Below are 55,800 nucleotides of genomic sequence, written 5' to 3' on the forward strand. Positions count from 1 at the left end.
GCCCGCCGTCCTTGCGCAGCAGCGCGAACTCGTGCACCTGCCGTCCCGGCGCGTCCATGGCCGACATCAGCCGGGTCCGCACCTCGTCCGCGTCGGCCCGGCGCACCGCCCAGCCCGCGAAACCGCTCCGGCCCACGGCTTCCTCGGCCGACCAGCCGAGAATCCGTTCGGCCTCGCGGTTCCAGTGGGTGACGGTGCCGGCCGCGTCGAACGCGCAGAGCGCCGCGTCCATGCCGTCGAGCAGGGCGGCCAGCAGCTCGGACCCGGCGGGCGCGCCGGGGAGCCCGTCCCCGCCTGCCGGGGGCCCCGGGGCCGCGGAGCGCCCCGGGGGCCCGCCCCCCGGGTCCTCGTCCGGCCCGATCTCGTCGGTGGTCCCGCTGCTCCTGGAAGCACCCACTCCGCACCCCCCGCAGAACGTGTCGTCCGTCTCGCAGAACGTCCCGGCCGTTTCCCCACGCGTCGCCGCGTGTATCGCCGCACGTCAGACCATTCAACTCGAACGTGACCCACCGCACATCGACTTCTCCGAGACTTCACCGAAAACATCGGTCCGGTCCGGCGAATAAATCGGTTGAACCGCGATCCGGGTGGCTCCTAGGCTGTGGAGCACACAGGAAAGGAGGTGTTCCGGAAGTGATTTCTCTTCGGACTCGTGAGGTGGCTGCGGGCTGACGCCCGTCGTCGCACTCTTTTGCAGTGCAAGGCCGGACGCCGGCCAATTCCCAGCAGTCACCGACCCGCAGGCTCGCCGGTAAGTCCGGCCGGCTCCTCCGTGCACGGAGGACCCAGAGCCTGCGGGTCTCTGCGTTGTCCGGCCCCCGCGCCCCCTCCGGGCCGCGCGAGCCCGGCACGACCCCGACGGGGGCCCTACGGGCAGAGCCGCTCCACCCGCCACGGCCGTCCGTCCGGCCCGTCGTCCTCGCGCACGTACCGCAGCCGGTCGTGCAACCGGTTCTCGTGCCCCTGCCAGAACTCGATCGTCCCGGGCACGACCCGGAAACCTCCCCAGTGCGGCGGGACCGGCACCTTCTCGCCCTCGGGGTAGCGGGCGGCCAGCTCCTCGTACCGGCCGATCAGCTCCTCGCGGGAACCGACGACGGTGGACTGGGCGCTGGCCCACGCGCCGAGCTGGGAGCCGTGCGGACGGGTGCGGAAGTAGGCGACGGTCTCCTCGCGCGAGGTGCGGGCCGCGGTGCCGGTGACGATGACCTGGCGGGCCATCGCGTGCCAGGGGAAGAGCAGCGAGACGTACGGGTTCGCCGCCAGCTCGCGGCCCTTGCGGGAGCCGTAGTTGGTGAAGAAGACGAAGCCCCGGTCGTCGTACTGCTTGAGGAGCACGGTCCGCGAGGACGGGCGGCCCTCCGGGTCGGCGGTGGAGACGACCATCGCGTTGGGCTCGTGCAGCACCCCGCCGACGGCGACCTGGCGGAACCAGCGGGCGAACTGCTCCATCGGGTCGGCGGCGAGATCGCGCTCGGTGAAGTCCTCCGAGCGGTACTGCTCGCGCATGGCCGCCGGATCGGTGGTGGAATCGATACGGGAGCCCCCCGCGGCACCGCGGGGGGCCGGGCCCCCGGCGGAAGGAGTCCGATGGACGGTGTCGGCCTCGGCGCGGGCACCGTGATCCGGTGCGGGCACGGCGCGCTCGTTCGGTGCGGGCACAGCGTGATCCGGAGTCGGCACGGAGTGATCTGGTGTGGGCACGGGCCCATCCTGCCCCAGCGGTCCAGTGTGCCCGGCGGCCAGGTCCCGTAACCGCACGTCGTCGAAAGAGGTCCCTGTGCCGGATGTCACGCTTCCCCGCCCCGTGGGAACCCGCCAATATCGTGGGGCAGGCCCCTGTGGCCTTCGCACAACGGCCGAACGGCCTTCCGCGGACGCCGGGCGCTCCGGGCGCGTACGCCACGGTCGCCGCCGGCCCGGTCGCCGCCTGCCCGCCGCCCGCCGCCCGCCGAACTGAGGGAGCCGCCTGATGTCCGACTTCGTACCCGGTCTTGAGGGAGTCGTCGCATTCGAAACGGAGATCGCCGAACCGGACAAGGAAGGCGGTGCGCTCCGCTATCGCGGGGTGGACATCGAGGACCTGGTCGGCCACGTCTCCTTCGGCAACGTGTGGGGCCTGCTGGTGGACGGGTCGTTCGACCCGGGTCTGCCGGCCGCCGAACCGTTCCCGATCCCCGTGCACTCCGGTGACATCCGCGTGGACGTGCAGTCGGCGCTGGCGATGCTCGCGCCCGTGTGGGGTCTGAAACCGCTGCTGGACATCGACGAGGCGACCGCCCGCGACGACCTGGCGCGGGCCGCGGTGATGGCGCTGTCGTACGTCGCCCAGTCGGCGCGCGGCCAGGGGCTGCCGATGGTCCCGCAGAGCGAGATCGACAAGGCGCACTCCGTGGTCGAGCGGTTCATGATCCGCTGGCGCGGTGAACCGGACCCGAAGCACGTGAAGGCGGTCGACGCGTACTGGACGTCGGCGGCGGAGCACGGCATGAACGCCTCCACCTTCACGGCCCGCGTCATCGCCTCGACCGGTGCGGACGTCGCGGCGGCCCTGTCCGGCGCGGTCGGCGCGATGTCGGGCCCGCTGCACGGCGGGGCCCCCTCCCGGGTCCTCGGCATGATCGAGGAGATCGAGCGGACGGGCGACGCGACGGCGTACGTGAAGCAGGCGCTGGACCGGGGCGAGCGCCTGATGGGCTTCGGACACCGCGTCTACCGCGCCGAGGACCCGCGCGCCCGCGTCCTGCGCCGCACCGCCCGCGAGCTGGCGGCCCCGCGCTTCGAGGTGGCGGAGGCGCTGGAGAAGGCGGCCCTGGAGGAGCTGCACAACCGCCGCCCGGACCGGGTCCTGGCGACGAACGTGGAGTTCTGGGCGGCGATCGTGCTGGACTTCGCGGAGGTCCCGGCGCACATGTTCACGTCGATGTTCACGTGCGCCCGCACGGCCGGGTGGTCGGCGCACATCCTGGAGCAGAAGCGCACGGGCCGCCTGGTGCGCCCCTCGGCGACGTACGTCGGCCCGGGGACGCGGGACCCGCGCGAGATCAGCGGGTACGAGGACATCGTCGCGGGCTGAGGGCCGGGGCGTGTTGCGAAAGGAGCGCCGAGCGGGCGGGACTTTCGCAACACGCCCCGGACGCCCGGTCGGAGAGGGGCGGGCGCGGAGGGGCGGCGCGGTCGCCGGTGAACGTGCCGGTACGGGGTAGACGTACCGGCACGTTTCCGCCGCGTTCCCGGCACGAGGAGGCAGACCATGACCACGCCCCGCCCGTCCCTGACCCTGTCCAGCACGGTGCTCGACGCGCCGGACGCGGCCGAGCTGGCGGACTTCTACCGCCGCCTCCTCGGGTGGGAGACCGTGCAGGAGGAACCGGGCTGGGTGAAGCTGCTCCCGCCCGGCGGCGGTTCCGGCCTGGGCTTCCAGACCGCGAAGCCGTACACGCCCCCGGTCTGGCCCGCCGCGCCGGGCGACCAACTGATGATGCTGCACCTGGACTTCGAGGTGATCGACCTGGAGGCGGGCGTGGCCCACGCGGTCGCGGAGGGCGCGCGGCCGGCGGACTTCCAGCCGCAGCACGACGTACGGGTGCTGTTCGATCCGGCGGGCCACCCGTTCTGCCTGTTCGTGAGCGACGGGACGCCGGGCGAGCCGCCCGCGATCAGCCCGGAGTGGGTGGCCGAGCAGACCCGCGAGATCGCGGAGCAGGACCGGGTGACGATCCAGGACGCGGTGGCTCCGGACCCTGCGGACCGCCCGGCGGGCCCGGTGGACCGCCCGGCGGGCCCGGTGGACCGCCCGGTGGGCACGGCGGGGCGGGCCGAGCCGGACGCCCTGTCGTGACGTGGGGACGTGGACGTGGTGACTCCGACCGGGCACCGGGCGGCCGTCGCCGGACACGCGGTCGTACCGGCGCGGCTCAGACCTCGCCCCGGTGGCGGCGGACGGCGATGACGTTGTCGGTGACGGTCGCGGTCTGACCGCCGGGCCCGACGGCGGTGCGCCGGGGCGCGTCGCAGCGCTCGGTGCGCCATCCGTCGTCGAGCCGCAGGGAGGCGCGTACCTCGTCGGGGCTGGGGAACCGCACCTCCTCCTCACCGTCCCGCCACGACCAGGGGGCGAGCGAGGCGTGTTCCACCAGCACGAGGAGGCCGCCGGGGGCGACGGCTTCGGCGGCACGGCGGAGCACCCGGTCGCGGGGGATCTCCACAGGGGTGTGGAAATAGCTGGCGGTGACCAGGTCGAAGGCCCCCTCGGGGAAGGACCGGGCGAGGTCGTGCCGATCGGGGTGGACGCGGTCGGTGAGCCCGGCCTCGGCGGCTCCGGCGGCGACCCGGGCCAGGGCGGTCGCGGAGACGTCGACGGCGGTGACGTCCCAGCCGCGCGAGGCGAGCCAGAGCGCGTCGCCGCCGTGCCCGCAGCCGAGGTCGAGCGCACGACCGCCGCCGGTCGGCCCGGGGGCCAGGGCGGTGACGACCTCGGCGAGGACGGCGTTGGGGCGGGTGCCCCACTGCGGATCGGCTCCGGCGTAGTGGTTCTCCCAGAACGTGACGGAGTCGGTGGTACCGGCGGCGCCCGGGGGACGGGCGGTGTCGCTGCTCATGACGGTCCCCTTGTCGTTTTCGGTGGGCGGCGGACGTGGCCCCGGCTCCGCAGGGCACTCTCCGCCTTCGGGACGAAGGTGCGCCGCACCCTGCCGCTCTTGCAAATTCCCATGCGGTTTCGGCAACTCGGGATGCGCACGGAGACGTACGGGAGACGTACGGGAGACGCTGTGAACGCAGCGGAACAGCCGCGAACGCAACGGAACAGCCGGTCCCGGCCTCGGTCTCCCGGCGACCGTTCCGGACCCGGGCAAGCTCGGACCGCCGAACCGGCCCAGTCGGGGCCGAACCGGTCGGGGTCGAGGGGGCCCGGACCGAGGTGGCCCGGACTGAGGTGGTCCGGACCGAGGTGGTCCGGACCGAGGTGGTCGTGGTCGAGCCGGTCATGAACGAGCCGTTCCGCCTATTCCCACCCCCGCTCCCGCCCCCACCAGCTCGGCACGCCCTCGCTGCCCGGCTTCCCCGGGCTCGTCTCCCGTACCGCTCGACTCGCCCGCCCCACGACCCCGTTCGGCGGGATGCAGGGCGGCCGTGAGACGGCGGCGGAACCGGTGGCCGAGCCTGTGGTCCACGAAGCGTTCCAGCGCGGCGGCGAGCAGCATGCAGAAGGTGAGACCGAGGACGATGGCGGGGAGCAGGCCGATTCCGGAGACGTTCTCCAGGATGCCGCGGGTGACGGGGACGCCCAGGCTCTGGTGGACCAGGTAGAAGGGGTAGGTCAGGGCTCCCGCGTAGACGAGGGGGCGCCATCGGAGATGCCGGAGGGGCCCCGGGCCGGCCAGGAAGAGCAGGCCGAGGCAACCGGTGAGGACCGCCGCGCTGACGGCCCAATCGGTACCGGGGTGCGCGACGACGCGGTCGTTCAGGACGGTCAGGGCGTAGCACCAGGCGAAGCCGAGCAGTAGCCACAGCAGCAGGTTCGGGCCGTAGCGGTACATCAGGTACACGGCGATACCGGCCACGAAGAGTCCGGCGTACTCACCGAGGAGGACGGCGTCGAGGACGACGGAGTCCAGTTCGCGCCCCATGGCGGCGAGCGTGAGCCAGAGGAACCCGAAGGCGATGACGCGCCGGTAGGTCAGTCCGATCAGCAGCAGGCCGCCCATGAGCAGGTAGAAGCGGGCTTCCACCCACAGGGTCCAGGCCACCCCGGCGGTGAAGGGGACTCCGAGGGCGCTCGGGATCATCGTCAGGTTGCCCAGGGTCGTGCGCAGGTCGGTGGGGGCGCCCCAGCGCTGGCCCGCGAACGTGGCGACGACACCGGCGGCGACGATGAGCAGGACCACGGCCCAGTAGACCGGGAACAGCCGGCAGATGCGGGAGACCGCGAACTGCCCCGGGGAGCGGCCCCAGCAGGACATGCAGATGACGAAGCCGCTGATCAGGAAGAACGCCTCGACCCCGAGCCAGCCGTACCCGCTGACCGGATGCAGGGCGGGCGCGACGGCGGACAGGTCGTGTGCGGGGTCGGCGCCCCAGAAGTCACGCGTGGGGGTGCCCACGAAGTGGTAGGCCGCCACGGCTATCGCCGCCAGCAACCGCAGCCCGTCGACGGCGGCCAGACGCCCGCCCCCGTACGCGGCGCGGGGCCTCCCCCACCCTCTCGACCACCGTCGCGCCTTCCTGACGGTGGGAGACGGGCGAGGGCCGGGCGCGGCGAGGGCAGGCATGCGTGGTGACTCCTGGGACGAACACGGGGACGGCCGACCGAGGGGCCCGGGAGGGAAGCACCGGGCGATGGCTGCGTGTTACCGGCAAGCCCTCGGCTGACGGTTGGCCGAAGTTGACGCCTTGAAGTCTGGCCGCGCCCCGGCCCCGAGGTCGTCCCCCGAGGAGCCGAACCGACAACTCCCCGAAAGTGCCACAGCCCGCCCGCCCGCACCCGCCGGAAGTGCTACCGACCGGCGTCCCCCTTCGGACCGAGCAGAGGGGGGGAGCGGTCGACGCGAGCACCGAAACAGACGTCCCCAACGGCCTTGGCCACGCCCGCTGCACGGGACCACGCGATGGGCGAACCGGGGTCCCGGCGGGTCCATCGGAAGGCAGAATGGGGTCTGTCGAGCCGCTCCCTTGAAGATGACCCCTTTGAAGGAGAAGAACCCACATGTCCCATTCTCAAGAAGTAAGCAAAAACAGCCTCGTCGCTTGATAGACCCGCAGGTCACGAAGGGTGCTCCCCGCGCGTGCGGGGGTGGTCCGTTGCCGCAGCACACGTTGTAGACGTCGGTCACGTGCTCCCCGCGCGTGCGGGGGTGGTCCGACCCAGTCCGGCAGCATCACCGTGGAGCAGGCGTGCTCCCCGCGCGTGCGGGGGTGGTCCCGTCGCCGCGGCGCCGGACAGCAGCGCCTCCCGGTGCTCCCCGCGCGTGCGGGGGTGGCCCCTTGGCCGAGCACACCGCCCCGGACACCCCGCAGGCACTCCCCGGCTCCCCCGACAACCCGCTTCCCGAGAAACACCTCAGCCCCGCACGCGCGGCGACAGCCCCGTGCAGCTCGGCGCGACGACGCGGCACCACCTGTGCTCCCCCGCGCGCGGGAATGGTCCTGGGCGGGCAAGGTCCCCTCGGGCGGTCAGTCGCGTTCGTCGCGTACGCGGGCCCGTACGCGTGGTACCGGACTCGCCCCGCGTGGGTACTGCCCCTTGCCGGTCCCGATGACATCGGTCGGATCCCGCAGCCAGACCTGCTGGCCCCGGTCGGTCACGGTCAGCCCGAACTCCTCGGCGGTGGGCCGGCCCGCCGCCTCGTACTCCCACCAGGTCTGCTCGATCTCCTCCCACACCAGCCCGACCCCGTACTGCCACACCTCCTCCCCCGACGCGGTCGTCGCCCCGCCACCGTTCTCACGCGTCACCCACACCCGCACCCCGCCGTCAGGAAGCCCTTGGTGGACCATCCGGACACCGGGCAGCCGTGCCCCTGCGAACAACGCGAACCCGAGGTCCAACAAACGAGCCGGATCCAGACCCGCCGCACGCGCCCGCCCCTTCCCCCGCACCTCGTGGAGATCGGGCACACGGTGGGACCGCATCGACATGTACATGGCCCCGCCGCAGAACGGCCCCATCGCGCTGCCGTCCCCCTGAACGCGCAGCCGGACCAACGCCCCCGACCAGAACTGCCGGGCCAGCGGCGCCACCACCACTCCACCGGGCCGTACCTGCCGCAGCAGCGCGTACGGGACGAACCGCAACGCACACGTCACGATCAACCGGTCCACCAACCCCAGCCCCGGCCACGGCTGCTCGCCGTCCCCGACCCGCAGACGCGGCCGATACCCGGCCCGGGCCAAGGCGGCGGTCGCCTGCCGGGCCACGACGGGGTCCACCTCGACGCTGTGGACCAGGTCGTCCCCGAGCCGTTCGCACAGCAACGCGGCGACGTACCCCGTTCCGGTCCCGATCTCCAGCACCCGGTTGCCGTCCTCCACATCGAGCAACCCGAGCATCCGGGCCACCATCGACGGCATCGAGTTCGACGACGTCGCCACACCGGGCCCGCCCTCCGCCCCGTCGTCGAGCTGCGTCACCACCGGCTCATCACTGTTCACCAACGCCGACCACGCGTCCGGCCCCACTACCGGCACACACCGGTCGGGCAACTGACGCCAGACATCGGGCGGAATGAACCCGCTACGCGGAACGGCCTCGAACACCTGCCGCCACCGGCCGTCCAGCAGACCGCGATCGGCCAACTCCCGCACCAGATCCGTATACGTACGCACCTCAGGGCCGCCGCTCACGACTGCGGGACGAACTGCGGGCGGCTGCCGTCCGGAGACGGCTTCGGCTCCTGGGGCGGCGTCCACGGCTTGTCCGACGGAGGCCCACCGTGCTTCCCCGCCTCGGCCGGAACCCTCTGAGCAGTCATCGTCCATCTCCTCTGTTGTTCGCTTCATCCGACCGGCTCGCGGAACGGCCGAGCCGGTAGATCCCGTACGGCGGAAAGAGCTCGCCCCGGCACGGACAACCGCCCTCCGCACACGCCCGGCACAACAGGTCCCGTCCACGAGCCGTGTGCCGCACAGCGGTCACCGGGACACGCCAACACGCCTCACACGTACGCACATCCGTGACCGAGAGGTTCACCGTCATCCGACATCCCGCAGGGCCGTCGCAGCCACGTGACACGGGCAGACGCACTCCGGAAGACGGCACACCGCATGCACGTCGGCCAGATCCGTGACCGACCCACTGCGGCACACCACACTGCACGGACCGTCCGCCCCCACCGACAAAGCGTCCAGGGCCACGACCGCCCCTCCGGACACATCAGCAGCGGTGACCGGCTCGCCCCGCCACAACCACGTCACGCCACGCTCCGCGCAGTACGCCGCCGCCCCCTCCTCGACCGGAAAACCGTGCGCGCCCCCGTCCACGCAACACCTCACCCCCGCCTCGCCTCCCGCCACGCCCGCCCCAAACCCACAGCGGTCGCACACGAAACCCCGGCACGGCACGTGGGGCAGTGCTGGGTGTGCCCGACCCACCTTCGATAGACAGCGTCTTCCTGGAGGGCGGTCTTCACGGAGTACCGCCGGCGCACATGGGGCACTCACAGGCGGGGAACTGGTGGGTGTACTCCGGTTCGTCGAGAGGGATCACCTCGGTTTCCGGTCGGAGCACCTGAGTACGGCCCTCACGGTCCACCTCGTACACCTTGATCGTCATCGGCACGACAGACGCCTTCCACTACCCTCAGTTGCGGTTCGTCACTGTTCCTAGACGGTACGGAGCAGGGACTGCCGCTTGAACTGACCGCGAGTACGGGTGCCCGGTCGGGGTCGACGGGCAAAGGGGGGCACTATGGGCACCGGACCACGCGCAGGGCTGACCAGTGGTCGGGGAATGCCGGCGCGCCGCCGAAACGGCATCGTGTCGGGGTATGTATTCCGGCTGATCCGAGAGCAGGTGGCTCACACTCAGGAGGCCCTTGCGGAGCGGTTGCGGATTTCGCCCGACACGGTGGCAGGTTGGGAATCGGGACGTCGCCCGTTGGCCGCAGTGCCGGTCGGGCAGATGCTCGTCCACCGCCCTCGGCTCCTACGACTGGGCAGTTCACCAGCGCTGCTCCTGACGCTGGAGCGGGCGACGGAGGCCGACGTACTGCTGGGCGTCCGCCCTCAGCACGGACGCCCTCAGTGAGGACAGTCCGATCGGCGCGTGGGTCATGCAGCGGGAACTGGTGGAGGTGCTGTGCTGGCCGCTCAATGGTGTGACTCCGACACCGTTACGAGACCTGCCTGGCCCTCCGCGTCCACGCAGGGGCCCCGTACCCCTGGGGCCAAAGCTTTCCGCTGGTGACCGCAGGCTCTTCTTCAACCGAATGCGCCAAGCAGCGGAACGAGCACATGGTAGGGACGGCTTCCTGCTGCGACGGCAAGCCCTTTACCTGGCTGGTTACGACGACGCGTCCGATACGTCCGACTGGCTGGCCCAGCAGCAACGGACCGAGCACCCGGACGATTGGCTGACCGGCTGGCTCAACGCGCGCTCGGTCGCGGCCGTCGCCGCCCGGCAGGGCGACCGGGATCGGATGAGGCACTTCATCAAGGGGACGCTGGCCGAGGATGACGCAAGTGAGGTCGCGAACCTGAACTACTGGGCGTACTGGATCGGCGAAGCGCCCCATATCCAACTGTCCGATGACTTCATCGCCGCCTCGTCGCCGGGGCCGTGGCCCGGCGACAAGCTGATGCGCCACCTGGTGCGGGGGCTGACCCCGGAACACGGATTCTTCGACCTGAACGTTCATACCCTGTGGTCCCTTCTCACCGCTCGTCCGAACCTGCTACGTCCCGGAACCATGAGCGGGAACGAACTGCGCGCATCCCTGCCGGTGATGTTGGATAGCCGGGAGCTGTCGGCACAGGCACGCCGGGAGTTGGAGAGCATCCGGTACGCAATCCGCCTCGCTGAGGCGTGAGACCTGAGAGGAGAGGGTCGTGAGCGATGACCTGTCCGCGGTGGGCCGCTTTCTGTACGAGGCGGGCACGCTCAAGCAGGCGCGGCGCACCGGCTGGTGGATGGCCGGGGTACGCGACCCCGAGAGCGTGGCCGAGCACTCCTGGCGTACGGCGCTGATCGCCACGATCATCGCGAAACTGGAGGGAGCGGACCCCGCCCGCGCCGCGTACCTCGCTGTCTGGCACGACACCCAGGAGAGCCGGACCGGGGATGTGAACCACCTCGGCAAGAAGTACGCGCCCGCAGGCGACCCCGAGGAGGTGACCGCCGACCAAACGGCGGGCATGCCGGAGGTGCTGGCCTCGGCGGTACGTGAGCTGGTCGCGGAGTACGAGGCGAAGGAGTCGCCGGAGGCGGTCTGCGCCCGGGACGCGGACAAGCTGGAGTGCATGCTCCAGGGCATCGAGTACAAGGCGCAGGGCTACGAGAACGCCCAGCGGTGGATCGACAACAGCCGCCGCAGACTCACCACCGCCACGGCCAACCGCCTGGCAGACGAACTCCTGGCTCAGGACAGCCTCGACTGGCTCCGCGACGCCGTGGGCGAAGGCAAACGGTAGGCCTCCCGAAGCTCGGATCGTGAGCCCCGAGCTTCGGGATCAGAGTTTCGAGCTTCGGGCTTCGGGGTCAGGTGTTGGTCGGGCCACTCGTTCGGAGTACGGGAACGGGGACTGCGGCCCGAAGCTCGGGTTCCGGGACTCGGGCGTCGGGATACGAGTCCCGAGACCCGAGCGCCTTCTTTAACCGGTAGGGAAAGAAGGGGGGTTAAAGGAAAACCTCCCCGCCCTCCCCACCCCGTCACGGCCAGCAAGTATGACTAATGGTGACAGCTTGCGGCGCAGTGTGACGACTGTCTACGGTGCGAGAACCAAAACGACCCCGACACGGTGGTAGGACACCGGGCCAGGGTCTAACCGCAAGATCGTTACCCAAGAAAGTCGATCCCGTGGCTACTCAGCACCTTAGCTCTGCCCCGCCCGCTCCAGCAGCCTCACACGCCTACCCAATGGCCAGTCCGGGTTACGGCAAGCGCTCCGCCCCGGACCAACGCCCCCGCTCCCGCGACGACTTCGCGTTACTCCCGGTTCGTGAGCGGTATGTGGCCGGCTTCGTCGACCACCTCCCCGAGGGCTCGGCGATGAGCGTGAAGCAACTGGCCAAGCAACTCCCGCTCTACGGCCAGCAGGCCATCAGCACCTCCCTGTCCGCCCTGTCCATCGCAGGCCACTTGCGCCGCGTACGGCGCCCGGTCGGAGACGGGGAGCAAGTCCGTTGGGTCTACCGCACGTTCTGGTCCCGCACCGCGCGCGACAACGAGTGGTGGAACACCTACCTCACCACCGAGAACGCCGCGCAATCCGCAGCCCCGATCGGGCCGGAAGCGCCTTCTTCCGACGCGGCGCCGCCGCCGTGGGCCCCAGCCGAGGAATCGTCATCGTCATCGCCTTCGGAGACCCCGGCCGCAGACCAGGCACCTGAAACCACCACCGCCCCGCAGGAGCGGGCCCCGCAGCAGGCCCCCGAAGCGCACCGACTCCAGGGCAGCGAACCTGAACCGTCCACACGGGACATGGCTCACGCGAAACCCACCCGGAGCGCAGAGCACGCGTCACGGGCCCGAGACGTTGCCCCCACGCCGCCTGCCCCGGCGGCCCTCCGCGCCTTCCCTGAACCCGCCGCCCCCTCCCCCGCCTACCTCGCCCTGGCCCGCCTGGGCCGGGACGACCACCGTCTCGCCCTCTCCGCCGCCGACTGCGCCGCCCTGGAACCACTGGCAACGCAATGGCTCGCACGAGGTGTCGGCATCGACTACCTCACCAGCGCCCTCACCGCAGGGCTCCCCGCGCAGGTCGACTCCCCCGCCGGCCTCCTCCGCCGCCGTCTCACCGACAAAATGCCGCCCTACTTCCCCATCGCAGAACCCACCCCAACCAACGCCTCGGCCCCCGCACCAGCCCGCCGCATCCTCATCGAATGCACCCACTGCGGACGCCCCGGCCGTCCGGAAGCGCTCCCGGACGGCCTCTGCCGCCCCTGCCACCACAACCACACTCATGGCAGCGACACCACCACACCCACCCCCACCGAAATCGCCGCCGTCAAAGCCCACATGGCCAACCTCCGCACCCTCCTCAAACCTGTGTGACCCCGCCCCCGGGGCCTCACCCAGGGGCAGGCCAGGGGCCCCACAGCTCACACCCAGGACCACGCCTACGGGGCGCGGAGTCCCGCCCCTTACGTCGAAGCCGGACCGACCAGGCTGACCAAGAGGCAGAATGACATCGACCGAACCACACGCTTGACCGTTTCGCGCCAGAGGGCCAGATATGCCGATTTCTCAAGAAGTAAGTAAAAACCGCCACCCCGCCACCTAAACCCGCAGGTCACGAACTGTGGTCCCCGCGCGTGCGGGGGTGGTCCCGCGTCGACCGACCGGCAGCAGCCCCGGGAGCCGTGGTCCCCGCGCGTGCGGGGGTGGTCCCAGGGTGCCGAGGGCCAGGCCGCCCTTGCGGAGGTGGTCCCCGCGCGTGCGGGGGTGGTCCCGGCGCGTCCGGCGACACCGAGACCACCGAGGAGTGGTCCCCGCGCGTGCGGGGGTGGTCCCAGGCTCCCGCTCAGGGGAAGGGGATGCAGACCGTGGTCCCCGCGCGTGCGGGGGTGGTCCCTGGTTCCGCCCCGTGGGCCCGCGCCTGGCCGGGTGGCCCCCGCGCATACGGGGGTGGTCCCGGGTTCAGCAAGGCGTCCTCGACGCCGACGAAGTGGTCCCCGCCCTGCCCGCTTGTTCCCCTCTCCGGGCTCACCGCGCTCGTCCGCCCGGGTGGTAACGTCCGGCGCCCTGCCCCCGCGCGACCGCCTGGGGGAAGCCGGACAGCGCGAGAACGAAGTGAGCGGTGACCGGTGACGGGGACAGGGCGGCCGGGGTCGGTGGGGGCCGCCTCGGGGGGTGGTCCGTCTCCGAGCGGCGAACGCGTTGAAGGGGAGCAGCACATGGGGCAGCTGACGGTGGTCAACTTCGTGTCGCTCGACGGCGTCATGCAGTCGGTCCTCTCCGCCGACGAGGACCGGGAGGGCGGTTTCGACCAAGGCGGCTGGGTGCTGCCCTACGTCGACGCGATGGTCGAACGGTTCATGAGCGACGCCACCACCGGCGCCGGAGCCCTGCTCCTGGGGCGCAGGACGTACGAGATCTTCGCCGCCACCTGGCCCTACGCCGACCGGAGCGACCCGGCGGTGGCCGCGATGAACGCGATGCCCAAGTACGTTGCTTCCCGCACGCTGGGGAACGACGGCCTCACCTGGGCGAACTCCGTCCTCCTCGGCCCCGATCTCCCGGCGGAGGTCCGCCGGATCAAGGGCGCCTCCGCGCGCGGGACGGTGGTGCTGGGGAGCGGGGGGCTGCTTGCGTCGCTGATCGAGCACGACCTCGTCGACGAGTACCGGCTGCTGGTCTTCCCCCTCCTCCTCGGCAGCGGCAAGCGGCTCTTCACCGGGGGCGCGGGCCCCCGCCGCCTGACGCTCACCGGCACGCGGGCGACGCCGTCCGGCGTGCTGATCACCACCTACCGCCGCCCCGAGGCAGGGTGAGTCCTCCCCGATATCGGGGCGCGCTGCCGGGGCCCCCTCGGTGACCATGAACGGATGAGTCAGGACACCACAGACGTGGACGCCGCCATCCAGGGTGAACTGCGGTTGCTCGACCCCGCCGTGCGCCTCTCCCGGTCGGCCGCCGAGGCGCTGCTCGATCCGGAGTTCGTGGAGGTCGGCGCTTCCGGGAGGCGGTGGACGTACGAGGAGATGCTCGCCGCGCTCCCCGAGCTGGACGGCGGGGACGTGGACGGGCCGCGTTTCGAGCCCTCGGGGATGGCCGGGGTGGTGCTGGGGCCCGGGCTGGTGCACCTCACGTACGAGTGCGTCATCGGCGGGGCGCGTTCCCGGCGGAGTTCGCTGTGGCGTCGCGTGGAGGGAGAAGGCTCCTGGCGGTTGTACTACCACCAGGGGACGCCTGTACCGGACGCGAACGCCGAGAGCGCACCCGGCCAGGAGGCAGTCGGCCAGTGCGCAGCCGACCAGGGCGGAGTCGGCCGGAGCACGGCCGGCCAGAGCGCAGTCGGCCAGGACGTGTAGGGCTTCCGGCCCTCGTGCGTGCCGGGAGCCCGGCTCCGCGCGGTGCCGGAGCGCGTCTCACCCCAGCCCCTCCTCCACCAGTGCCGCCCACTGGGCCACCACCCGCGCCCGGCGGGCCGTGTCGTCGGTGAGGAGGTTGGCCAGGCCGAGGCCGCGGGCCATGTCCAGGAGGCCCTGGACCGTTTCGCGGGCGCCGGGGCGGGACTCGTCCGCGCCCAGGAGTTCGACGGCGATCCGGTGGGTCTCGCGGCCCACCCGCGCCTCCAGCTCCGTGACGCGCGGCCGGAGCTGGGGCTCGTTGGAGGCGGCCACCCAGAGCTGGAGGGCCGCCCGGAACAGCGGGCCCGTGTAGAGGTCGACCAGGGCGGCGACCACCTCGGCGCGGCCCTGGACGGGGAGGGCGCGCAGGGCGGCGGACCGTTCCTCGGCGACGTACTCCACCGCCCCCGTGAACAGGTCCTCCCGGGTCGGGAAGTGGTGCTGCGCCGCGCCGCGCGAGACGCCGGCCCGTTCCGCGACGACGGAGACGGTGGAGCCCGCCCAGCCGTGTTCGGCCAGGCAGGCCACCGCGGCCTCCAGGAGCCGCTGCCGGGTGGCCCGGCTGCGGTCCTGCTTGGGCGCGTGCACCGCCTTGGATGCGGAAGAGGAGGGGGAGGAAGTGGAGGAAGTCACCGCACCCATGCCGGATCCCGTCGTTCGAGGAAGGCCGTCATCCCCTCCCTCGCCTCGTCGGAGGCGAACAACGCGGCGGAGCGGGCGATGAGGTCTTCGGCGTACTGGTCGAAGCTTCTCAGCACCGTAGCCGTGACCAGCTCCTTCGACGCGGCCAGCCCCTGCGGGGAGGCCCGCCGCAGCCCGTCCAGGATGGGGGCGAGCGCCTTGTCGACGTCCTTGACGCCCTCGACGCCCTCAACGTCCTTGACGCCCTCGGCGGACCCGGCGGCCTCGGTGATCAGCGAGATCCTGGCCGCCTCCGCCGCGCCGAACCGTTCACCGGTGAGGTAGTAGCGGTGCGCGGCCGTACGGTCCAGGCGCGGGAGCAGCGTCAGGGAGATCACCGCCGGGGCCAGGCCCAGGCGCGATTCCGTCAGGGCGAACGAGGACGCCCCGCCCGCCACCGCGATGTCGCAGGCCGCCAGCAGGCCGAGGCCGCCCGCGCGGACGTGGCCGTCCACCCGGGCCACCACCGGTTTCGGCAGCGCCACGATCTCCCGCATCAGGCCGACGAACGCCTCCGGGTCCGGCGGCGCCGTCAGGTCCGCCCCGGCGCAGAACGTCGTGCCGGTGTGGGTGAGCAGCACCGCCCGTACGGTGTCGTCCGCCGCGCAGGCCGCCAGCGCCTCCCGCAACGCGCCGACCAGCTCCGCCGAGAGCGCGTTGCGGTTGGCCGGGGAGTCCAGCGTCAGGGTGGCGATGCCCCGCTCCTCCGTACGTACGATCAGCGTCACGGTTCCTCCGTCTTCTCCCGGTCGCGCAGTTCGCGCCGGAGGATCTTGCCGGAGGCGGCCCGGGGCACCGCCTCGATGAATTCGGCCCGCCGCACCTTCTTGTACGGGGAGACGCGTTCGGCGACGTACGCCATGACGTCGTCCTCGCTCAGTCCGTCCGCGCCCGGGGCCCGGACCAGGAACGCCTTGGGGACCTCGTTGCCCTCGGCGTCGTACACCCCGATCACCGCCGCGTCCGCGACCTGGTCGTGGGTCAGCAGCAGGGCCTCCAGTTCGGCGGGGGCGACCTGGTAGCCCTTGTACTTGATCAGCTCCTTGACCCGGTCGACGACGAACAGCCAGCCGTCCTCGTCGACCCGCCCGACGTCGCCCGTGTGCACCCAGCCGTCCGCGTCGACCATGCCGGCGGTGGCGTCAGGGCGGTTGAGGTAGCCCTTCATCACCTGCGGGCCCCGGATCAGGATCTCGCCGTCCGCTCCGGGCTCCGCGTCCTTCGCCGGGTCCTCCAGCGACACGATCCGCATCTCGGTGTTGGGCAGGAGCTTGCCGACGGTGCCGGGCGGGGGCTGTTCGACGGAGAGCGGCACCACGTGCGTGCCCGGCGACAGCTCGGTCATCCCGTACGCCTGCCGCACCGGCGGCAGGCCGAGCCGGGCCGAGCAGGCGGCGGCCAGCTCGGCGTCGAGCGGGGCGGCGGCGGAGACGATGTACCGGAGCGAGGAGAGGTCGTACTCCCCCACCAGCGGGTGTTTCGCCAGCGCCAGCACGATCGGCGGGGCCACGTACAGGCCGGAGATGCGGTGCGTCTGGATGGCCTCCAGGAACTGCGCCAGGTCGAAGCGGGGCAGCACGACGACCGTGGCGCCGCAGCGCAGCGGGGCGTTCATGAGCGCGGTCAGGCCGTAGATGTGGAAGAAGGGCAGCACCGCCAGGATGCGGTCGCCCTCGCCCATCGGGATGAACGGTCTCAGCTGTTCCAGGTTGGTCGCGATCGACCGGTGCGTCAGCATCACGCCCTTGGGCGCGCCCGTCGTCCCGGAGCTGTAGGGGAGGGCGGCGACGTCCTCGCCGGGGTCGATGGCGACCTCCGGTTCGGGGGCGGTGGAGGACAGCATGTCGAGGACGGAGGTGTGGCCCTCCGCCTGGTCGCAGACGTAGATCTCCCGTATACCGCCCGCGAGTTCGGCAGCGCGGCGGGCGGTCGCCAGGAGCGGGGAGACGGTCACGATCCACCGGGCCCCGCTGTCCGTGAGCTGTTTGGCGAACTCCTCGGGTGTGGCCAGCGGGTGGACCGTGGTGACGGAGGCCCCGGCGCGGGTGGCCCCGTAGAACACGGCGGGGTAGGCGATGGTGTTGGGGCTGTGCAGGGCGAGGACGTCGCCCTTTCCGAGCCCGGCCTCCGCGAGCGCGGCGGCGATCCGTCGGTGGAAGCCGTCGAGTTGGGCGTACGTGAGGGACATGCCGTTCGTCCCGTCGATCAGGGCGACGGCGTCGCCCAACTCGGCGGCCCCGCCGAGGACCGCGTCGTGGATGGGCGTGTCGAGGGCCGGTACCTCTGTGTACTCGCTGCGGAACACCATGGCGGTCCCCTGTCGTCGCGGTGGCCCGCGCCGCCCGGGTGGCGGCGCGGGACGCCGTGCGGGTGTGGAGTGCGGAAGGTCAGAATCACCCCTGTGGGGGAGGGATGGGGAGAGGTCGGACGCGAGCGGTTCGAGGTGGGGCGGGGCTCAGTACGACTTCGGCAGGCCGAGCGACTGGTGCGAGACGTAGTTGAGGATCATCTCGCGGCTGACCGGGGCGATCCGGGCCACCCGGGAGGCGGTGATCAGGGAGGCGAGGCCGTACTCGCGGGTCAGGCCGTTGCCGCCGAGGGTGTGGACGGCCTGGTCGACCGCCTTCACGCATGCCTCGCCCGCGGCGTACTTCGCCATGTTGGCGGCCTCGCCCGCTGCGATGTCGTCGCCCTCGTCGTACAGCCGGGCCGCCTTCTGCATCATCAGGCGTGCCAGCTCCAGCTCGATGTGCGCGGTGGCGAGCGGGTGCGCGATGGCCTGGTGGGAGCCGATCGGGGCCTTCCACACCTGGCGGGTACGGGCGTACTCGACGGCCTGGGCCAGTGCGAAGCGGCCCATGCCGATACCGAAGGCGGCCGTCATGATCCGCTCGGGGTTCAGCCCGGCGAAGAGTTGCAGGAGCCCGGCGTCCTCGTCGCCGACCAGGGCGTCGGCCGGCAGCCGCACGTCGTCGAGCACCAGCTCGAACTGCTTCTCCGGGGCCTGGAGTTCCATGTCGATCTGGTTGCGGCCGAAGCCCTCGGCGTCGCGCGGGACGATGAACAGGCAGGGCTTCAGCTTCCCGGAGCGGGCGTCCTCGGTGCGGCCGACGATCAGGGTGGCGTCGGCTATGTCGACGCCGGAGACGAAGACCTTGCGGCCGGTGAGCAGCCAGTCGTCGCCGTCGCGGCGGGCGGTGGTGGTGATGCGGTGGGAGTTGGATCCGGCGTCCGGTTCGGTGATGCCGAAGGCCATGGTGAGGCTGCCGTCCGCGAGGCCCGGCAGCCAGGTCCGCTTCTGCTCCTCGGTGCCGAAGCGGGCGATGACCGTGGCGCAGATCGCCGGGGAGACGATCATCATGAGCAGTGGCGATCCGGCTGCTCCCAACTCCTCCAGCACGATCGAGAGTTCGGCCATGCCGCCGCCCCCGCCGCCGTACTCCTCGGGGAGGTTGACCCCGAGGTAGCCGAGCTTGGCGGCTTCCGCCCACAGCTCGTCGGTGTGGCGGCCCTCGCGGACGACGGCTGTCATGTACGCGCGCCCGTACCGCTTGCCGAGGGCGGCGACGGCGGCGCGCAGGGCCTGGTGCTCTTCGGTTTCGAGGACGGTGCGTGCGGTGCTCATGCGGTCTCCTCCGGTGCGGAAGCGGGGGCCGGGTCCTGCTGGACCACGGCGAGGAGCGCGCCGACCTCGACCTGGTGGCCGGGTACGGCGTGCAGGGCGGTGAGGGTGCCGGAGGCGGGCGCGAGGATGCGGTGCTCCATCTTCATCGCCTCCAGCCAGATCAGCGGCTGCCCGGCCTCGACGGTCGCCCCGGCGGCCAGTCCCTCGGCGACGCGGACGACGGTGCCGGGCATTGGGGCGAGCAGGGAGCCGGGTGCGGTGTGCGCGGCGGGGTCGGTGAAGCGGGGCAGGGCGGTGAACGTGTACGAGGCGTCGGGGGCGTCCACGTGGACCCGGCCGCCGCCGAGGCCCGCGTTCCCGCCCGTGTCGGCGGTGACCGTGAAGTGCCGGGTGACGCCGTCCACTTCGAGGGTGACGCGGTCGGGGGCCGCGGACAGGACGCGGACGCCGGGGGCCTCGTACGGTTCGGGTACGCCGGTGCGCGGGGTGCGGTAGGCGATCTCGTACTCGGTCCCGTCGGGCTCGCCGCGGTAGCGCTTGAGCTGGGGGCCCGAGGGCACGTTCCGCCAGGCCCCGAAGCGGGCCGGGGCCGGGCCGGCGGCCTCGGCGCGGCTTCCGGCGGGGGCGGTCGGGGCGCGGCCCCCGCCGGGGAGAAGGCTTCCGGCCCCCTGGGAACGGCTTCCGGCGGCGGCGCGGTTCCCGGCAGCCCGGGTACGGCCTCCGGCCGGGGCCGCCGGGCGTACGGCCTCCGCGAGGGCGGCGGCGAGGGCGGCGGTGGCGGGGTCGCCGGGCCCGGGGGCGGTCAGGTCGGCCAGGTGCCGGTCGTAGAAGCCGGTGTCCAGCCGCGCCGCCAGGAAGTCCGGGTGGCGCAGCGAGCGGACGAGCAGGTCGCGGTTGGTGACGGGGCCGTGGACGCGGGCCCGCTCCAGCGCGCGGGCCAGCAGCCGGACGGCCTCGGGGCGGGTCGGGGCGTGGGCGATCACCTTGGCGAGCATCGGGTCGTAGTGCACGCCGATGGTGTCGCCGCCGGTGTATCCGGCGTCCAGGCGCAGCCCCGGCGCGTCCGGCACTTCCAGCGCGAGGAGTGTGCCGGTCTGCGGCTGCCAGTCGCGGGCGGGGTCCTCGGCGTAGAGCCGGGCCTCCACGGCGTGCCCGGACGGCTGGGGAGGCGCGGGGCTCGGCAGGGGGCGGCCCTCCGCCACGCGCAGTTGCAGGGCGACCAAGTCGAGCCCGAACACGGCCTCCGTCACCGGGTGTTCGACCTGGAGGCGGGTGTTCATCTCCAGGAAGTAGGGGCGGCCCTCGGCGGAGACCAGGAACTCGACGGTGCCCGCGCCCCGGTAGTCGACCGCGCGCGTCGCGGCGACCGCCGCCTCGTGGAGCCGCTCGCGCAGGTCGTCGTCGAGGGCGGGCGCGGGGGCCTCCTCGACGACCTTCTGGTGGCGGCGCTGGAGGGAGCAGTCGCGGGTGCCGAGCGCCCAGACGGTGTCGTGCGCGTCCGCCATCACCTGGACCTCGACGTGCCGGCCGCGTTCCACGTACGGCTCGGCGAAGACCTCGCCGTCGCCGAACGCCGACGCGGCCTCGGCGGCGGCGGCCAGCAACTCGCCCGGCAGTGAGTCGAGTTCGCGGATGATGCGCATGCCGCGTCCGCCGCCGCCCGCCGCCGCCTTGAGCAGCAGCGGCAGGTCCCCCTCCCCGGCCGTCGCCGGATCGACGGGGGCCAGCAGCGGAACTCCGGCCCCGGCCATCAGCTCCTTCGCCCGGGTCTTGGACGCCATCAGCTCGATGGCCTTCACCGGCGGGCCCACCCAGACGAGCCCCGCCTCCTGGACGGCGGCGGCGAAGGCGGCGTTCTCGGAGAGGAAGCCGTAGCCGGGGTGGACGGCGTCCGCCCCGGCGGCCCGTGCGGCGGCGACGACGAGGTCGCCGCGGAGATAGGTGTCGGCGGGGGCGGCGCCCGGCAGGCGGACGGCGAGGTCCGCCTCCCGTACGTGCAGGGCGTCGGCGTCCGCGTCGGAGTACACGGCGACGGTGGTGATGCCCAGGTCGCGGCAGGTACGGAAGATCCGGCAGGCGATCTCGCCCCGGTTGGCGACGAGCAGGGAGTGGATCACGTCTCTCCTCATGTGCGGGTCACGTCCGGCAGGGTCCTCATGACGGGTCACATCCGGAAGACGCCGAAGCCGCCGCGGGCGCCCTCGACCGGTGCGGTGTGGATCGCGGACAGGCACATCCCGAGGACGGTCCGGGTGTCGCGGGGGTCGATGACCCCGTCGTCGTACAGCCGGCCCGACAGGAACATCGGCAGGGACTCCGCCTCGATCTGCTGCTCCACCATGGCGCGCAGCCCGGCGTCGGCCTCGTCGTCGTACGGTTGCCCCTTCGCGGCGGCCGAGGCGCGGGCGACGATGGAGAGGACGCCCGCGAGCTGCTGCGGTCCCATGACGGCGGACTTGCTGCTCGGCCAGGCGAAGAGGAAGCGGGGGTCGTAGGCGCGGCCGCACATGCCGTAGTGCCCGGCCCCGTACGAGGCCCCCATGAGGACCGAGAGGTGTGGGACCTTCGAGTTGGCGACCGCGTTGATCATCATCGCGCCGTGCTTGATGATGCCGCCCTGCTCGTACTCCCTGCCGACCATGTAGCCGGTGGTGTTGTGGAGGAAGACCAGCGGGACGTCGCGCTGGTTGGCGAGCTGGATGAACTGGGCGGCCTTCTGCGACTCCTCGCTGAACAGCACCCCCTGGGCGTTGGCGAGGATGCCGACCGGGTAGCCGTGCAGCCGCGCCCACCCCGTCACCAGGCTCGTGCCGTAGAGCGGCTTGAAGGCGTCGAAGTCGGAGCCGTCGACCAGCCGGGCGATGACCTCGCGCGGGTCGAACGGGGCCTTCAGGTCGCCGGGGACGATCCCGAGGAGTTCGTCCTCGTCGTACTTCGGCGGCTCCGCCGGGTCCGGATCGGGGTGCGCCTTGCGCCAGTTGAGGCGGGCGACGATGCGTCGGGCCTGCCGGATCGCGTCGTGCTCGTCGACGGCGAAGTGGTCGGCGAGCCCGGAGGTGCGGGCGTGCATCTCGGCCCCGCCGAGGGACTCGTCGTCGCTCTCCTCGCCGGTCGCCATCTTCACCAGGGGCGGGCCGCCGAGGAAGACCTTGGACCGCTCCTTGATCATCACGGCGTGGTCGGACATGCCGGGGACGTACGCGCCCCCGGCGGTGGAGTTGCCGAACACGACGGCCACGGTGGGGATTCCGGCGGCGGAGAGCCGGGTGATGTCGCGGAACAGGGCCCCGCCCGGGATGAAGATCTCCTTCTGGGAGGGCAGATCGGCCCCGCCGGACTCCACGAGGCTGACGCAGGGCAGCCGGTTGGCGAAGGCGATCTCGTTGGCGCGCAGCGCCTTCTTCAGCGTCCACGGGTTCGAGGCCCCGCCGCGTACGGTCGGGTCGTTGGCGGTGATCAGGCACTCGACGCCCTCGATCATCCCGATCCCGGTGACGAGCGACGCGCCGACGGCGTACTCGCTGCCCCAGGCGGCCAGCGGCGACAGCTCCAGGAACGGGGTGTCCGGGTCGACCAGCAGCTCGATCCGCTCGCGGGCCGGGAGCTTGCCGCGCTCGCGGTGCCGGGTCACGTACTTCTCGCCGCCGCCGGCGAGCGCCTTGGCGTGCTCGGCCTCCAGCTCGTCCAGTTTCGCGAGCATGGCGGCGCGGTTGGCCGCGTACTCGGGGCCGTGGGCGTCGAGCGCGGTGGGCAGGACGGTCATGCGGTCACCTCCGGGTGGGGGACGTCCGCCAGCAGCGGTACGGGGACGGGCAGGCGGCGGGACCGCAGCCACTCCCCCAGCGCCTTGGCCTGCGGATCGAACCGGGCCTGGGCGGCGACGCCCTCGCCCAGGAGGCCGTGGACGGTGAAGTTCAGGGCGCGGAGGTTCGGCAGGACGGTACGGACGACGGGCAGGTGGGCTGTTTCCGGCAGGAGTTCCTTGAACCGGTCCACGGTCAGCTCGTGGGCGAGCCACCGCCAGGCGTCGTCGTCGCGCACCCATACGCCCACGTTGGCGTCGCCGCCCTTGTCGCCGCTGCGGGCCCCCGCGATCAGCCCGAGGGGGGCGCTCCCGGTGGCGGTCGCGGGGTACGGCTCGGGCAGCTCCGGCGCGTCGACCGGCTCCAACTCCCGGGTGCGGTACGGGGGCTCGATGACCGTCCGGGTGCCGTCCGGGAGCACGGCGGTGTGCCGGACGTCGCCCGCCGGTACGTGGATCGCCTCGAACACCCCGTAGGGTGACCCCTTTCCGGGCGGGGCGGTGACGTGGAAGCCGGGGTAGCTGCCCAGGGCCAGTTCCACGGCGGCCCCGGAGACCGCGCGGCCGACCGCCTCCGCGTCCTGGTCGCGGACGACGAGCCGGAGCAGCGCGCTGGCCCGTTCCTCGGTGTCGGCGTCGGGGTGGTCGGTGCGGGCCAGTTCCCAGCGCACCTCGGCGGGCGGGCGGGCCCCGCCGCGCTCCAGGGCGTCGGCGAACTGGTCCCGCACGAGGCGGGACTTGGCTTCGACGTCGAGACCGGTGAGGACGAAGACGACCTCGTTGCGCCAGCCGCCGAGCCGGGTGAGCCCGGCCTTGAGGGTGGGCGGCGGGGCCTCACCGCGCACGCCCTCGATCCGGACCCGGTCGGGCCCGTCCTGGCTGAGCCGCACGGTGTCGAGGCGTGCGGTGACGTCGGGGCCCGCGTACCGCGCTCCCCCCGTCTCGTACAGGAGTTGGGCGGTGACGGTGCCGATGTCGACGACCCCGCCCGTACCGTCGTGCTTGGTGATGACGGACGAGCCGTCGGCGTGGATCTCGGCGAGCGGGAAGCCGGGGCGGCGCAGGAGGCCGGGGTCGTGCTCGCGGAAGAACGCGTAGTTCCCGCCGGTCGCCTGGGTGCCGCATTCCAGGACGTGGCCGGCGACGACGGCCCCCGCGAGCGCGTCCAGGTCGGCCGGGCCCCAGCCGAAGTGGGCGGCGGCGGGGCCGGTGACCAGGGCCGCGTCGGTGACCCGGCCGGTGACGACGACGTCGGCCCCGGCCCGCAGGCAGGCGGTGATCCCGGAGCCGCCGAGGTAGGCGTTGGCGGTGAGGAATCCGTCCGGGACGGGCAGGGCGTCGCCCTCGACGTGGGCGACGCGGACCGGCACGCCGACCTTGTCGGCCAACTCCCGTATCGCGTCCGCGAGTCCGGCCGGGTTGAGGCCGCCGGCGTTGGCGACGATCTTCACCCCGCGTTCGTGGGCGAGGCCGAGCCCGTCCTCCAACTGGCGCAGGAAGGTGGTGGCGTAGCCCTTGTTCGGGTCCTTGAGACGGCTGCGGCCGAGGATGAGCATGGTCAGTTCGGCGAGGTAGTCGCCGGTGAGGACGTCGAGGGGGCCCGCGGTGAGCATCTCGCGCAGGGCGTCGAAGCGGTCGCCGTAGAAGCCGGAGGCATTGCCGATGCGGAGGGGAGCGGGCCCCGGGCCGGGGGCCGCGTTCACCGGCGGCCGTCCTGTTCGGCGCGGGGCAGGCGGCCGGGTCCGGGCGGCCCGGCGAACGCCTGGGCGATGCCGAGCCACTGGTCGGCGTCGCGGCCCTCGGCGGTGACCGCGAGGTCGGAGCGGTGGGCGCGCTGGGTGACCAGGAGGCAGAAGTCGAGGAGCGGGCCGGTGATCCGCTGGGCGGCGTCCGGGGGACCGTACGCGATCGTCTCGCCGCCGGGGGCGTGGAGTTCGACGCGGAACTCCTCCTCGGGGGCGGTGATCCCGCGGACCGCGTAGGCGTAGTCCCGGGCCCGTACGCCGATCCGCGCCACATGGCGCAGCCGGGCGGTGGGGGCGCGGGTCACGCCGAGGGCGTCCGCGACGTCCTGGCCGTGCGCCCAGGTCTCCATGAGCCGTGCGGTGGCCATGGAGGCGACGCTCATCGGCGGCCCGTACCAGGGAATCCGGGCGCCGTCCGGGGCGTTCCGCAGGACCTTCTCCAGCCGCTGCCGCCCCTCCCGCCAGCGGGCGAGCAGGGCGTCCGGGGCGTGGGCGGCGACCAGGGCGTCGGCGGCCTCGTCGACGAAGGCGTCGGGGGCGGCCAGGGCCTTGGCCACCTCGTCGGCGAACCGGCCCGGTTCGGTGGCCGCCAGCAGCGCGACCTCGTCCGTCCAGCTGAGGTGGGCGATCTGGTGGGCGACGGTCCACCGCTCGGCGGGCGTCGGACCGAGCCAGGCCGGTCCGTCCAACTCGCTTACCAGGGCGTCGAGTTCGTCGCTCTCCTGGCGCAGATCGTCGATCACGGCTACGACAGCGGACACGTGCGCTCCCCTCGGGACCGGGTGTGGTGCCCAGGAGCATGGCAGCGCCCCGGGAAACAATCAAGCACGCTTGCATGATTTTCGGCCCGGGGGGTGCGGGTGGCGGCGCACGGTCGGCGGTCGGCGCGCCGCCGGGGGCCGGGGGGCCCCGGCTTCCGGCGCGCGCCGCGCCGCCGGTCCGTCAGCCGCCGTCCATGGCCGCCTTCGCCATCCGTTCGGTGGTGCTGGACCCGTCGAGCCCCTCGCGCACGATGTCCGCGTGCCCGCTGTGGTGGGCGATCTCGCGGAACACGTGCAACAGCACGTGCCGCACGGTCCAGACGACGGGCTGCGGCGGCGACCAGGGGTACCGGGGCAGGGTGACCTCGCGGTCGAGGTCGGGTTCCTCGCGGACCGCGCGGTCGAACGCCTCCGCCGCGGCGTGGAAGGCGTCGAGGTGGGCGGCGAGGGTCTCGTCGTCCGTCATCCGGTTGCCGTCCGGGTCGAGGTCGGCCCATCCGACCTCCGGGGCGGCGGTTCCGTCGACCACGGCGAGCCAGGTCCGCTGCACCGCCGCCAGGTGTTTGACGAGGCCGCCGAGGGTCAGCTCGCTGACCGTCGACCGGGCGCGGGCCTGTTCGTCGGTGAGTCCGGCGACGGTGTAGAGGAAATTGGTGCGCTGGTCGGCGACCAGGTCCAGCAGGTCGTGGCGTTCGCCGGACCGCGGACGGCCGCCGGCCGGTGCGGGCGGTCCGGAGTGTGCGGACTGTTCGGAGTGTGCGGGCGGTTCCACGGCGGGGCCTCCTGGCGGACCGGTGCGGTACGGCGTGCGGTCCGGCGACTGTAGGCTCCGCCGCCGTACGGACGAGGGGATTCCGGCAACAGCGGAGTGGCGGCCCGCGTTAGCCTCCGTCGATGACTGCCGAAACCCGCCCGCCCCTGTCGGTCACCGTCCTCTTCGACGCGGACAAGCTGGTCCTGGAGCTCCGCCACGACGCCGAAGGCCCGTACCACGTCTTCCCCGGCGGCGGCTCCGGGGCCGCCGGGGCGCCGCGCGTCGCTCTGTCCCTGGAAGAGGCCCTGCACGCCCGCATCCGCCCGGCCGGCACGGCGGAGGCGGTCCTGCGCGCCTGGTCGCGGGGGCCGGTCCCGCAGGGCGCGGTCCCCCTGGTGGACCCCTCGGCGGTGCCGCCGGTACGGGTACGGGCCGGGGCCGTCGTCGTCCGCGACGGCGCCGTCCTGCTGATCCGCTTCACCCGGCGGGACGGCACGTCGCGCTACGAGATCCCGGGCGGCGGGGTCGAGGAGGGGGAGACGCCGGAGACGGCGGTCCTGCGCGAGCTGGACGAAGAGACCGGGCTCGCCGGAACTCTGGGGCCCGAGATCGCGCGGGTCTGGAAGGACGGACGGCACGAGCACTACTTCCTCGTGGCCGCCACGGGCGAGGTCGGCCCTCCGGAGACGCTGGACACCTACGGCGGCGTCCCGGTCTGGGTGCCCGTGGCGGAGCTGCCGGCCACCCCACTGTGGCCCCGGCGGCTCTCCTGGCGCATCGAGCACTGGCACCGGACGGGGTGGCCGGAGCGTCCGGCCGAACTGGCTGATTCGATCACGGAGTTGAGACCGCCGTGCGGGTGGTGAGGGCCCTGCCCCCCCTACGCCCCCGCCCCCGCGGCCTCCTCCGGCTCCGGAGCCGCGCGCGGGATGCCGAGGTGCGGCAGCTCCAGGTGGCGCGCGCCCTTGGGTACCTCCACCTCGCCGGAGTACGCCAGGTCGGCGAGGTCCACCTCCAGGGCGCGGAGCGCGTCCACCAGCAGGGCCGCCGCCTCACGGGCCGGACCGCGGGAGCGGTCGCCCATGGCCAGGGCGGTGAGGACCGTGTGCTGCCGTACTCCGTCGCCGTGCTGCCAGCCGGAGGCGGTCAGCCGGTCGGCCCCGGGGAGGCCCGGGCCCCCGGCGGGGGCCTGGAGCCGGAGGGCGTCGTCCCAGCCCTTGCCGACGGCGACCACGGAGCGGAGCGGGTCGCGGAGGGAGGAGAGGCGGAGGGTGAAGTCGCCGGGGAAGGTGTGCACCTCGGCGCAGAGCGCCGCCAGGGCCTCGCCCAGCCGTTTCCGCAGCTCCTCCCGGTCCCGTACCGGCCGCTCGGGCTCCGGGGCGGAGAGGTCCGCGCGGGCCGCGGCGCGCCACTGGTCCGGGCGGCCCTGGCGGAACTCGGCGCCCTGGTCGGTGCAGAGCAGTTGGAGGACCACGCAGCCCTCGTCCACCGCGATGGCCACACTGGTTCCCGGCCGGCGCCACACCGCGCGGGAGCCCGGGCCCGACAGCCGGGTGGGCGGCCCGCCGAGAACGTCCTCGGTGACCTCGCGGGCGGTCTGCGCGAAGTGCAGTTCGTGGGCGTGGTCGTCGTCGTACGCGATGCCGTACGAGAGGTTGACCTCCAGCCCCAGCACCTGTTCCGGGTCCTCGGCCGCCACGGTCAGCACGCCGACGCCCTGGCGGGGGCCCCGGGGGTGGTGGCCCAGCTCCCACGCCACCTCCGGCCGGGGCCCCCGCGCCAGGTCCGGCGGACTTCCGCCGGGGACCACGGGCCGGATCTCCCAGCCCGGCGTGGAGAGCGCCGTCCGTACGTCCGGCAGCCGCCAGCCGCCCGGGTCGAGCGGAACCAGTTCGTCCAGCAGGCGCCGGAACCTCGTCTCCGAGTCCCAGCCGCGGTATGCGTCCGTCGTCATCCGAGGGAGCCTATAGCGGCGCCCTCCGCGCGCCCTCGCCGCACCCGGGCGGCCCCCTCACGCCTCGCGTCGGGGGCGGGGCCCCTCACGCCTCGTGCCGCGTGCGGCCCGCCCGGCTGCGCACCGCGCCGATGCTGGCCCCGATGACGAGGGCGATGGCGAGGGCGTCCGTCGTGGAGAGGGCTTGGTCCAGGATCAGGAAACCCGCCCCGGCGGCGATGGCCGGCTCCAGGCTCATCATCACGGCGAACGTGGGCGCGGGCAGTCGGCGCAGCGCCATCAGCTCCAGCGTGTAGGGGAGGACCGAGCTGAGGACCGCCACCGCCGCGCCGAGCGCCACGGTTGAGGGGACCGTGAGCTTCGCCCCGGACTCGATGACGCCGAGCGGCAGCGAGAGGACCGCCGCGACCACCATCGCCAGCGCCAGCCCGTCCGCCTGCGGGAAGCGGCGCCCGGTGCGGGCGCTGAAGACGATGTACGCCGCCCACATGGCCCCGGCCCCCAGCGCGTACGCGGCGCCGACCGGGTCGAGGCGGTCGAACCCGCCGCCGCCCAGCAGGACGACGCCGACGAGGGCGAGCCCCGCCCAGAGGACGTTGATCAGGCGGCGGGAGGCGAACACCGACAGGGCGAGCGGGCCGAGCACCTCCAGGGTGACGGCGATGCCGAGCGGGATGCGGTCCAGCGCCAGGTAGAAGAGGGTGTTCATGCCGCCCATCGCGACGCCGAAGGCGAGCACCGTGCCCCAGTCGGCGCGCGAGTGCCCGCGCACCTTCGGGCGGCAGACCGCCAGCAGGATCAGCGCGGCGGCCACCAGGCGCAGGGTGACGACGCCCAGCGCGCCCGCCTTGGGCATCAGCAGCGCCGCGACGGCCGAGCCGAACTGGACGGACAGCCCGCCCGCGACGACCAGCGCGATCGGCGCCAGCGCGGCCCGCCGCACGGCCCACGTCCCCCCGGCGGGCGTGCTCGCGCCGCGGGCGTCGGGGCCCGTGCCGGCGCCGTCGAGGGCCGTCACCGCCTCGGGTACGGCGACGGCCGCGGCGGCCGGTTCGGCGGCGGCGCTGCGCTGGTCGTTCACGGGGGACCTTCCGAAGGGAGCGGATGGGGCGGGAGCCCGGCGGGGCGGGTGGCGGGCCGGAACTCCGACGCACCGGACCAGTACACTGTAATGGACTGGACAGTACGAGAAGGCGCACTGTCCACTCCGTGGTCCTCCTCCACCGTACGGAGGCCCGCGCATGCCGCGGACCACCGGCCACCCTCCCCTCGCGCACCGCCGCCCGGCACCGGCTGCCCGCCCCGGTCAGTCGAGGTCCGCCCGCCCCTGTGCGCGCCCCGGCCCGTCCGCCCCGGGCCGCCGGCTGTCCGCCTCCATCGCCTCCGCGACCACCTCGGCCAGGTGCCGGGCGCGCCGTCCGGCGAGCTGGTCGAGCTGCGTACGGCAGGAGAAGCCGTCCGCGAGGAGTTCCGTGCCGGGTTCCGCCTCCCGTACGGCGGGCAGCAGCCGCTCCTCCGCGCAGGCGACGGACACCTCCCAGTGGCCCTTCTCGAAGCCGAAGTTCCCGGCGAGGCCGCAGCAGCCGCCGCTGAGTTCGCCGGTCAGGCCCATGCGCTCGCGCAGTCGGCGCTCCGCCGCGTCGCCGAGGACCGCGTGCTGGTGGCAGTGCGTCTGCCCGGCCACCGGGCGGTCCAGGCGGGGCGGCGCCCAGTCGGGGGCGTACTCCTCCAGGTACTGGGCGAAGGTCCGCACCGAGGCGGCGAGCCCGGCCGCGCGCGGGTCGTCGGGGAGGAGTTCGGGCAGGTCGGTGCGCAGCGTGGCGGCGCAGCTCGGCTCCAGGACGACGAGCGGCTGCCCGGGGAGGAGGTCCAGCCGGTCCAGCGTGCGGCGCATCACCCGGCGGGCCGCGTCGAGCCGCCCGGTCGATACGTACGTGAGGCCGCAGCACAGTCCGGGGACGGGCGGCGGCACCGTACGCCCCGTCGCCTCCTCCAGCACCCGGACCGCCGCCCGGCCCACCTGCGGGGACAGGTGCTCGGTGAAGGTGTCGGCCCACAGGTGCACCACCCGGTCCGCGGAGAGGACGTGCGTCCCCTCGCCCTGCCGGGCGCGCAGCCACCGGCTGTAGGTCCCGGTCGCCGGCGCCGGGAGCGCGCGCTCCGGCGCGATGCCCGCCAGCCGTTTCACGAGCGCGGCGAGCGGGCGCACCCGGGCCAGGGCGTTCAGCGGCCGGGCGAAGGGGGCGGCGAGGCGCAGCCAGCGCGGGAGGCCGCCCATCGCGTAGTGGGCGGCGGGGCGGAGCCGGCCCCGGTAGTGGTGGTGCAGGAACTCCGCCTTGTACGTGGCCATGTCGACGCCCACCGGGCAGTCGCTGCGGCATCCCTTGCAGGAGAGGCACAGGTCGAGCGCGTCCCGGACCTCCGTGCTGCGCCAGCCGTCCGTGACGACCTCGCCCGCCAGCATCTCGTGCAGCAGCCGGGCCCGGCCGCGCGTGGAGTGGGCCTCCTCGCCGGTCGCGCGGAAGGAGGGGCACATGACGCCCGCGCCGCTCGTCTCCGTCGTCCGGCAGGCGGCGACGCCGACGCAGCGGCGGACCGCGCCCGCGAAGTCGCCGCCGTCCTGCGGGTAGCCGAACTCCACGTCCACCGGGCGTTTCGGCAGGACCGCGAAGCGCAGGTTCTCGTCGAGGCGGGCCGGACGGACCAGCATCCCCGGGTTCAGGCCGCCGTCCGGATCCCACAGGTCCTTGAACCGGCCGAACAGGGCGACGAGTTCGTCCCCGTACATCCGGGGCAGCAACTCGGCGCGCGCCTGCCCGTCGCCGTGCTCGCCGCTGAGGGAGCCGCCGTGCGCGACGACGAGTGCGGCCGCCTCCTCGGAGAACCGGCGGAAGCGCGCCACCCCGGCGTCGGTGATCAGGTCGAAGTCGACGCGGACGTGGACGCAGCCGTCGCCGAAGTGGCCGTACGGGGTGCCGCGCAGGCCGTGCGCGGCGAGGAGGGCCCGGAAGTCGCGGAGGTAGCCGCCGAGCCGGGCGGGCGGGACCGCGCAGTCCTCCCAGCCGGGCCATGCCTCACTGCCGTCGGGCATCCGGGTCGCGGTCCCGGCGGCGTCCTCGCGGATGCGCCACAGGGCCCGCTGCCCGGCGGGGTCGGTGACGACGAGCCCGTCCACCGCGTCGGCGGCCCGCAGGACGCGTTCGGCGCCCGCCCGCGCCTCGGCCGGGGTGGCGCCGCCGGTCTCGACGAACAGCCAGGCGGCCCCGCGCGGCAGCCCGGCGGCCCCGGTGACGAGGTCGGCGGCCATCCCCTCGACGGTGAGCGGGCCGTACGGGAGGAGGCCCGGGGCGGCGTCGGCGGCGGCGGACTCGTCGGCGTACCCGAGGACGGCCAGGGAGCGGGCGGGCGGGGCCTCGACCAGCCGCACGGTGGCCTCGGTGACGACGCCGAGGGTGCCCTCGCTGCCGCAGAACGCCCGGACCGGGTCGGGGCCGCCGGGGTGTTCGGGGAGCAGGGCGTCGAGCGCGTAGCCGGAGATGCGGCGCGGAAGGCCGGGGAAGCCGGTGCGCAGGAGGGCGAGGTGGGAGGCGATCAGTTCGCGTACGCCCGCGGGGCCGTGGGCCGTGGTCCCGCCCGCGTCCCCGGGGCCGCGGGCCGTGGTGCGGTGGGCGTCTCGGGCGCCTTCGGGGGCCCCGCCGCCGCCCTGTTCCAGGCGCAGGGCCTGGCCCCCGTACCGGACCACCGTCAGCTTCCGCACGTTGTCGGCGGTCGTGCCCCAGGCGACCGAGTGCGCGCCGCAGGAGTTGTTGCCGATCATGCCGCCGAGGGTGCAGCGGCTGTGGGTGGAGGGGTCGGGGCCGAAGGTCAGGCCATGGGGCGCGGCGGCGGCCCGCAGGTCGTCCAGGACCACGCCGGGCTGGACGACGGCGGTGCGGGCGGCGGGGTCCAGGTCGAGGATCGCGCGCAGGTGGCGGGTGAGGTCGAGGACGAGGCCGGCGCCGGTGGCCTGCCCGGCGATGGACGTGCCGCCGCCGCGCGGGACGACCGGCACCCCGTGCTCCCGGCAGACCGCCAGCACGGCCGCGACGTCGTCCGCGTCGCGCGGGGCGCACACCCCGAGCGGGACGCGGCGGTAGTTGGAGGCGTCCATCGTCCTCAGCGCCCGCGCACCGGCCCCGAAGTCGCTCGCACCGCGTACGGCGGAGCGGAGGGCGGCGACGAAGGCCGGGGAAGCCGGGGGCGCGGGCGGCGGGGCGGACCGTCCGGAAGGCGGTCGATGTTGTTCGGCCATGGCCTCAGCATGCCGTCGGGTCAGGTGAACTCTTGGGATGCGACCGGACAAAACCCCGCAAGATCCACGAAAAAGCCCACAAGATCTTTCCAAACAGACCGTCAAGTCTCCTATAGTGACCAAGACTTGCGCAGGAACTATCAGTTCCAGTTGTGCAGGATCGCCCGCACCCGTGACGAAGTGTCCGGTATTCACCCATCGGCTTCGCACACCACGCACCGCCCGGCACCACCGCCTACCGTCCAGCACCGTCCGCCACCGAGGACTCCGATTGCGCCCCTCACACCGGTCCACCGCACTCGCCCTGCTGATATCGGCAGCCGCAACCGGCACGCTGACCCTGTGGGGCGTCGCCGCGGCCCCCGACGCGGTACGGACTCCGCTGGCCTGGGGCGCGGGCGCGGCCGCCGTGCTGCTGAGCGTCTGCGTGGCCGTCACCGTCCACACCCTGGGGACCACGCGGGCCCTGCGCGCCCGGCTCGCCGCCGACACCGAGCGGTTCACCTCCGAGACCTCGCGCCTGGTCTCCGCCTCCGCCGTCGAGGCCCAGCGCTTCACCGCTGAGACGGCCAGGATCAAGGCCGCCGCCGCGTCGGAGACCGCCCGGCTGGTCGCCGAGGCCCGGGCCGAGAACGAGCGGATCGCCGCGGCCGCCGCCGCCGAGCAGACCCGCCTCGGCGTCACCGTCGACCGGCTGACCCAGCGCGCCACCCGCGCCGAGACCGAGCGGTCCGCCGCCATCGCGGCCTGCGCCAACGCGGCGGGCCGGATGCAGGCCCTGGCCACCAGCATGCTGGCCGACCTCCGCGAGATGGAGCACCGGCACTCCGACGAGTCCGTGCTCGGGGACCTGCTCCACCTGGACCACCGCACCGCCCAGGCGGGCCGCCTCGCCGACTCCATCGCCGTGCTGACCGGGGCGCGTTCCGGGCGGCGCTGGGCCAAGCCGATCGTCATGGAGTCGATCCTGCGCGGCGCGATGGGGCGGATCGGCAGCTACCAGCGCGTCCGCCTCCACTCCACCAGCGACGTCGCCATCGCCGGCCACGCCGCCGAGGGCGTCATGCACGCGCTCGCCGAACTCCTCGACAACGCTGCCAACTTCTCGCCGCCCACCGCGGAGGTCCACGTCTACGTGGAGGAGGTCCCGGCGGGCATCGTCATCACCGTCGAGGACAGCGGGCTCGTCATGAGCGAGGTGCAGCTGCGCCGCGCCGAGAAGGCGGTCTCCGCCGACCACCAGGACCTCACCAACCTCTCCGGCACCCGCCTGGGCCTGGCCGTCGTCGGCCGGCTGGCCCGCAAGCACGGCCTGACCGTCTCCTTCCGGCCGTCCGCCCGCGGCGGGACCGGCGCGCTGATGATGCTCCCCCAGGAGCTGATCTCCCGCGCCCCCGCGCCGACGGCACCGGATTCCACCGCTCCGGCCGTGACGGCCCCGGCGGCGTCCACCAACGCCCCCGCCGAGCCCGAGCCCTCCCACACCTCGGCAGCCGGCGCGGACCGGGCCGACACCACCCCCGCGGCCCGGTCCTCCGCCGGGAGCGACGCCTCCGCGCCCCCGACCCCGGCGGCGGAGGCGGAGTCCCCGGCTTCGGCGGACTCCGTCTCCGAGTCCACCGGCGCCGTGCCCGAGTTCGGCGAGAGCGGCCTGCCCAAGCGCCGCCGCGGCCGCACGCTGGCCGCCGCCGAAGCCCGTACCGGCAACGTCACCCCCGGCGGAGCCGACCACCCCCGGGCCCGTACCACCGACCCGAAGGTCCAGGCAGCGCGCTTCAGCACCTTCAGCAAGGCGGTCCGAGCCAACTCCCCGCTCCCGGAAGGCAACACCCGATGACCGCGACCACCGACGAGAAGCTCAACTGGCTGCTGGAGGGGCTGCTCGACCGCACCCCCGGTACCCGCCACGCCCTCGTCCTGTCCCGCGACGGCCTCAAGCTGTGCCGCACCCCCGAGCTCTCCGTCGACCAGGCCGACCAGCTGGCCGCGATCTCCGCCGGCATCCAGAGCCTGTCGCACGGCGCGTCCATCGAGTTCGGCGACGGCACCGGCGGCGTACGGTCCGCGATGGCCGAGTTCTACGGCGGCGTGCTGTTCATCGTCGAGGCGGGGGCCGGCGCCCACCTGGCCGTCGTCGCCGACGAGGACTCCGACGTGGGCCTGGTCGGCCACAACATGAGCGAGCTGGTGGAACAGCTCGGCGAGCACCTCGTCGCGCCGCCGCGCGAACCCGTCGAGACCCCGACCGTATGACCACGGCGCCCCGTCCCCGACCGGGCCGCGACGACGATCCGGACCGGCTGTACACCCTCACCGGGGGCCGCAGCCGTTCCGACTCCGCCGCCTTCGACCTGGTGACGCTCGTCGTCGCCGAGTGCGACCCGGCCCCCGGGATGCAGTCCGAGCACGTCGCGATCCTGCGGATGTGCCAGGGCCCGGTGGCCGTCGTCGAGATCGCCGCGAGCCTGAACCTGCCGGTCAGCATCGTCCGCATCATGCTGTGCGACCTGCTGGACACCGGCCGGATCAGCGCCCGCCACCCCCGTACAGCCCGTGTCGCGGACCGGCTCCCCGACCCCGACATCCTGGAACAGGTGCTCGTTGGACTCCGCAACCTCTGACCGCGCCGCCCTGAGCGCGACGGCCGACAACGGTCTCAAGATCGTCGTCGTCGGCGGCTTCGGGGTCGGCAAGACCACCATGGTCCGATCCGTGAGCGAGATCCGTCCGCTCAACACGGAGGAGACCATGACCCGTGCGGGCGAGGCCGTCGACCACCTCGACGGCATCCAGGCCAAGTCGGCCACCACCGTGGCGTTCGACTTCGGCCGCATCACCCTCGACGAGCGCTCCGTGCTGTACCTCTTCGGCGCGCCCGGCCAGGAGCGCTTCTGGTTCCTGTGGGACCGGCTGTTCTCCGGCACGCTCGGCGCGGTCGTCCTCGTCGACACCCGCCGCCTCGCCGACTCCTGGTACGCCATCGACCGCCTGGAGCACCACGGCACGCCGTTCATCGTGGCGTGCAACGACTTCGGCGGCCCCCTCCACAGCGAGCAGCAGATCCGCGAGGCCCTGGACCTCTCGGACGACGTACCGCTGGTGGAGTGCGACGCCCGCGACCGCTCGTCCAGCAAGTACGTGCTCATCACGCTCGTCGAGCACCTCGCCGCGCTCTCCGCCGCCCGCCTCCGCACCCCCGAGGCGGCCCTGGCGGCGGCCGGCCCGACCCCGGAGCCCGCCCCGTGACCTCTGTCTCCGGCTGCCCCGTCTCCCACGGATCCGTCCCCCTGTCCGGGCCCCGCTTCCAGAGCGACCCCGTGCAGCTCTACCGGGAGCTGCGGCGCGACCACGGGGCGCTCGCCCCCGTCGTCCTGGACGGCGGCATCCCCGCCTGGCTCGTCCTCGGCTACCGCGAACTGCACCAGGTCGCCGGCGACCCGGTCCTCTTCAGCCGGGACTCCGACCTGTGGAACCAGTGGGACCGCATCCCCGACGACTGGCCGCTGCTGCCGATGATCGGGCGCAAGCAGAACTCGATCCTCTACACGGTCGGCGAGCGCCACAGCGTCCGCGCCATGATGATCAGCAACGCGCTGGAGGGCGTCGACCCGTTCGCCCTCAAGCGGTACGCGGAGGAGTTCGCCGACGAGCTGATCGACCGGTTCTGCACCAAGGGCTCGGTCGACATCATCGCGGACTACGCCAAGCTGCTGCCCGCCCTCGTCCTGGCCAGGATCTACGGCTTCTCCGACGAGAAGGCCCACCCCCTGGTCGGCGCGATCAACGACATGATCGACGGCAAGGAGCGGGCGCTCGCCGGAGCGGAGCACCTGGGCGCCTCGATGTTCCAGCTGCTGGTCGACAAGCACGCCGAGCCCGGCGACGACGTCGCCAGCCGGATGCTCGCGGACCCCGGCGGCTTCACCGACGAGGAGGTCGTCCAGGACCTCATGGTGATGATGGCCGCCGGCCACCAGCCGACCGCCGACTGGATGGGCAACTCGCTGCGCCTGATGCTCACCGACGACCGGTTCGCCGCCTCCCTCTCCGGGGGCCGGCACAGCGTCGCGGAGGCCATGAACGAGGTCCTGTGGGAGGACACGCCGACGCAGAACGTGGCCGGCCGCTGGGCCGCCCGCGACACCCACATCGGCGGCCGGCACGTCCGCGCCGGGGACATGCTGCTCCTCGGCCTCGCCGCCGCCAACGGCGACCCGCAGGTGCGGACCGACGGCTCGGCGCTGACCGGCGGCAACAACGCCTTCCTCTCCTTCGGCCACGGGGAGCACCGCTGCCCGTTCCCGGCCCAGGAGACCGCCGAGGTCATCGCCCGTACCGGCATCGAGGTCCTGCTCGACCGGCTGCCCGACGTGGACCTGGCCGTCGGCGCCGATCAGCTCACCCGCCGTCCCTCGCCGTGGCTGCGCGGCCTGACGGACCTGCCGGTGATCTTCACTCCCACCCCTGCCCTCGGCAGACCCGGACACCACGGAGGCCCCGCATGACCCGCATCGCGCTCGACCCCTTCGTCAGAGACCTCGACGGTGAGAGCGCCGCGCTGCGGGCGGCCGGCCCGCTCGCGGAGGTGGAGCTTCCCGGCGGCGTGCACGTCTACGCCGTCACCCACCACAAGGAGGCCCGCGCGCTGCTCACCGACGGCCGGGTGGTCAAGGACATCAACGTCTGGAACGCCTGGCGGCAGGGCGGGATACCGGCGGACTGGCCGCTGATCGGCCTGGTCAACCCGGGCCGCTCCATGCTGACGGTCGACGGCCCGGACCACCGCCGCCTCCGTACGCTGGTGGCGCAGGCCCTCACGGTGAAGCGGGTGGAGAAGCTGCGCGCCGGGATCGAGGCGCTGACGGAGGCGAGCCTGGAGAAGCTGGCCGCGCTGCCCGCCGGGGAACCGGTGGACCTGAAGGCCGAGTTCGCCTACCCGCTGCCGATGAACGTGATCAGCGAGCTGATGGGCGTGGACGCGGCGGACCACCCGCGGCTGAAGGAGCTGTTCGAGAAGTTCTTCTCGACGCAGACCCCGCCGGAGGAGGTCCCGCAGATGATGGCGGACCTCGCGGCCCTCTTCACGAAGATCGTCGAGGAGAAGAAGGCGAACCCGGGCGACGACCTGACCAGCGCGCTGATCGCGGCCTCCGAGAACGGCGACCACCTCACCGACGAGGAGATCGTCAACACCCTCCAGCTGATCATCGCCGCCGGGCACGAGACCACGATCAGCCTGATCGTCAACGCCGTGGAAGCCCTCGCGCTCCACCCCGAGCAGCGCAAGAAGGTGCTGAGCGGGGAGATCCCGTGGGAGGGCGTGGTCGAGGAGACGCTGCGCTGGAACACCCCGACCTCGCACGTCCTGATCCGCTTCGCGACGGAGGACATCGAGGTCGGCGACAAGGTGCTCCCGAAGGGCGAGGCCCTGATCGTCTCGTTCGGCGCGCTGGGCCGGGACGAGGAGGCCCACGGCCCGACGGCGGGCGAGTTCGACGCCACCCGCTCCCCCAACCGCCACATCGCCTTCGGCCACGGCCCGCACGTCTGCCCGGGCGCGGCGCTGTCCCGCCTGGAGGCGGGGATCGCGCTGCCGGCCCTGTACGAGCGGTTCCCGGAGCTGGACCTGGCGGTCCCGGCGTCCGAGCTGCGCAACAAGCCGATCGTGACGCAGAACGACCTGCACGAGCTGCCGGTGAAGCTGGGCTGCCCCCTCGGCCACGACGCGTAGGCCGTCACCGGGCGGGGGGCCGCGGAGCTGAGGGCCGCCCCGCCCCGGCCGTCCACGGGCCGGAGCGCACGTCTCATCGGACGGACACGGTTACGGAGCCGCGCCACCGAGGCACTACGCTCCGTCCCGTGGCCGACATCCAGATTCCCGCTGACATCAAGCCCGCAGACGGACGCTTCGGCGCCGGTCCCTCCAAGGTGCGGACGGAGGCGCTCGACGCGCTGGCCGCCACCGGCACCTCTCTCCTCGGCACGTCCCACCGCCAGGCCCCGGTCAAGAACCTGGTCGGCGAGGTACGGGACGGCGTGCGCAGCCTCTTCTCCCTCCCCGAGGGGTACGAGGTGATCCTCGGCAACGGCGGCTCCACCGCCTTCTGGGACATCGCGACGCACGGTCTGATCGAGTCGAAGTCCCAGCACCTGGCCTTCGGCGAGTTCTCCTCGAAGTTCGCCAAGGCCGCGAAGCTCGCGCCCTGGCTGTCCGACCCCTCCGTCATCGCCTCCGAGCCGGGCACCCACCCGGAGCCGCGGGCCGAGGAGGGCGTGGACGTCTACGCCTTCACCCACAACGAGACCTCGACGGGTGTCGCGGCCCCGGTCAAGCGCGTCGAAGGCGCCGACGAGGGCGCCCTCGTCCTGGTGGACGCGACCTCCGGCGCCGGCGGCCTGCCGGTCGACGTCACCGAGTCCGACGTCTACTACTTCGCCCCGCAGAAGTCCTTCGCCTCGGACGGCGGCCTGTGGATCGGCGTGTTCTCCCCGGCGGCGCTGGAGCGCGCGGCCCGCGTCCACGCCTCGGGCCGGCACATCCCGGAGTTCTTCTCGCTGCCCACGGCGATCGACAACTCCCTGAAGAACCAGACGTACAACACCCCGGCGCTGGCCACCCTCTTCCTGCTGAACGAGCAGCTGAAGTGGATGAACGGCCAGGGCGGCCTGGACTTCACGACGGGCCGCACGGCCGCGTCCTCCCAGCACCTCTACGGCTGGGCCGACGCGTCGAAGTACGCGACCCCGTTCGTCACGGACCCGGCGAAGCGGTCGCAGGTCATCGGCACGATCGACTTCGCGGACGAGATCGACGCGGCGGCCGTCGCCAAGGTGCTGCGCGCCAACGGCATCGTGGACACCGAGCCGTACCGCAAGCTGGGCCGCAACCAGCTGCGCGTGGCGATGTTCCCGGCGATCGACCCGGCGGACGTGCAGGCGCTGACCGCCTGCGTCGACTACGTGATCGAGAAGCTGTAGCCCTCCGCCCCTTCCGTTGTACGGACACGGCCCGGCACCCGCGTGGTGTGCCGGGCCGTTTCTGCTTCACTCCACCGGGTGGCATATGCCAGAAGCGCGGTCTCCGGCTGCTCCGCCCTACGATGATGGTCTCGACACCAGCCCATTCCAGGAGGCCCGCAATGTCTGCAGCAGCAGTCGAGCACCCCTGTGACGACAAGCCGGAAACGCTGCTCGAAACGGCGAACCGTCTCGCTGAGCGACTTCCGGGGCATCGCGTCGAGATCATCGGAGGCGTCATCACCGTGGCACCACCCCCGGACGGCCCGCACGCCAACGCGCTGACCACGCTCATGGTCCCCTTCCTCGCGGCAGGTCTCCACGGCGAGGAGTCGAGAGTCCTCCAGGGCATCGGCCTCTGGCTCCCCGGCGGTCCCCAGGACTTCGCGATCCCCGATCTGGCGATCGTCGACGCCGACTTCGACGAGCACCTGGCCGAGAACAACTGCTACGACCCCGCCTGCTTCCGGCTCGTCCTGGAAGTCACCTCCGGGAACTACCAGAACGACCTGCGCAACAAGGTCACCGCCTACGCCCAGGCCAAGATCCCCGTGTACGTCATCGTCGACCGCAAGCACAGCCGGGTCCACGTCCTGACCGAACCGCTCCCCGGCGGCTACGACCGGCACGAGGTCTACGCCCCCGGCCAGCAGGCCCCGCTGCCGGCCTCCCTCGGCGCCGAACTCGCCCTGGACGTGGACGAGATCGTGAGCGCGGGCCGCCCGAAACGCTGACGGCGCTCCCCGCGCCCGAGGCCGCCCGCGCCCCGCCGCTCCCCCGGCGCGTCTACTCCCCCGGCGCCGCCGCCAGCACCGCCCGCAGCGCGGCTATCCCCGCCAGCCACGCCTGGTCCTCGCCGGCTTCCGCCCACAGGTCCAGCGGCTCGGCGTTCGGCGCGGTGAGCCGGTCCAGGGCGCGGACGGCCAGCGGGCGCAGGTCGGCGGGGAGCGGGGGCAGGGGCTCCTTCGGACCGTACGCGGTGGTGACGGGCTCGCCCCCGGGACACTGGGCGGCGACCAGGGCGGCGGCGACGACCGCCTCCTCGCCCTCCGCGTAGTCGTCGGGGGGCGTGCCCGCGACGGCGGTCAGGGCCTCCCGGAGCACGTCCGCCTTCTTCCCGGTGTCCGTGTCGTCCACCCGTCCGCAGAAGTCGGCCGCGGCGTCGTTGTCGAAGTAGCCGATGTCCCAGGTGCCCACGGGTCCCCCTCAGTTCGCTGTGCTGATGTCCCCATCCTCACAGCCGCCACTGACAACGGGCCTGCGCGCCAGGACGAACCCCTGGGGCGTCCGCTCCGGGAACGGCCCGTCCGTCTCCCGCTCCCGCCGCGTCACGGACACGAGGTCGAGCCCCGCCTCCCGCAGGAGGTCCGCGATCCGTTCCGGCCGCCTCCGGTGGAAGACGAGCGCGACCTCCTCGCCGAGCGCCTCCGTCATCCGCAACGCCTCGTCTCCCACCTGGAAGCCCAGCAGCACGGGCGCCCCCGGCGCGAGGACCCGGCGGAACTCCGCGAAGGCGAGCGGCAGTTCCCCGTCCGGGACATGGATCGTCGAGTACCAGGCGAGCAGCCCGCCCAGCGACGCGTCCGGCAGGTCGAGAGCGAGCATGGAGCCCTCTTCGAAGCGCAGGCCGGGGTGGTCCTTGCGCGCCTCGGCCAGCATCCGCGGGGCGAGGTCGATCCCGAACACCTCGATCCCCAGGCCGAGTCCGTGCAGGTACCCGGTCACCCGGCCCGTGCCGCAGCCGACGTCCGCCAGCGGCAGCCCGCCGCCGTCCTTCCCCGTGCGGGCCGCGAGCTCGGCGAAGGCGGTCAGCAGGCCCCGCTCCAGGGGTTTGCTCGCCAAATCGTCGCGGGTCCAGTCCGCGTAGCCGGTGGCGATGGCGTCGTACGACGTCCGGGTGGAGTGCAGGAAGTCAGGTCCGGTCATGGACCGGAACCCTAGGGGACGTCCGGCACGCCGGGCCCCCGGGGGAGGTCCGGCGCGGGGGTGCGGGCAGCCCATCGCCGCTCGCCGTCCTCCCACTCCCCGGTCGGCCGGAGCCCCGCCGCCTCCGCCACCGCCTCCGACGCCGCGTGGCCGGGGTGGATGTGGGCGACGAGTTCGCGGACGCCGCCGGCCGACGCCAGGTGCGCCGCGAGGCCCTTCGCCGCCTCGCGCGCGTAGCCCCGGCCCTGCCACGGCGTACCGATCACCCAGGCGATCTCGGCGCGGGGGCCCCGTACGGTCGCCTGGACGTACCCGGCGAGGGACCCGCCCCCACGGACCCGGAGCACCCAGTTCCACCACAGCTCCCGCCCGTCCGGCGGGCCGGCGCACTGCCGCTCGTAGCGGGAGCGCAGCGCGGCCGGGGCGGGCGGCTCGCCCCCGGTGAACCCGTACAGCGCGGGGTCCGCGAGGACGCCCGCCATCTCCTCGGCGTACGCCGGTTCGAGGGGGAGCGCGTCGAGGCGGGCGGTGGCGAAGGGCGGGGGCGCGGTGGTCATCGGCACGGTGCCCGACCCTATGTGCCCCGCGCCCGCCCCCGCCCTCCCTTTTTGCCTCTGTCTTCACGAGGTTCGGCCCCTCACCGGCTCACGCGACGCCCCTCCTCACCGGCCCGGGCACGGGAGCCCCCTCACCGGCTCAGGCGCTGGAAGCGGCGGACCGCCAGCGGCAGGAAGACCGCCGTGAGCGCCAGCGGCCACACCACCGCCATCAGCAGGGCGTGTTCCTCGACCCACGAACCGCCGCCCGCCACCGGGTTGCCGAACAGCTCGCGGGTGGCCGTCGCCGTCGAGGAGATCGGGTTCCAGGCGGCGAGGAAGCCGAGCCAGTCCGGCATCAGGGACGGGGAGACGAAGGTGCTGGAGATCATCGTGACGGGGAAGGCGACCGCGTACAGCCCGCCGGCCGCCTCCGGGGTGGGGACCAGGAGGCCCAGCCAGACGCCCACCCAGATCAGGCTGAACCGCAGTAGCAGGAGCAGCCCGAACGCCCCGAGCGCGGCCGGGGCGCCGCCGTCCGCGCGCCAGCCGATCAGCAGCGCCGTCAGGGCGAGGATGGCCAGTTCACAGGCGGCCACCACCAGGTCGGCCGCCCCGCGCCCGGAGGCGAACGCGGAGGGGGCCATCGGCATGGACCGGAAGCGGTCGACGACGCCCTTGGACGCGTCGGTGACGACGGCGACGGCGGTGTTCATGAACCCCATCGCCATGGTCGTCGCGAACATGCCGGGCATCAGGAACTCCCGGTAGTCCCCGCCCCCGGGCACCTTCATCGCGCTGCCGAAGACGTATCCGTACAGCAGGAGGGAGAGGATCGGGAAGCCGAGCTGCCAGAGGATCGCGGCGGGGCGGCGCTGGTAGTGGGTGAGGGTGCGCCGGGTGATGTTCCAGCAGTCGGAGGCCGCCCAGTAGGCCGTGGTGCGGGCGCGGGCGCGGCTCGCGTGCCGGTCACCGGTCGCGGCGGGGTTCGTGCCGAGCGTGGTCATGCCGCCGCCTCCGGGGTGTCGTGGTCCTCGGTCACGTGGCCCTCGGTCTCGCGGCCCGCGTCCGGGTCGGTCGCGCCGTGTCCCGTCAGCCGCAGGAACACGTCGTCCAGGCTCGGCCGGCGCAGCCCGATGTCCTCCACCGCGATCCCGTCGTCCTGGAGGCGGCGGGCCACCTCGGTGAGCGCGGCGACCCGGTCGGCGACCTGGGCGTGCACCCGGCGGGCCGGGGCGTCGGTGACGACGGGTCCACCGGCGGCCACCCGGTCCACGGCCCCGGCCACCGCCGCGAGGTCGCCCGCCTCGGCGGCCACCACCTCGATCCGGTCGCCGCCGACGCGGTCCTTCAACGCGTCCGGGGTGTCGTCGGCGATGGCCCGCCCCCGGTCGATGACCGTGACGCGCGAGGCCAGCCGGTCCGCCTCGTCCAGGTACTGGGTGGTCAGCAGCACCGTCGTACCGCCCGCCACCAGCGCCCGTACCGCGTCCCAGACCTCGCCCCGGCTGCGCGGGTCGAGCCCGGTCGTCGGCTCGTCCAGGAAGAGCACGTCGGGGTCGAGGATCATCGAGGAGGCGAGGTCGAGCCGTCGCCGCATGCCGCCGCTGTACGCCGTGGCCTCCTCGTCGGCCGCCTCCTCCAGGCCGAACCGTTCCAGCAGTTCCCCGGCGCGCTGCCGGGCCCGCCGGTTGCCCAGGTGGAAGAGGCGGCCGAACATCTCCAGGTTCTGCCGCCCGGTGAGGCCCTCGTCGAGGGCCGCGTACTGGCCGGCGAGCCCGATCCGGCTCCGCACGCGGCGGGGTTCGCGCGCCACGTCGAGCCCGGCGACCTCCGCCCGGCCCCCGTCGTACCGCAGGAGGGTGGCGAGGACGCGCACGGCGGTGGTCTTCCCGGCTCCGTTCGGCCCGAGCAGGCCGTGGACGGCGCCGGGGCGGACGGCGAGGTCGAACCCGTCGAGCGCCCGCTTCTCCGTGCCGCCCTTCCCCCGGTACCGCTTCACGACGCCCTCGGCGAGCACCGCGTACTCGGGTGAGGGCCCCGGGCCCGCGGGGGGCGGGGGCGGCTTCTTGCGCGTGGACATGGCACAACCTCCTGTTCTCCCGGACCGGCCGGACGCCGACCGAGTACACCGTACCCTTATTCGGGTACACCGTACTCTGATGCGAGTACGGTGTACCCATGCCTGTTCGGGACCGTTACGCTGGTCTCATGGCGAAAGACGGAACGGCAGCGGCGGCGGACGGCACGGTCACCGGGAGCGGCGACACCGCGCGCAGCCTGGAGCTCCTGTGGGGCACCGGGGAGCGCCCGAGCCGCGGCCCCAAGCCCGGCCTCACGCTGGAGCGGATCGTCACCGCCGCCGTCGCCGTCGCGGACGCGGAGGGGCTGGCCGCCGTCTCCATGCGCCGCCTCTCCACCGAGCTGGGCACGGGCACGATGTCGCTCTACCGGTACGTCCCCGGCAAGGCGGAGCTGCTGGACCTGATGCTCGACCGCGTCCTGGGCGAACCGCTGCCCGCCGCGACGGAGGAACCCGCCGGAGGGGCGGGGGCCGTCCCCGCCGGGCCGTCCGGGGCCGACCCCGCCGACTGGCGCACGGCGATCGACACCATGGCCCGGTCCTACCTGGACAACCTGCACCGCCACCCGTGGCTGCTGAAGATCAACCAGGCCCGTACGGTGCTCGGCCCCAGCGCCCTGCGAGGACTGGATCTGGCGCTCGCCGGCCTGCGGGGCATGGGGCTGCGCGACCCCGAACTGATCGGCGTGATCATCACGGTGAACAGCTTCGTGGAGGGGCTCGCCCGCTCCCGGGCGGACGCGGCGGAGGCGGTACGGCAGACCGGGTTGAGCGACGAGGAGTTCTGGGACCGCCAGCGCCCCTACCTGGAGCGGGCCATGCTCAGCGGCGCGTACCCCATGATGGCGAACATGGCGGAGGACACCTTCAGCGCCGAGTTCGACCACTTCGAGTTCGGACTGGGCCGGCTGATCGCGGGCTTCGAGGCGCTGGTCCGGGAGCGGACCGCCGAACGGACCGCGGAAGAGGCGGCGGCCCGGACATGACAGCGCGCCCGGCGCGTGCCCCAATGGAGGTATGGACGCCAGCCGGGAGCTCGCTCCTTTCGTCAAGCAGTACGCCGTCCTGCTGAGCACCCACCGCCAGGACGGGACTTCCGTCGGCACCCCGGTCAACATCGCCGTGGAGGGCGATCACGCGTTCATCCGCACGTTCTCGTCCGCCTGGAAGGTCGAGCGGATGCGCAACCACCCGCGCGTGGAGATCGCCCCCTGCACGGTCCGGGGCAGACCCACCGGGCCGCAGATCAGGGCGCACGCGCGGCTGCTGCGGCCGGGCACGAAGGAGAACACGCACGCGGCGCGGATGATGTCGCGCAAGTACCCGATCGTGCAGGGTGTCCTGGTCCCGCTCGCCCACCGCCTGAAACGGGACCGGACGCTGCACTACGAGGTGTGGCCGGTGACGGACGAGGACTGAGGGACCCGTCTCCTACCCCCGCTTCCGCTTCCCCCGGAGCGCGAACCACAGGACGCCCGCCCCGACGACGACCGCCGCACCGAGCCCGGCGCTCCCCTTGCCCTCGCCCGCGCCGTCGCCCTCGTCCTCCCCCGCCTCTCCGGCGGCGCCGCCGGACCCCGAGGGCTTCCCCTGCTCCCGGCCGCCGCCCCCGGGACCGCCGCCCTCCACCTCCACCCGCACGACCTCGCTGCGCTCGCCCTCCGAGCCGAACATGAGGGCCGAGCCGTCCGCCGTGTACGTCACCGACTCCGCCTGCCGCTGGAACGGGGCGGCGACCGACCGGTCCTCGCCGAGGCGGCCGTCCTCGAAGGCGTACTCGCGGGCGCTGAAGTACGAGCGCAGCACCAGGCGCTTCCCGTCCGGCGAGAAGGCCCCGTCGGTGACCCAGGGCACCTCGCCCACCCGCCGGAAGGTGTTCACGGACCCGGCGTCGAGCTTGGCGGGGCCCTCGTAGAGGCCCCCGCCGTCCTCGTTCTTGGAGGCGATGTAGACGCGGCCGGTCTTCGGGTGGACCATCAGCGCCTCGGCGTTGCGGGCCCCGTCGGCGTACTTCACGTCGTACTGGACGGCGGTGACGGTCGTGTCGCGCAGGACCTTCGGCTCGGGGAAACGGTAGATCCACACGTGGTCCCAGCTGCCGTCGAGGTTGTCGCCGACGTCACCGACGTAGAGGTCGCCGTCCGGCCCGAGGGAGACGGCTTCGACGTCCCTCGGCTCCCCCACGCCCCGCAGGGTGACGGTGGCGACGGTCCTGCCGGTGCGGGAGTCGACGGCGAAGACGTAGGGGCCGTCGTCGCTGTCGTTGTGCGTCCAGTAGACGCCGGGGTGCGCCCGGCTGGCGGCGAGGCCGCTGGACTCGGTGATGCGGGGGTCCTCGATCGTGAAGTCGCGGTCCGGCCGCCCCTCGTCGGCCGCGGCCGGACCGGCCCCGGCGAACAGCGGCAGGGCGACGGCGAGAGCGGCGGCGAGGACGGCGGCGGCGCGGCCCCCCGGGCCGGTCGGATACGAGCGCATGACCCCAGTGTCCATCGTCACGTCGCAGGCCGGAGAGGTGATCGGAGATGATGACGGCATGCGTTTTCTTCCGGTCGGCGATTCCATGACCATCGGCGCCGCCGGCGACTACACCTGGCGCTACCGGCTGTGGCAGCACCTGGAGGCGCACCCCGGCCTCCCGTACGAGATCGTCGGCCCGCGCACGACGCTGTACGACAAGGAGGCGGACGCCCCGCTCTCCCACGCCTACGCCGACCCGTCCTTCCCGCCCGCCGCACGCCGGCACCTGGCCGGCTGGGGCGAGGGCTGGCTGCACATGGCCCCGGTCATCGCGGACGCGGTGCGCGAGGCGGAGGCGGACGTGCTGCTGGTCTCGCTCGGCCTGATCGACCTCGGGTTCTACACGGACGCCGAGCAGACGGCGGCCAACGCCCGCGCGTTCATCACGGCGGCCCGCACGGCGAACCCGCGCGTGCGGATGGTGCTGCTCCCGGTGATACCGAACGTCCGGGCCGAGACGGACGCCCCCTTCGCCGCCTCCTGCGCCCGCTTCAACGAGCTGCTGGCCAAGGCCGTGGCGGACCTCGGCACCCCGTCCTCACCGATCCTGACGGCCTCGCACCCCCCGGCGTACGACCTCCGCACGGACACCTACGACGGCACGCACCCGGGCCCCACGGGCGAACACAGACTGGCCGCCGCCTTCGCCGACGCGATGCACCAGGCATGGGGCCTGGGCGGCCCGTACACGATGTCCTCCACAGCCTCGGCGGCGCTCCCGGCCCCGGCCACGGAGGCCCAGCCGCTGCCTGCCTGACCCGGGCGGCGCGGCGTCAGCCCGACGCCCGCTCGATGGCGTCGAAGATGTCGGCGTCGGTATCAGGCAGTCCCGGTGCCCCTTCGGCCCTCATGCGTGCGCACGCAGAGCCGGGAGCCTCCTGACCGGTGTCACTCGCCCCCGCTCCGCGGCGTCCCCAGCATCGTCAGGGCCAGTTCCGTCAGTTCGCCCGAGACCTCGCCGGGGCGGGCGCGGCGGCTGCGGCGGGTGTGGTGGGCCATCAGTTCGTGGACCGTGCCGACCATCACCATCACGTCGACCCGGTGGTCCCGGTCCTCCGCCTCGCCGCGTTCCACCGCGCGTTCGGCCTCGCCGGTCAGGAACTCCGTCCACAGCGCCCGCCAGAGCTTGCAGTGCTCGTCCACCACGGCGCTGACGCCCAGCACTTCGACGAACGTCACACGGGCCTCGCGCGGGTCGGCGGTGACGGCCTCCACGTACGCGTCGAAGAGCCGCCGGACCCGCTCCGCGATCGAACAGTCCTCGATGCCCTCGGTCAGCAGGGCGCGCTCCATCGCCCTCAACCCGGCCGTGGTGACCCGGTTGTGGAGGGCGATGAGCAGGCCCTCCCGAGAGCCGTACTCCTGGCGCAGCACCTCGACCGGCACGCGGGCCGCCTCGCAGACATCATGCTCGGCGGTCGCCCGGTAGCCGTTGATGCCGTACAACTCTCTGGCTGCTTCGAGGAGTTGTTCCCGCGCCTGCGTACGCGCGGTATCCCCGGGCCCGGTCCGCTGAACCGTCCAGCTGTCCGCCACCGGTCCTCCTTGAGCGCAAGCTGCGGGAGAGGGGCCTGAGCGCCTCTGCACGAACCGCGGGCCCATTGTGCTCGCCCCCGCGAGGTCCGGACGGCCTCGCCACACCCATACGGGGGAATACCCGCACGCGGAAACGCTTCTTCTTGCCGCGCGCCGGACGCACCCGCACACCCGTCCTAACCGGCCGCCTCCGCCCCCTCACCAGTCGCCCGCACACCCGTCCCCACCGCGGCGCCGACCCCGCGTTGAACGCGTTCAAACAGCTCTGCCACGATGTCCGTAGCTGCCGCCCGCCCGGCGTGCCGCGTACATCCACGTGCGCGAGGGGGAACGAACGATGAAGAAGAAGCGCCTCTGGGGCCTGTCCCTGCTGCTCTCGATCCTGGTACTGCTCCTGGAAGCGGTGATCGCGCTCGTCGTGAGCGTCTGCTACGGGTTCACCCAGGAGTCCCCGAACGACGGGGGCGGATCGTCAGCGCTGCTCATCCTGGCCCTGCCCGTGATCCTCGTGTTCGCCACCCTGGCCGCCGGCCTGCTCTCCGTGGCCTTCGTCCTCCCCACCGCCTGGCTGAGCGAGGTGCTGGGGCGCCGGTTCGGCGGGCGGGAGGCGTGGTGGTGGACGCCGCCGGTGGCGGGGGCCGTCTCGCTCGCGGTCGTGGGCCTCGTCGTCGCCCGGGCAGGCGGCTCGGGGGCGACCGCCTTCGCGGTGGGGTGGGTGCTGACGACGGCCGCGCTCACCGTGCCGGCGCTGCTCTGGCGGTCGCGCCGGGAGCGGGTGTTCGGGCCGGTGATCCTCTGGGGAGTGGTCGCCGTCGTCCTCACCACCGTGCTCGGCGGCGTCGGCTTCTGGACGGGGCTGATCCAGCAGTACCACCCCCCTGCGCTCACCTCGGCGGACGTCGTCGGGCGCTGGAGCGACGGGGACGGCGGGACCGTCACCTTCACGGCGGACGGCCGGGTCGCCGCCGTGAACCTCGACGACGACCTCGACCGCTTCGACGGCGCCGGCGGGGCGGAGACGGAGGACGGGGGCGGCGACCGCTGCACGGGGCGGGGGACCTGGGCGTACGAGCCCGGCGGGGGCCGGTGGTCGCAGACGGTGGACGTCACGGTCGCCTCGTGCACGTTCGGCCAGTGGAACGTGGGAGGCACGGAGAGCCGGCCCACCCTCTACCAGTACATCGGGGATCCGGACTCCTGGGACCTGTACGAGCTGACGAAGGCGAACGGCTAGGGCGTGTTTCGAAAGTAGCGCCGTCCGCCCGGAGGGCGGGCTCGGCGGCGTCCGGTGCGTGCGATCGCAAGGCGGAGGGCCGCCCCGATACCGGTTGTATCGGGGTGGTCCCGACAACGCGGCGAGCGTGCGTGCCGGGCGTCGCCGAACAGGCGGGACTTTCGAAACACGCCCTAAGGGCGTGGGCCGGTGTCGGACCAGTCGTCGGAGGGGCCGAGGTGTTCCCGGAGCGCGCGTCGGCCGGTGTCGGTGAGGGCGACGGCGCGGCCGGTGCCGACCCGGGTGATCCAGCCGGAGTCGAAGGCGTGACGGCACACGGCGGAGCCGACGGCCCCGGCCAGGTGCGGGCGGCGCTCCGTCCAGTCCAGGCAGGAGCGGACGGGCGGACGCCGTTTGTCGGGCGGGAGGGGGATACCGAGCCGGTGCAGCCAGGCGGTCCCGTCGCCGGTGAGCGTCAGCCCGTGTTCCCAGTCCAGCAGCCCCCGATGGGTCATGGCCGTGGTGATCGCGACCCCGAGGGCGCCGGCGAGGTGGTCGTAGCACGTGCGGGCGCGTGCCAGCGCCCGGCTGCGGTTGACGGCCGGCAGCGAGGGGGCCGGGGCAGCGCGTCGAGGCGCCATCGACGCGAGGTTCTCGATCAGTTCCGCCGTGGCGGGGTCGGCCAGGCGGACGTAGCGATGACGGCCCTGACGCTCCTGTGCCAGCAATCCTCCGGCGACCAGGAGGTTCAGGTGCTCGGTCGCGGTCGAGGCGGCCACCCCGGCATGGCGGGCCAGCTCGCTCGCGGTCCACGCCCGGCCGTCCAGCAGCGCGAGGCAGAACCCCGCGCGGGTGCCGTCGGCCAGAAGACCGGCCAGGGCGGCCAGGTCCGGGCCCTCGGAATGCGTGTCACGGCTGTTCATCGCCGTCCATCATCCACCAGGGATCCTTCGGTGCGCGCCGAAGCGTCCGCACCCTACCTTCGAGCCCCATGAACACCTTGACGCCGGGCAGCGCGCCCACCGCCACCTCGGCGGACCACGTGACCATCACGCCGAGCATCCTGTACTTCGGAACACCGGTCGTGCTGCTCTCCACGGAGAACGAGGACGGTTCCGCCAACCTTGCGCCGATGTCCTCGGCCTGGGCATTGGGACAGGCGATCGTGTTGGGCGTGGGGGTCGAGGGGCAGACCGCGCACAATCTCCGCAGCCGGCCCGAGCTGGTGATCAACCTGCCCGCGCCGGCCCAGTGGCCGGCGGTGGAACGGCTCGCGCCGCTCACCGGGCGCTCTCCCGTGCCCGTGGCCAAACAGGGCGGCTTCCGCTTCGAACGGGACAAGTTCGCGGCGGCCGGGCTGCGGCCCGAGCCCTCCGAGCTGGTCCGGCCGCCCCGGGTCGCCGCATGCCCCTTGCAACTGGAGGCCCGTGCCGCCCGGGTCCAGCCCGACGTCACCGGCATGTTCCTCATCGTCGAAGCCCAGGTGCTCAAGGTCCACGCCGATCCGCGCATCGTCGTCCCCGGCTCCCAGCACGTCGACCCGGCCAGGTGGAGCCCCCTGATCTACAACTTCCGGCACTACTACGGACTCGGCCCCGAGCTCGGCCACAGCTTCCGTTCCCGGACACCCCGCTGAAACCGTCTCCGGCCGATCGGCCGATCGGCCGGACCGCCGAGCGACCGGGCCGCCGTGCTCCTCGGCTTCTTCGCCGTGGCCGTGTACCGCGGCAGCTTTTCACGAACCGGCCGCCCCCTCCCGACGCTCGTCGCCCACACCCTTCAGCGGTCGTCGCCCCCACCTCTCCGTGGTCGACGCGCCCGCGCCTCTCAGCGGTCCAGGAACTCCGCACAGCGCAACGGCCCCACCACCGGGCCCTCCGCCGGTCGAACGGTCACCTCCACGTCGTCCGCCCGGACCTCCGCCTCCCGTACGGACTGGAAACTGGCGAGGGTGCAGACCAGTTGGCCCGTCACCTGATCGCGGGCCTGTGCCCAGTACGGGCCCTCCAGCTTCACCGTGACGCGGGCCCCGTCCCCGGTCACGGTGTAGCCGCTGGGGGCGTGGAACAGCGTGGTCAGCCCCGCGCGGCGTTCCGCCGCGGTCGGCCCCTGCGACAGCAGCTTCATCACCGCTTCCAGGCTGTCGTTCTGCTGGTCGAGCAGGGGCACGGCCCGCAACCCGGTGTCGGACGCGTAGTAGAGCCGCTTCCCGCGCGTCAGTCCGGAGGCGGGTTCGCCCGCCTCTATCACCCCGGTCGGCCGCACCCCGACCCCGCAGCCGGCGAGCGGGGCCAGGACGGCCGCCAGTACGGCGAGGGTCAGGAAGCCTCCGCGCCGGCTCATTCCCCTCCCTCCCCGCCCGTACGCCGCAAGGGCAGGACCAGCGTGAACACCGCGCCGCCGCCCGGCCGTCGGGCCTCGACCCCGATGGAGCCGCCGTGCAGCCGGGCGTTCTCCAGCGCGATGGCCATGCCGAGGCCGCTGCCCTGCCCGCCGTCCAGCCCCGCACCAGGACCGGCCCCCCGCACGCCCCCGGGGGACGACGGCACGGCGGGGGCGGGGACGGTGGTCCGCGTACGCGCCTCGTCCGCCTTGTAGAACCGGTCGAAAACCCGCTCCCGCGCCTCCGGCGGCAGACCGGGCCCCCGGTCCGCGACCTCCAGCACCACCCGGTCGCCCCCGGTCACGGCCAGGGTGACCGTGACCGGCGGAGCGCCGTGCTTGAGCGCGTTGCCCACCAGGTTGGCCACGATCACGTCGACGCGGCGCCGGTCCACCACGGCCCGTACCCCCTCGGGCAGTCGGAGCGTCACCCGGTCCGTCCAGCCGCGCAGCGCCAACGACGCCCGTACGGTGTCGGCGAGATCGGTCTCCGAGGCGTTGAGCCGGGCCGCCCCGGCGTCGAAGCGGGAGATCTCCATCAGGTCCTCGACCAGCCGGGACAGCCGGGCCGTCTCCGCGCCCACCGTACGGGCCGCCCGGGCGGCGTCCGGCGGGAGCTGGTCCGCGTCCTCCTCCAGGACCGTCGCGACCATCGCCATCGCCGCGAGGGGCGTGCGCAGTTCGTGCGACACGTCCGCCACGAACCGCCGCGCCTTCGCCTCCTGCGCCCTCAACTCGGCGTCGGACGACTGGAGCGCGTCGGCCGTCTCGTTGAACGTCCGTGCCAGATCCGCCAGTTCGTCGTGGCCGCGCACCGCGACCCGGCTGCCGAGGTCGCCCGCGGCCAGTTCGCGGGTGGCCCGCCCCAGCTTCCGTACCGGTCGCAGGACCGTCCCGGCGGCCAGCAGCGCCAGGAGGGCCGCCGCCACCACCACGGGCACGATCCCCTCCTGTACGGAGTCCAGCAGCGCGGCGGTGTCGTCCCGCTCGGCCCGCAGATCGGTGATGGCGAAGACCTCCAGGCCCGAGGCGCGGCGGTCCCCGTCGGCGTACGTCACGGGCGTGCCGACCACCAGGTAGGGCTCGCCGCGCCACTCCACGCGCTGGAACCGGGCCCCGTCCCCGGCCCGCACGGCCGCCCGCAGCTCGGCGGTGACCCGGCCCTCCGTGTCCGCGTACGTGTCGGAGACCGCCGACAGGTCCTCGTGGCGGGCGACCACGACGCGCGCGCCCAGGCCCTCGGAGACCTCCGCCGCGAACCGGGACAGCGACCGCTGGTCGGGCGGCAGGTCGAACCCCGCCGCCACCACCGCGACCCGCTCCCGCAGGTCGTTCACCGCGGTGTTCTGGGTGCGCTGGAGGACGGCGGTGCGGGCCTCCCGGTAGGCGAGGGCGGTCGCGGTCACCGCGCTGACCAGGGCGACCAGGACGAAGGTGACGACGAGCCGGACCCGCAGCCCGCCCACGAACCGCCGGGGACCGTGGCGCAGCGGCGCGCGCCGCCGGGGCTCGTGGCGCAGCGGCCCGCGCCGCCGGGAGCGCCCCTTCACCACGGGCCGAAGCGGTAGCCGAAGCCCCGCACGGTCTGGACGTACCGGGGGCGGCCCGGCACGTCCTCGATCTTGGCCCGCAGCCGGCCCACCGCCGCGTCCACCAGCCGGGAGTCGCCCAGGAAGGTGTGGTCCCACACCGACGCGAGCAGCTGCTCCCGGGTGAGGACCCGGCCCGGCGCGGCCGACAGCTCCAGCAGGACCCGCAGTTCGGTGGGCGGCAGGGCGATGGGCGTGCCGTGCTTGGTGACGGTCAGCCCGGCCCGGTCGATCACCAGGCCGCCGTGATCGGTGCGGTCGCCGTGGTCCGCCCGGCCGGCCCCCCGCACCGCGCCGGACGCACCGGCGCCCGAGGACGGTTCCGCGCGGCGCAGGGCGGCCCGGATGCGGGCCTCCAGGACGGGCGCGGTGACCGGCTTCACCACGTAGTCGTCGGCCCCCGCCTCCAGCCCGGTCACGATGTCCCGGTCGTCGCCGCGCGCGGTCAGCATGATGATCGGCAGGGCCGCCGTACGGGCCCGGATGCGGCGGCACACCTCGAAGCCGTCCATCCCGGGCAGCATCAGGTCCAGGACGGCCAGCTCGACCGGGGCGCCCCGCTCCCCGTCGAGCAGCGCCAGGGCCTCCTCGCCGGTGGCGGCGGTCTCCACGCCGTACCCGTGCCGGCGCAGCACGAGCTCCATCCCGTCCCGTACGGAGGCGTCGTCCTCGATGAGCAGCACATGCGGCATGGGGCCGATTATGCGCACGCCCCGGACCTCTCCGTCTCCCCCACCCGGGGCCCGGGGCGCAGGTCGGAGGCATTGTTACGTTCCCATCACGTGCCCATGCACCGGCCATCACGCGGGGCGGCCAGCGTGGGGCCCATGAGCTTCCCCACCACCGCCGGGCTCCGCCTGGCCGCCTTCGTGGCCGTACCCGTACTCGCCCTCACCGTCGCCTGCGGCGGAAGCGACGACGACGCCGGGGCCAAGGGCCGCGACGCGATCGCCGACGTACCGTCCCCGAAGGCCGAGCCCTCCGGGGAGAGCACCGCCGGGGCGGAGAGCACGCCGAGCGCGAAGCCCGCCGGCAAGAGCGCCTACTACGACGCCCAGGTCGCGTTCGTCCGGTGCATGCGCGCCGAGGGCGGCTACCCGGAGTACCCCGACCCCAAGCTCAGCGGCTACCTCGACTGGGCCAAGGTCAACGAGCTGGGTTCCCAGCCCGGCCGCAACCACGGCATCAAGGCCGGGAAGAACAACGTCTGCCTGCCCGAACTCCAGGCGTCCATGGCCGCCGAGCCCAAGCGCGACCAGCAGAAGTCCTACGAATCGATGCTCGCGCACGCCCAGTGCATGCGGGACAACGGCGTCAGCCGGTTCACCAACCCGGTGATGTCCGGGGGCAACGCGATCCCCGGCGGCGACCCGAACCCGGGCTCCCCGGTCATCGACTCCGAGTCGCCCGCGTACAAGAAGGCCCGTGAGGCGTGCGCGCCGAAGCTCCTCGACGGACTGGACGGGATGCAGTGAAACGCTCCACCACCGCCCTTCTCGCCCTGGGCGCGGTGACCGCCGCCGTCACCGGGGGCGTCCTGCTCCTCGGCGTCGGCGGCGGGGCGGGCGCGGAGGACCGGGACGGCGAGGGCCTGCCGCCCGCCACGGCCACCGTCGTCCGCACCGACCTCGTCCTCTCCAAGACCGTCGACGGCCGGATCGACTTCGCCCAGCGCCGCGCCGTCAAGGCCGCCGTGGAGGGCACGGTCACGGTGGCGGCCGCCGAAGGGACGACCGTACGGAGAGGAGAGGCCCTGTACGAGCTGAACGACAAGCCGGTGACGCTCCTCTACGGGCCGGTACCGGCGTTCCGCGAGATGAAGGCGGGCGCCCGGGGCAGCGACGTACTCCAACTGGAGCGCAATCTCCGGGACCTGGGGTACGGGGCGGGACTGTACGTCGACACGGAGTACGGCCCCGACACCGAGGCCGCCGTCAAGCGGTGGCAGAAGCAGCTCAACCGCGAGACCACCGGCAGGGTCGGCCGGGGCGACGTCGTCTTCCAGCCCGACGAGGTCACGGTGGTCTCCGCCGACGCGGCCCTCGCCGACCAGGTCGGCCCGGACGCCCCCGTCCTGACGATCGCCTCCACCAAGCCGGTCGTACGGGCGCAGCTGGAGCAGACGGACGGGGCGCTCACCGCACGCGGCACGAAGGTGGAGGTGACCCTGCCGAGCGGGCGGACCGAGAGCGGGAAGGTCGCGGGGACGGTACGCCCGGCGGGCGACGACGCCGCCGAGGGCGGCGGCCAGGAGGGCATCACCGTGGAGGTCGTCCTGGACGGCGGCTCCCGGGCCGTGTCCGGCGAGGACGCCGAGGCGACGGCCAGCGTCACCTTCGTCAGCGAGGCCCGCGAGGGGGTCCTCGCGGTGCCGGTCGAGGCGGTGGTGGCGCTGCGCGGCGAGAACGGCGGGTACGGACTCCAGGTCGTCCGCGGCAGGACGTCCGAGATGATCCGGGTGGAGACGGGCATGACGGCGGACGGGCGGATCGAGGTCAGCGGGGACGGGCTGCGCGTGGGCATGAAGGTCGGGGTGGCGAAGCCGTGACCGCACACCGCCCGGCCCCGTCCGTGCCGCGACCGGTCGTGGTCGAGCTCCGCGACGCCTCCAAGTCCTACCCCGGCGGCGTCCACGCCCTGCGCTCCGTGAACCTCAC

At 73.5% G+C, this 55,800-nt stretch carries 53 protein-coding genes, 1 pseudogene and 1 CRISPR repeat array (2 of these 55 running past the window's edge); of the genes and pseudogenes, 24 read left to right on the forward strand and 30 right to left on the reverse strand.

Annotated elements, in window-relative coordinates; genetic code table 11:
* Both AMK24_RS04635 and pdxH read right to left on the reverse strand, forming a co-directional pair.
* On the reverse strand, window positions 1-397 hold the 5' portion of the coding sequence (locus AMK24_RS04635) for a PAS domain S-box protein (protein ID WP_073765165.1). 1,025 nt of this gene lie to the left of the window's left edge; only the first 397 of its 1,422 coding nucleotides appear in the window; its start codon is at window positions 395-397; its stop codon lies beyond the left edge, outside the window.
* Between the two features lie 470 nt (window positions 398-867).
* Window positions 868-1,509, reverse strand: a complete 642-nt coding sequence (gene pdxH, locus AMK24_RS04640) for a pyridoxamine 5'-phosphate oxidase (RefSeq protein ID WP_073765167.1) — start codon at window positions 1,507-1,509, stop codon at window positions 868-870.
* 463 nt (window positions 1,510-1,972) lie between these two features.
* On the opposite strand from pdxH, the gene AMK24_RS04645 reads away from it, so the two are divergent.
* A complete protein-coding gene (locus AMK24_RS04645; RefSeq protein WP_073765169.1) occupies window positions 1,973-3,076 on the forward strand; it encodes a citrate synthase 2 in 1,104 nt (367 codons plus the stop codon).
* 177 nt (window positions 3,077-3,253) lie between these two features.
* Window positions 3,254-3,841 carry a VOC family protein gene (locus AMK24_RS04650; RefSeq protein WP_073765171.1) on the forward strand — a complete coding sequence of 196 codons (588 nt, stop codon included), beginning with the start codon at window positions 3,254-3,256 and terminating at the stop codon, window positions 3,839-3,841.
* A 76-nt stretch (window positions 3,842-3,917) separates the two neighbouring features.
* Here AMK24_RS04650 and AMK24_RS04655 read toward each other — a convergent pair whose 3' ends face one another.
* The 5 genes from AMK24_RS04655 to AMK24_RS34150 form a co-directional block, all read right to left on the reverse strand.
* Entirely contained in the window at window positions 3,918-4,601 is a 684-nt protein-coding gene (locus tag AMK24_RS04655) for an SAM-dependent methyltransferase (RefSeq protein WP_073765173.1), read from the reverse strand.
* Between the two features lie 384 nt (window positions 4,602-4,985).
* A complete protein-coding gene (locus tag AMK24_RS04660; RefSeq protein ID WP_079190417.1) occupies window positions 4,986-6,272 on the reverse strand; it encodes an acyltransferase family protein in 1,287 nt (428 codons plus the stop codon).
* A gap of 901 nt (window positions 6,273-7,173) precedes the next feature.
* Window positions 7,174-8,343, reverse strand: coding sequence for a methyltransferase domain-containing protein (locus AMK24_RS04665; RefSeq protein ID WP_079190418.1), 1,170 nt, complete (start codon window positions 8,341-8,343; stop codon window positions 7,174-7,176).
* Entirely contained in the window at window positions 8,340-8,471 is a 132-nt protein-coding gene (locus AMK24_RS35125) for a hypothetical protein (protein ID WP_274535061.1), read from the reverse strand. The genes AMK24_RS04665 and AMK24_RS35125 overlap by 4 nt, the downstream gene beginning before the upstream one ends.
* Window positions 8,472-9,124: 653 nt before the next feature.
* Window positions 9,125-9,277, reverse strand: a complete 153-nt coding sequence (locus AMK24_RS34150; RefSeq protein WP_199876365.1) for a hypothetical protein — start codon at window positions 9,275-9,277, stop codon at window positions 9,125-9,127.
* A gap of 171 nt (window positions 9,278-9,448) precedes the next feature.
* On the opposite strand from AMK24_RS34150, the pseudogene AMK24_RS35385 reads away from it, so the two are divergent.
* From AMK24_RS35385 to AMK24_RS04695, 5 genes and pseudogenes are all read left to right on the forward strand, one after another.
* A pseudogene (locus AMK24_RS35385) lies at window positions 9,449-10,526 on the forward strand (helix-turn-helix domain-containing protein).
* A gap of 19 nt (window positions 10,527-10,545) precedes the next feature.
* A complete protein-coding gene (locus tag AMK24_RS04680) occupies window positions 10,546-11,127 on the forward strand; it encodes an HD domain-containing protein (protein WP_073765177.1) in 582 nt (193 codons plus the stop codon).
* Between the two features lie 446 nt (window positions 11,128-11,573).
* Window positions 11,574-12,713, forward strand: coding sequence for a MarR family transcriptional regulator (locus tag AMK24_RS04685; RefSeq protein WP_073765179.1), 1,140 nt, complete (start codon window positions 11,574-11,576; stop codon window positions 12,711-12,713).
* Between the two features lie 247 nt (window positions 12,714-12,960).
* Window positions 12,961-13,294: a CRISPR direct-repeat array (repeat unit 29 nt; unit sequence GTGGTCCCCGCGCGTGCGGGGGTGGTCCC).
* Window positions 13,295-13,555: 261 nt separating this feature from the next.
* Complete coding sequence (locus AMK24_RS04690; protein ID WP_073765181.1) at window positions 13,556-14,152, forward strand: dihydrofolate reductase family protein; 597 nt, start codon at window positions 13,556-13,558, stop codon at window positions 14,150-14,152.
* A 54-nt stretch (window positions 14,153-14,206) separates the two neighbouring features.
* Window positions 14,207-14,692 carry a nuclear transport factor 2 family protein gene (locus AMK24_RS04695; protein ID WP_079190419.1) on the forward strand — a complete coding sequence of 162 codons (486 nt, stop codon included), beginning with the start codon at window positions 14,207-14,209 and terminating at the stop codon, window positions 14,690-14,692.
* Window positions 14,693-14,749: 57 nt separating this feature from the next.
* Here AMK24_RS04695 and AMK24_RS04700 read toward each other — a convergent pair whose 3' ends face one another.
* From AMK24_RS04700 to AMK24_RS04740, 9 genes are all read right to left on the reverse strand, one after another.
* On the reverse strand, window positions 14,750-15,373 hold the full coding sequence (locus AMK24_RS04700; RefSeq protein WP_073765183.1) for a TetR/AcrR family transcriptional regulator: 624 nt from the start codon (window positions 15,371-15,373) through the stop codon (window positions 14,750-14,752).
* On the reverse strand, window positions 15,361-16,140 hold the full coding sequence (locus AMK24_RS04705; protein ID WP_073765185.1) for an enoyl-CoA hydratase family protein: 780 nt from the start codon (window positions 16,138-16,140) through the stop codon (window positions 15,361-15,363). The genes AMK24_RS04700 and AMK24_RS04705 overlap by 13 nt, the downstream gene beginning before the upstream one ends.
* Entirely contained in the window at window positions 16,137-17,720 is a 1,584-nt protein-coding gene (locus AMK24_RS04710; RefSeq protein WP_073765187.1) for a 4-coumarate--CoA ligase family protein, read from the reverse strand. The genes AMK24_RS04705 and AMK24_RS04710 overlap by 4 nt, the downstream gene beginning before the upstream one ends.
* Before the next feature lie 147 nt (window positions 17,721-17,867).
* Window positions 17,868-19,037, reverse strand: coding sequence for an acyl-CoA dehydrogenase family protein (locus AMK24_RS04715; protein WP_073765189.1), 1,170 nt, complete (start codon window positions 19,035-19,037; stop codon window positions 17,868-17,870).
* Complete coding sequence (locus AMK24_RS04720) at window positions 19,034-21,166, reverse strand: ATP-binding protein (RefSeq protein WP_199876366.1); 2,133 nt, start codon at window positions 21,164-21,166, stop codon at window positions 19,034-19,036. The genes AMK24_RS04715 and AMK24_RS04720 overlap by 4 nt, the downstream gene beginning before the upstream one ends.
* 35 nt (window positions 21,167-21,201) lie before the next feature.
* Window positions 21,202-22,800 carry an acyl-CoA carboxylase subunit beta gene (locus tag AMK24_RS04725; protein ID WP_073765193.1) on the reverse strand — a complete coding sequence of 533 codons (1,599 nt, stop codon included), beginning with the start codon at window positions 22,798-22,800 and terminating at the stop codon, window positions 21,202-21,204.
* Window positions 22,797-24,542 (reverse strand): acyclic terpene utilization AtuA family protein, encoded by a 1,746-nt coding sequence (locus tag AMK24_RS04730; RefSeq protein WP_073765195.1) that lies wholly within the window; start codon window positions 24,540-24,542, stop codon window positions 22,797-22,799. The genes AMK24_RS04725 and AMK24_RS04730 overlap by 4 nt, the downstream gene beginning before the upstream one ends.
* A complete protein-coding gene (locus AMK24_RS04735; protein WP_073765197.1) occupies window positions 24,539-25,345 on the reverse strand; it encodes a TIGR03084 family metal-binding protein in 807 nt (268 codons plus the stop codon). Before AMK24_RS04735 ends, AMK24_RS04730 begins: the two co-directional genes overlap by 4 nt.
* Before the next feature lie 181 nt (window positions 25,346-25,526).
* On the reverse strand, window positions 25,527-26,027 hold the full coding sequence (locus AMK24_RS04740; protein WP_073765693.1) for a DinB family protein: 501 nt from the start codon (window positions 26,025-26,027) through the stop codon (window positions 25,527-25,529).
* 212 nt (window positions 26,028-26,239) lie between these two features.
* Here AMK24_RS04740 and AMK24_RS04745 point away from each other — a divergent pair, with 212 nt between their 5' ends.
* On the forward strand, window positions 26,240-26,965 hold the full coding sequence (locus tag AMK24_RS04745) for an NUDIX hydrolase (protein ID WP_073765199.1): 726 nt from the start codon (window positions 26,240-26,242) through the stop codon (window positions 26,963-26,965).
* Window positions 26,966-26,979: 14 nt separating this feature from the next.
* On the opposite strand, the gene AMK24_RS04750 is transcribed toward AMK24_RS04745, so the two are convergent.
* The 3 genes from AMK24_RS04750 to AMK24_RS04760 form a co-directional block, all read right to left on the reverse strand.
* Entirely contained in the window at window positions 26,980-28,053 is a 1,074-nt protein-coding gene (locus AMK24_RS04750; protein WP_073765201.1) for a hypothetical protein, read from the reverse strand.
* Between the two features lie 85 nt (window positions 28,054-28,138).
* On the reverse strand, window positions 28,139-29,134 hold the full coding sequence (locus tag AMK24_RS04755) for an EamA family transporter (RefSeq protein WP_073765203.1): 996 nt from the start codon (window positions 29,132-29,134) through the stop codon (window positions 28,139-28,141).
* Between the two features lie 225 nt (window positions 29,135-29,359).
* On the reverse strand, window positions 29,360-32,344 hold the full coding sequence (locus tag AMK24_RS04760; RefSeq protein WP_073765205.1) for an FAD-binding and (Fe-S)-binding domain-containing protein: 2,985 nt from the start codon (window positions 32,342-32,344) through the stop codon (window positions 29,360-29,362).
* Between the two features lie 271 nt (window positions 32,345-32,615).
* Here AMK24_RS04760 and AMK24_RS04765 point away from each other — a divergent pair, with 271 nt between their 5' ends.
* The 8 genes from AMK24_RS04765 to AMK24_RS04800 all read left to right on the forward strand — a co-directional run bounded on the left by AMK24_RS04765 (window position 32,616) and on the right by AMK24_RS04800 (window position 40,095).
* Window positions 32,616-34,181: a sensor histidine kinase gene (locus tag AMK24_RS04765; protein ID WP_073765207.1), complete on the forward strand. Its 1,566-nt coding sequence runs from the start codon at window positions 32,616-32,618 to the stop codon at window positions 34,179-34,181.
* A complete protein-coding gene (locus tag AMK24_RS04770; RefSeq protein ID WP_003967207.1) occupies window positions 34,178-34,597 on the forward strand; it encodes a roadblock/LC7 domain-containing protein in 420 nt (139 codons plus the stop codon). The genes AMK24_RS04765 and AMK24_RS04770 overlap by 4 nt, the downstream gene beginning before the upstream one ends.
* The gene (locus AMK24_RS04775) at window positions 34,594-34,965 is read left to right on the forward strand and encodes a DUF742 domain-containing protein (protein WP_073765209.1); all 372 of its coding nucleotides are present in this window, start codon (window positions 34,594-34,596) and stop codon (window positions 34,963-34,965) included. The genes AMK24_RS04770 and AMK24_RS04775 overlap by 4 nt, the downstream gene beginning before the upstream one ends.
* Complete coding sequence (locus tag AMK24_RS04780; protein ID WP_073765211.1) at window positions 34,946-35,590, forward strand: GTP-binding protein; 645 nt, start codon at window positions 34,946-34,948, stop codon at window positions 35,588-35,590. The genes AMK24_RS04775 and AMK24_RS04780 overlap by 20 nt, the downstream gene beginning before the upstream one ends.
* Complete coding sequence (locus AMK24_RS04785; RefSeq protein ID WP_073765214.1) at window positions 35,587-36,849, forward strand: cytochrome P450; 1,263 nt, start codon at window positions 35,587-35,589, stop codon at window positions 36,847-36,849. The genes AMK24_RS04780 and AMK24_RS04785 overlap by 4 nt, the downstream gene beginning before the upstream one ends.
* Entirely contained in the window at window positions 36,846-38,075 is a 1,230-nt protein-coding gene (locus tag AMK24_RS04790; RefSeq protein ID WP_073765216.1) for a cytochrome P450 family protein, read from the forward strand. The genes AMK24_RS04785 and AMK24_RS04790 overlap by 4 nt, the downstream gene beginning before the upstream one ends.
* Before the next feature lie 128 nt (window positions 38,076-38,203).
* Complete coding sequence (gene serC, locus AMK24_RS04795; RefSeq protein ID WP_073765218.1) at window positions 38,204-39,322, forward strand: phosphoserine transaminase; 1,119 nt, start codon at window positions 38,204-38,206, stop codon at window positions 39,320-39,322.
* Between the two features lie 161 nt (window positions 39,323-39,483).
* Complete coding sequence (locus AMK24_RS04800; protein WP_073765220.1) at window positions 39,484-40,095, forward strand: Uma2 family endonuclease; 612 nt, start codon at window positions 39,484-39,486, stop codon at window positions 40,093-40,095.
* A 52-nt stretch (window positions 40,096-40,147) separates the two neighbouring features.
* Here AMK24_RS04800 and AMK24_RS04805 read toward each other — a convergent pair whose 3' ends face one another.
* From AMK24_RS04805 to AMK24_RS04825, 5 genes are all read right to left on the reverse strand, one after another.
* Window positions 40,148-40,558, reverse strand: a complete 411-nt coding sequence (locus AMK24_RS04805) for a DUF4259 domain-containing protein (RefSeq protein WP_073765222.1) — start codon at window positions 40,556-40,558, stop codon at window positions 40,148-40,150.
* Window positions 40,559-40,567: 9 nt separating this feature from the next.
* Window positions 40,568-41,287 carry a class I SAM-dependent methyltransferase gene (locus tag AMK24_RS04810; RefSeq protein ID WP_073765224.1) on the reverse strand — a complete coding sequence of 240 codons (720 nt, stop codon included), beginning with the start codon at window positions 41,285-41,287 and terminating at the stop codon, window positions 40,568-40,570.
* 11 nt (window positions 41,288-41,298) lie between these two features.
* Window positions 41,299-41,844, reverse strand: coding sequence for a GNAT family N-acetyltransferase (locus AMK24_RS04815; RefSeq protein ID WP_073765226.1), 546 nt, complete (start codon window positions 41,842-41,844; stop codon window positions 41,299-41,301).
* 131 nt (window positions 41,845-41,975) lie between these two features.
* Complete coding sequence (locus AMK24_RS04820; RefSeq protein ID WP_073765228.1) at window positions 41,976-42,830, reverse strand: ABC transporter permease; 855 nt, start codon at window positions 42,828-42,830, stop codon at window positions 41,976-41,978.
* The gene (locus tag AMK24_RS04825) at window positions 42,827-43,906 is read right to left on the reverse strand and encodes an ATP-binding cassette domain-containing protein (RefSeq protein WP_073765230.1); all 1,080 of its coding nucleotides are present in this window, start codon (window positions 43,904-43,906) and stop codon (window positions 42,827-42,829) included. The genes AMK24_RS04820 and AMK24_RS04825 overlap by 4 nt, the downstream gene beginning before the upstream one ends.
* Window positions 43,907-44,034: 128 nt before the next feature.
* On the opposite strand from AMK24_RS04825, the gene AMK24_RS04830 reads away from it, so the two are divergent.
* Window positions 44,035-44,892, forward strand: coding sequence for a TetR/AcrR family transcriptional regulator (locus AMK24_RS04830; RefSeq protein ID WP_073765232.1), 858 nt, complete (start codon window positions 44,035-44,037; stop codon window positions 44,890-44,892).
* A gap of 31 nt (window positions 44,893-44,923) precedes the next feature.
* Complete coding sequence (locus AMK24_RS04835) at window positions 44,924-45,325, forward strand: PPOX class F420-dependent oxidoreductase (protein ID WP_073765234.1); 402 nt, start codon at window positions 44,924-44,926, stop codon at window positions 45,323-45,325.
* A 12-nt stretch (window positions 45,326-45,337) separates the two neighbouring features.
* Here the strand turns inward: AMK24_RS04835 and AMK24_RS04840 are convergent, their stop codons facing one another.
* Window positions 45,338-46,381, reverse strand: coding sequence for a hypothetical protein (locus tag AMK24_RS04840; protein WP_073765236.1), 1,044 nt, complete (start codon window positions 46,379-46,381; stop codon window positions 45,338-45,340).
* Between AMK24_RS04840 and AMK24_RS04845 the strand changes: the two genes are divergently transcribed.
* Window positions 46,380-47,180 carry a GDSL-type esterase/lipase family protein gene (locus AMK24_RS04845; RefSeq protein WP_199876367.1) on the forward strand — a complete coding sequence of 267 codons (801 nt, stop codon included), beginning with the start codon at window positions 46,380-46,382 and terminating at the stop codon, window positions 47,178-47,180. The two genes, AMK24_RS04840 and AMK24_RS04845, sit on opposite strands and share 2 nt — an antisense overlap.
* 131 nt (window positions 47,181-47,311) lie before the next feature.
* Here AMK24_RS04845 and AMK24_RS04850 read toward each other — a convergent pair whose 3' ends face one another.
* Window positions 47,312-47,959: a TetR/AcrR family transcriptional regulator gene (locus AMK24_RS04850; RefSeq protein ID WP_073765240.1), complete on the reverse strand. Its 648-nt coding sequence runs from the start codon at window positions 47,957-47,959 to the stop codon at window positions 47,312-47,314.
* A gap of 337 nt (window positions 47,960-48,296) precedes the next feature.
* On the opposite strand from AMK24_RS04850, the gene AMK24_RS04855 reads away from it, so the two are divergent.
* The gene (locus AMK24_RS04855; protein ID WP_073765242.1) at window positions 48,297-49,193 is read left to right on the forward strand and encodes a hypothetical protein; all 897 of its coding nucleotides are present in this window, start codon (window positions 48,297-48,299) and stop codon (window positions 49,191-49,193) included.
* Between the two features lie 173 nt (window positions 49,194-49,366).
* Here AMK24_RS04855 and AMK24_RS04860 read toward each other — a convergent pair whose 3' ends face one another.
* Window positions 49,367-50,095, reverse strand: a complete 729-nt coding sequence (locus AMK24_RS04860; RefSeq protein ID WP_073765244.1) for an ArsR/SmtB family transcription factor — start codon at window positions 50,093-50,095, stop codon at window positions 49,367-49,369.
* Between the two features lie 68 nt (window positions 50,096-50,163).
* On the opposite strand from AMK24_RS04860, the gene AMK24_RS04865 reads away from it, so the two are divergent.
* Entirely contained in the window at window positions 50,164-50,808 is a 645-nt protein-coding gene (locus AMK24_RS04865; protein ID WP_073765246.1) for a flavin reductase family protein, read from the forward strand.
* A gap of 191 nt (window positions 50,809-50,999) precedes the next feature.
* Here AMK24_RS04865 and AMK24_RS04870 read toward each other — a convergent pair whose 3' ends face one another.
* Genes AMK24_RS04870 through AMK24_RS04880 form a run of 3 tightly spaced genes read right to left on the reverse strand, consistent with a single transcriptional unit; the run spans window position 51,000 to window position 53,835 of the window.
* The gene (locus AMK24_RS04870; protein ID WP_073765248.1) at window positions 51,000-51,515 is read right to left on the reverse strand and encodes a GerMN domain-containing protein; all 516 of its coding nucleotides are present in this window, start codon (window positions 51,513-51,515) and stop codon (window positions 51,000-51,002) included.
* Window positions 51,512-53,044: a sensor histidine kinase gene (locus tag AMK24_RS04875; protein ID WP_073765695.1), complete on the reverse strand. Its 1,533-nt coding sequence runs from the start codon at window positions 53,042-53,044 to the stop codon at window positions 51,512-51,514. The genes AMK24_RS04870 and AMK24_RS04875 overlap by 4 nt, the downstream gene beginning before the upstream one ends.
* 56 nt (window positions 53,045-53,100) lie before the next feature.
* The gene (locus tag AMK24_RS04880; protein WP_073765250.1) at window positions 53,101-53,835 is read right to left on the reverse strand and encodes a response regulator transcription factor; all 735 of its coding nucleotides are present in this window, start codon (window positions 53,833-53,835) and stop codon (window positions 53,101-53,103) included.
* 135 nt (window positions 53,836-53,970) lie between these two features.
* On the opposite strand from AMK24_RS04880, the gene AMK24_RS04885 reads away from it, so the two are divergent.
* The 3 genes in view from AMK24_RS04885 to AMK24_RS04895 are tightly spaced (each overlapping or abutting the next) and all read left to right on the forward strand, a layout consistent with a single transcriptional unit that may run on beyond the window.
* A complete protein-coding gene (locus tag AMK24_RS04885; RefSeq protein ID WP_073765252.1) occupies window positions 53,971-54,618 on the forward strand; it encodes a hypothetical protein in 648 nt (215 codons plus the stop codon).
* Window positions 54,615-55,691 carry a peptidoglycan-binding protein gene (locus AMK24_RS04890; protein WP_073765254.1) on the forward strand — a complete coding sequence of 359 codons (1,077 nt, stop codon included), beginning with the start codon at window positions 54,615-54,617 and terminating at the stop codon, window positions 55,689-55,691. The genes AMK24_RS04885 and AMK24_RS04890 overlap by 4 nt, the downstream gene beginning before the upstream one ends.
* A protein-coding gene (locus tag AMK24_RS04895; RefSeq protein ID WP_079190421.1) for an ABC transporter ATP-binding protein crosses the window boundary here: on the forward strand, window positions 55,688-55,800 show its 5' end (the start). 775 nt of this gene lie beyond the right edge of the window; 113 of the gene's 888 nt are visible here — the first part of the coding sequence; the start codon lies at window positions 55,688-55,690; its stop codon lies beyond the right edge, outside the window. Before AMK24_RS04890 ends, AMK24_RS04895 begins: the two co-directional genes overlap by 4 nt.

The organism is Streptomyces sp. CB02366 (assembly GCF_001905905.1).
In the GTDB taxonomy this organism is placed as follows: Bacteria; Actinomycetota; Actinomycetes; order Streptomycetales; family Streptomycetaceae; genus Streptomyces.

Excerpts from the sequence above, each read along its gene's own strand:
- AMK24_RS04855 (WP_073765242.1), top strand. The coding sequence starts at position 48,297 with ATGAAGAAGAAGCGCCTCTGGGGCCTGTCCCTGCTGCTCTCGATCCTG.
- AMK24_RS04725 (WP_073765193.1), bottom strand. The coding sequence starts at position 22,800 with ATGACCGTCCTGCCCACCGCGCTCGACGCCCACGGCCCCGAGTACGCG.
- AMK24_RS04800 (WP_073765220.1), top strand. The coding sequence starts at position 39,484 with ATGTCTGCAGCAGCAGTCGAGCACCCCTGTGACGACAAGCCGGAAACG.
- AMK24_RS04820 (WP_073765228.1), bottom strand. The coding sequence starts at position 42,830 with ATGACCACGCTCGGCACGAACCCCGCCGCGACCGGTGACCGGCACGCG.
- AMK24_RS04880 (WP_073765250.1), bottom strand. The coding sequence starts at position 53,835 with ATGCCGCATGTGCTGCTCATCGAGGACGACGCCTCCGTACGGGACGGG.
- AMK24_RS04660 (WP_079190417.1), bottom strand. The coding sequence starts at position 6,272 with ATGCCTGCCCTCGCCGCGCCCGGCCCTCGCCCGTCTCCCACCGTCAGG.
- AMK24_RS04745 (WP_073765199.1), top strand. The coding sequence starts at position 26,240 with ATGACTGCCGAAACCCGCCCGCCCCTGTCGGTCACCGTCCTCTTCGAC.
- AMK24_RS04815 (WP_073765226.1), bottom strand. The coding sequence starts at position 41,844 with ATGACCACCGCGCCCCCGCCCTTCGCCACCGCCCGCCTCGACGCGCTC.
- AMK24_RS04865 (WP_073765246.1), top strand. The coding sequence starts at position 50,164 with ATGAACACCTTGACGCCGGGCAGCGCGCCCACCGCCACCTCGGCGGAC.
- AMK24_RS04685 (WP_073765179.1), top strand. The coding sequence starts at position 11,574 with ATGGCCAGTCCGGGTTACGGCAAGCGCTCCGCCCCGGACCAACGCCCC.
- AMK24_RS04775 (WP_073765209.1), top strand. The coding sequence starts at position 34,594 with ATGACCACGGCGCCCCGTCCCCGACCGGGCCGCGACGACGATCCGGAC.
- AMK24_RS04830 (WP_073765232.1), top strand. The coding sequence starts at position 44,035 with ATGGCGAAAGACGGAACGGCAGCGGCGGCGGACGGCACGGTCACCGGG.
- AMK24_RS04695 (WP_079190419.1), top strand. The coding sequence starts at position 14,207 with ATGAGTCAGGACACCACAGACGTGGACGCCGCCATCCAGGGTGAACTG.
- AMK24_RS04650 (WP_073765171.1), top strand. The coding sequence starts at position 3,254 with ATGACCACGCCCCGCCCGTCCCTGACCCTGTCCAGCACGGTGCTCGAC.
- AMK24_RS04840 (WP_073765236.1), bottom strand. The coding sequence starts at position 46,381 with ATGCGCTCGTATCCGACCGGCCCGGGGGGCCGCGCCGCCGCCGTCCTC.
- AMK24_RS04860 (WP_073765244.1), bottom strand. The coding sequence starts at position 50,095 with ATGAACAGCCGTGACACGCATTCCGAGGGCCCGGACCTGGCCGCCCTG.
- AMK24_RS04690 (WP_073765181.1), top strand. The coding sequence starts at position 13,556 with ATGGGGCAGCTGACGGTGGTCAACTTCGTGTCGCTCGACGGCGTCATG.
- AMK24_RS04870 (WP_073765248.1), bottom strand. The coding sequence starts at position 51,515 with ATGAGCCGGCGCGGAGGCTTCCTGACCCTCGCCGTACTGGCGGCCGTC.
- AMK24_RS04655 (WP_073765173.1), bottom strand. The coding sequence starts at position 4,601 with ATGAGCAGCGACACCGCCCGTCCCCCGGGCGCCGCCGGTACCACCGAC.
- AMK24_RS04720 (WP_199876366.1), bottom strand. The coding sequence starts at position 21,166 with ATGAGGAGAGACGTGATCCACTCCCTGCTCGTCGCCAACCGGGGCGAG.
- AMK24_RS35125 (WP_274535061.1), bottom strand. The coding sequence starts at position 8,471 with ATGACTGCTCAGAGGGTTCCGGCCGAGGCGGGGAAGCACGGTGGGCCT.
- AMK24_RS04645 (WP_073765169.1), top strand. The coding sequence starts at position 1,973 with ATGTCCGACTTCGTACCCGGTCTTGAGGGAGTCGTCGCATTCGAAACG.
- AMK24_RS04770 (WP_003967207.1), top strand. The coding sequence starts at position 34,178 with ATGACCGCGACCACCGACGAGAAGCTCAACTGGCTGCTGGAGGGGCTG.
- pdxH (WP_073765167.1), bottom strand. The coding sequence starts at position 1,509 with ATGCGCGAGCAGTACCGCTCGGAGGACTTCACCGAGCGCGATCTCGCC.
- AMK24_RS04835 (WP_073765234.1), top strand. The coding sequence starts at position 44,924 with ATGGACGCCAGCCGGGAGCTCGCTCCTTTCGTCAAGCAGTACGCCGTC.
- AMK24_RS04710 (WP_073765187.1), bottom strand. The coding sequence starts at position 17,720 with ATGGTGTTCCGCAGCGAGTACACAGAGGTACCGGCCCTCGACACGCCC.
- AMK24_RS04825 (WP_073765230.1), bottom strand. The coding sequence starts at position 43,906 with ATGTCCACGCGCAAGAAGCCGCCCCCGCCCCCCGCGGGCCCGGGGCCC.
- AMK24_RS04790 (WP_073765216.1), top strand. The coding sequence starts at position 36,846 with ATGACCCGCATCGCGCTCGACCCCTTCGTCAGAGACCTCGACGGTGAG.
- AMK24_RS04845 (WP_199876367.1), top strand. The coding sequence starts at position 46,380 with ATGACCCCAGTGTCCATCGTCACGTCGCAGGCCGGAGAGGTGATCGGA.
- AMK24_RS04715 (WP_073765189.1), bottom strand. The coding sequence starts at position 19,037 with ATGAGCACCGCACGCACCGTCCTCGAAACCGAAGAGCACCAGGCCCTG.
- AMK24_RS04760 (WP_073765205.1), bottom strand. The coding sequence starts at position 32,344 with ATGGCCGAACAACATCGACCGCCTTCCGGACGGTCCGCCCCGCCGCCC.
- AMK24_RS04885 (WP_073765252.1), top strand. The coding sequence starts at position 53,971 with ATGAGCTTCCCCACCACCGCCGGGCTCCGCCTGGCCGCCTTCGTGGCC.
- AMK24_RS04810 (WP_073765224.1), bottom strand. The coding sequence starts at position 41,287 with ATGACCGGACCTGACTTCCTGCACTCCACCCGGACGTCGTACGACGCC.
- AMK24_RS04750 (WP_073765201.1), bottom strand. The coding sequence starts at position 28,053 with ATGACGACGGACGCATACCGCGGCTGGGACTCGGAGACGAGGTTCCGG.
- AMK24_RS04700 (WP_073765183.1), bottom strand. The coding sequence starts at position 15,373 with ATGGGTGCGGTGACTTCCTCCACTTCCTCCCCCTCCTCTTCCGCATCC.